The sequence below is a fragment of the Jiella sonneratiae genome (assembly GCF_017353515.1).
GTDB classification, from domain to species: domain Bacteria; phylum Pseudomonadota; class Alphaproteobacteria; order Rhizobiales; family Rhizobiaceae; genus Jiella; species Jiella sonneratiae.
Window position 1 is genome coordinate 56,801 of record NZ_JAFMPY010000007.1, and the last position, 55,302, is coordinate 112,102.

General features: G+C 68.3%; 56 protein-coding genes (2 of these 56 only partly in view). 25 read left to right on the top strand and 31 right to left on the bottom strand.

Annotation, left to right across the window (positions count from 1 at the left end; all coding sequences use genetic code 11):
• The 14 genes from lnt to trpS form a co-directional block, all read right to left on the bottom strand.
• On the bottom strand, positions 1–1,432 hold the 5' portion of the coding sequence (lnt, locus tag J1C47_RS08535) for an apolipoprotein N-acyltransferase (protein WP_245396447.1). It extends 257 nt beyond the left edge of the window; only the first 1,432 of its 1,689 coding nucleotides appear in the window; the start codon lies at positions 1,430–1,432; its stop codon lies off the left edge, out of view.
• Positions 1,433–1,650: 218 nt separating this feature from the next.
• A complete protein-coding gene (locus J1C47_RS08540; RefSeq protein ID WP_207350332.1) occupies positions 1,651–2,718 on the bottom strand; it encodes a hemolysin family protein in 1,068 nt (355 codons plus the stop codon).
• Between the two features lie 76 nt (positions 2,719–2,794).
• Positions 2,795–3,367, bottom strand: coding sequence for an rRNA maturation RNase YbeY (gene ybeY / locus J1C47_RS08545; RefSeq protein ID WP_425354551.1), 573 nt, complete (start codon positions 3,365–3,367; stop codon positions 2,795–2,797).
• A 118-nt stretch (positions 3,368–3,485) separates the two neighbouring features.
• Positions 3,486–4,535: a PhoH family protein gene (locus J1C47_RS08550; protein WP_245396448.1), complete on the bottom strand. Its 1,050-nt coding sequence runs from the start codon at positions 4,533–4,535 to the stop codon at positions 3,486–3,488.
• Positions 4,532–5,962 (bottom strand): tRNA (N6-isopentenyl adenosine(37)-C2)-methylthiotransferase MiaB, encoded by a 1,431-nt coding sequence (miaB, locus tag J1C47_RS08555; protein WP_207350334.1) that lies wholly within the window; start codon positions 5,960–5,962, stop codon positions 4,532–4,534. The genes J1C47_RS08550 and miaB overlap by 4 nt, the downstream gene beginning before the upstream one ends.
• Positions 5,963–6,118: 156 nt before the next feature.
• Entirely contained in the window at positions 6,119–6,910 is a 792-nt protein-coding gene (gene olsA, locus J1C47_RS08560) for a lyso-ornithine lipid O-acyltransferase (RefSeq protein WP_207350335.1), read from the bottom strand.
• A 165-nt stretch (positions 6,911–7,075) separates the two neighbouring features.
• Positions 7,076–7,609 carry a GNAT family N-acetyltransferase gene (locus J1C47_RS08565; protein WP_207350336.1) on the bottom strand — a complete coding sequence of 178 codons (534 nt, stop codon included), beginning with the start codon at positions 7,607–7,609 and terminating at the stop codon, positions 7,076–7,078.
• A 127-nt stretch (positions 7,610–7,736) separates the two neighbouring features.
• On the bottom strand, positions 7,737–8,492 hold the full coding sequence (gene tsaB / locus J1C47_RS08570) for a tRNA (adenosine(37)-N6)-threonylcarbamoyltransferase complex dimerization subunit type 1 TsaB (protein ID WP_207350337.1): 756 nt from the start codon (positions 8,490–8,492) through the stop codon (positions 7,737–7,739).
• A 267-nt stretch (positions 8,493–8,759) separates the two neighbouring features.
• The gene (locus J1C47_RS08575; RefSeq protein ID WP_207350338.1) at positions 8,760–9,020 is read right to left on the bottom strand and encodes a type II toxin-antitoxin system Phd/YefM family antitoxin; all 261 of its coding nucleotides are present in this window, start codon (positions 9,018–9,020) and stop codon (positions 8,760–8,762) included.
• A gap of 91 nt (positions 9,021–9,111) precedes the next feature.
• Entirely contained in the window at positions 9,112–9,684 is a 573-nt protein-coding gene (locus J1C47_RS08580) for a NifU family protein (protein ID WP_207350339.1), read from the bottom strand.
• Positions 9,685–9,909: 225 nt separating this feature from the next.
• A complete protein-coding gene (locus J1C47_RS08585) occupies positions 9,910–10,401 on the bottom strand; it encodes a universal stress protein (RefSeq protein ID WP_207350340.1) in 492 nt (163 codons plus the stop codon).
• 52 nt (positions 10,402–10,453) lie between these two features.
• Positions 10,454–10,750: a type II toxin-antitoxin system RelE/ParE family toxin gene (locus J1C47_RS08590; RefSeq protein ID WP_207350341.1), complete on the bottom strand. Its 297-nt coding sequence runs from the start codon at positions 10,748–10,750 to the stop codon at positions 10,454–10,456.
• Positions 10,747–11,007 (bottom strand): hypothetical protein, encoded by a 261-nt coding sequence (locus J1C47_RS08595; protein WP_207350342.1) that lies wholly within the window; start codon positions 11,005–11,007, stop codon positions 10,747–10,749. Before J1C47_RS08595 ends, J1C47_RS08590 begins: the two co-directional genes overlap by 4 nt.
• A 78-nt stretch (positions 11,008–11,085) precedes the next feature.
• Positions 11,086–12,150, bottom strand: a complete 1,065-nt coding sequence (gene trpS, locus J1C47_RS08600; protein ID WP_207350343.1) for a tryptophan--tRNA ligase — start codon at positions 12,148–12,150, stop codon at positions 11,086–11,088.
• Between the two features lie 302 nt (positions 12,151–12,452).
• Between trpS and rpmI the strand changes: the two genes are divergently transcribed.
• The 7 genes from rpmI (at position 12,453) to pheT (ending at position 18,227) form a co-directional block, all read left to right on the top strand.
• Positions 12,453–12,653 carry a 50S ribosomal protein L35 gene (rpmI, locus tag J1C47_RS08605; protein WP_134761604.1) on the top strand — a complete coding sequence of 67 codons (201 nt, stop codon included), beginning with the start codon at positions 12,453–12,455 and terminating at the stop codon, positions 12,651–12,653.
• 38 nt (positions 12,654–12,691) lie between these two features.
• Entirely contained in the window at positions 12,692–13,111 is a 420-nt protein-coding gene (rplT, locus tag J1C47_RS08610) for a 50S ribosomal protein L20 (RefSeq protein WP_207350344.1), read from the top strand.
• Between the two features lie 188 nt (positions 13,112–13,299).
• A complete protein-coding gene (gene pheS / locus J1C47_RS08615; protein ID WP_207350345.1) occupies positions 13,300–14,388 on the top strand; it encodes a phenylalanine--tRNA ligase subunit alpha in 1,089 nt (362 codons plus the stop codon).
• A gap of 58 nt (positions 14,389–14,446) precedes the next feature.
• Positions 14,447–14,755, top strand: coding sequence for a hypothetical protein (locus tag J1C47_RS08620; protein WP_207350346.1), 309 nt, complete (start codon positions 14,447–14,449; stop codon positions 14,753–14,755).
• A 27-nt stretch (positions 14,756–14,782) separates the two neighbouring features.
• Entirely contained in the window at positions 14,783–15,235 is a 453-nt protein-coding gene (locus J1C47_RS08625; RefSeq protein ID WP_207350347.1) for a hypothetical protein, read from the top strand.
• A 46-nt stretch (positions 15,236–15,281) separates the two neighbouring features.
• Positions 15,282–15,710, top strand: a complete 429-nt coding sequence (locus J1C47_RS08630) for a GFA family protein (protein WP_207350348.1) — start codon at positions 15,282–15,284, stop codon at positions 15,708–15,710.
• 102 nt (positions 15,711–15,812) lie between these two features.
• Entirely contained in the window at positions 15,813–18,227 is a 2,415-nt protein-coding gene (gene pheT / locus J1C47_RS08635) for a phenylalanine--tRNA ligase subunit beta (protein WP_207350349.1), read from the top strand.
• Between the two features lie 97 nt (positions 18,228–18,324).
• Here pheT and J1C47_RS08640 read toward each other — a convergent pair whose 3' ends face one another.
• Complete coding sequence (locus tag J1C47_RS08640) at positions 18,325–18,810, bottom strand: MmcB family DNA repair protein (RefSeq protein WP_207350350.1); 486 nt, start codon at positions 18,808–18,810, stop codon at positions 18,325–18,327.
• Between the two features lie 193 nt (positions 18,811–19,003).
• The gene (locus J1C47_RS08645) at positions 19,004–19,420 is read right to left on the bottom strand and encodes a MerR family transcriptional regulator (RefSeq protein ID WP_207350351.1); all 417 of its coding nucleotides are present in this window, start codon (positions 19,418–19,420) and stop codon (positions 19,004–19,006) included.
• Between the two features lie 229 nt (positions 19,421–19,649).
• Between J1C47_RS08645 and J1C47_RS08650 the strand changes: the two genes are divergently transcribed.
• Entirely contained in the window at positions 19,650–20,384 is a 735-nt protein-coding gene (locus J1C47_RS08650) for a L,D-transpeptidase (RefSeq protein WP_245396449.1), read from the top strand.
• A gap of 298 nt (positions 20,385–20,682) precedes the next feature.
• Here J1C47_RS08650 and J1C47_RS08655 read toward each other — a convergent pair whose 3' ends face one another.
• Positions 20,683–21,549 (bottom strand): quinoprotein dehydrogenase-associated SoxYZ-like carrier, encoded by an 867-nt coding sequence (locus tag J1C47_RS08655; protein ID WP_207350352.1) that lies wholly within the window; start codon positions 21,547–21,549, stop codon positions 20,683–20,685.
• A 200-nt stretch (positions 21,550–21,749) separates the two neighbouring features.
• Positions 21,750–22,685, bottom strand: coding sequence for a quinoprotein relay system zinc metallohydrolase 2 (locus J1C47_RS08660; RefSeq protein WP_207350353.1), 936 nt, complete (start codon positions 22,683–22,685; stop codon positions 21,750–21,752).
• A 736-nt stretch (positions 22,686–23,421) separates the two neighbouring features.
• Between J1C47_RS08660 and J1C47_RS08665 the strand changes: the two genes are divergently transcribed.
• The 6 genes from J1C47_RS08665 (at position 23,422) to J1C47_RS08690 (ending at position 29,256) form a co-directional block, all read left to right on the top strand.
• Positions 23,422–25,263 carry a methanol/ethanol family PQQ-dependent dehydrogenase gene (locus J1C47_RS08665; protein ID WP_245396450.1) on the top strand — a complete coding sequence of 614 codons (1,842 nt, stop codon included), beginning with the start codon at positions 23,422–23,424 and terminating at the stop codon, positions 25,261–25,263.
• 421 nt (positions 25,264–25,684) lie between these two features.
• Positions 25,685–26,464 (top strand): c-type cytochrome, encoded by a 780-nt coding sequence (locus tag J1C47_RS23695; protein WP_245396451.1) that lies wholly within the window; start codon positions 25,685–25,687, stop codon positions 26,462–26,464.
• A 16-nt stretch (positions 26,465–26,480) separates the two neighbouring features.
• The gene (locus J1C47_RS08675) at positions 26,481–27,413 is read left to right on the top strand and encodes a substrate-binding domain-containing protein (protein ID WP_207350354.1); all 933 of its coding nucleotides are present in this window, start codon (positions 26,481–26,483) and stop codon (positions 27,411–27,413) included.
• A gap of 133 nt (positions 27,414–27,546) precedes the next feature.
• The gene (locus J1C47_RS08680) at positions 27,547–28,077 is read left to right on the top strand and encodes a PQQ-dependent catabolism-associated CXXCW motif protein (protein WP_207350494.1); all 531 of its coding nucleotides are present in this window, start codon (positions 27,547–27,549) and stop codon (positions 28,075–28,077) included.
• A 204-nt stretch (positions 28,078–28,281) separates the two neighbouring features.
• Positions 28,282–28,791, top strand: coding sequence for a cupredoxin domain-containing protein (locus tag J1C47_RS08685; protein WP_207350355.1), 510 nt, complete (start codon positions 28,282–28,284; stop codon positions 28,789–28,791).
• A gap of 3 nt (positions 28,792–28,794) precedes the next feature.
• Positions 28,795–29,256, top strand: coding sequence for a DUF411 domain-containing protein (locus tag J1C47_RS08690; protein WP_207350356.1), 462 nt, complete (start codon positions 28,795–28,797; stop codon positions 29,254–29,256).
• 109 nt (positions 29,257–29,365) lie between these two features.
• Here the strand turns inward: J1C47_RS08690 and J1C47_RS08695 are convergent, their stop codons facing one another.
• The 7 genes from J1C47_RS08695 to J1C47_RS08725 all read right to left on the bottom strand — a co-directional run bounded on the left by J1C47_RS08695 (position 29,366) and on the right by J1C47_RS08725 (position 36,339).
• Positions 29,366–30,145: a glutaredoxin gene (locus J1C47_RS08695; protein WP_245396453.1), complete on the bottom strand. Its 780-nt coding sequence runs from the start codon at positions 30,143–30,145 to the stop codon at positions 29,366–29,368.
• A gap of 197 nt (positions 30,146–30,342) precedes the next feature.
• On the bottom strand, positions 30,343–31,080 hold the full coding sequence (locus J1C47_RS08700) for a FadR/GntR family transcriptional regulator (protein ID WP_207350357.1): 738 nt from the start codon (positions 31,078–31,080) through the stop codon (positions 30,343–30,345).
• Between the two features lie 327 nt (positions 31,081–31,407).
• A complete protein-coding gene (locus J1C47_RS08705) occupies positions 31,408–32,697 on the bottom strand; it encodes a TRAP transporter large permease subunit (RefSeq protein WP_207350358.1) in 1,290 nt (429 codons plus the stop codon).
• A gap of 27 nt (positions 32,698–32,724) precedes the next feature.
• Positions 32,725–33,219: a TRAP transporter small permease gene (locus tag J1C47_RS08710; RefSeq protein WP_207350359.1), complete on the bottom strand. Its 495-nt coding sequence runs from the start codon at positions 33,217–33,219 to the stop codon at positions 32,725–32,727.
• A gap of 109 nt (positions 33,220–33,328) precedes the next feature.
• Positions 33,329–34,342 carry a TRAP transporter substrate-binding protein gene (locus J1C47_RS08715; RefSeq protein WP_207350360.1) on the bottom strand — a complete coding sequence of 338 codons (1,014 nt, stop codon included), beginning with the start codon at positions 34,340–34,342 and terminating at the stop codon, positions 33,329–33,331.
• Between the two features lie 220 nt (positions 34,343–34,562).
• Positions 34,563–35,345, bottom strand: coding sequence for a transporter substrate-binding domain-containing protein (locus J1C47_RS08720; protein WP_207350361.1), 783 nt, complete (start codon positions 35,343–35,345; stop codon positions 34,563–34,565).
• A 58-nt stretch (positions 35,346–35,403) separates the two neighbouring features.
• Entirely contained in the window at positions 35,404–36,339 is a 936-nt protein-coding gene (locus J1C47_RS08725; protein ID WP_207350362.1) for an SMP-30/gluconolactonase/LRE family protein, read from the bottom strand.
• Positions 36,340–36,645: 306 nt separating this feature from the next.
• Between J1C47_RS08725 and J1C47_RS08730 the strand changes: the two genes are divergently transcribed.
• From J1C47_RS08730 to J1C47_RS08740, 3 genes are read left to right on the top strand one after another with little or no spacing between them, the layout of a single operon-like run.
• Positions 36,646–37,329, top strand: coding sequence for an ABC transporter permease subunit (locus J1C47_RS08730; protein WP_207350363.1), 684 nt, complete (start codon positions 36,646–36,648; stop codon positions 37,327–37,329).
• Between the two features lie 10 nt (positions 37,330–37,339).
• Positions 37,340–37,987 carry an amino acid ABC transporter permease gene (locus J1C47_RS08735; protein WP_207350364.1) on the top strand — a complete coding sequence of 216 codons (648 nt, stop codon included), beginning with the start codon at positions 37,340–37,342 and terminating at the stop codon, positions 37,985–37,987.
• The gene (locus tag J1C47_RS08740; protein ID WP_207350365.1) at positions 37,971–38,696 is read left to right on the top strand and encodes an amino acid ABC transporter ATP-binding protein; all 726 of its coding nucleotides are present in this window, start codon (positions 37,971–37,973) and stop codon (positions 38,694–38,696) included. Before J1C47_RS08735 ends, J1C47_RS08740 begins: the two co-directional genes overlap by 17 nt.
• Before the next feature lie 18 nt (positions 38,697–38,714).
• On the opposite strand, the gene J1C47_RS08745 is transcribed toward J1C47_RS08740, so the two are convergent.
• From J1C47_RS08745 to J1C47_RS08765, 5 genes are all read right to left on the bottom strand, one after another.
• Positions 38,715–39,473: an iron ABC transporter ATP-binding protein gene (locus J1C47_RS08745; protein ID WP_207350366.1), complete on the bottom strand. Its 759-nt coding sequence runs from the start codon at positions 39,471–39,473 to the stop codon at positions 38,715–38,717.
• Positions 39,470–40,483, bottom strand: a complete 1,014-nt coding sequence (locus J1C47_RS08750; RefSeq protein WP_425354549.1) for an iron chelate uptake ABC transporter family permease subunit — start codon at positions 40,481–40,483, stop codon at positions 39,470–39,472. The genes J1C47_RS08745 and J1C47_RS08750 overlap by 4 nt, the downstream gene beginning before the upstream one ends.
• The gene (locus J1C47_RS08755) at positions 40,476–41,447 is read right to left on the bottom strand and encodes an ABC transporter permease (RefSeq protein ID WP_207350367.1); all 972 of its coding nucleotides are present in this window, start codon (positions 41,445–41,447) and stop codon (positions 40,476–40,478) included. The genes J1C47_RS08750 and J1C47_RS08755 overlap by 8 nt, the downstream gene beginning before the upstream one ends.
• A 67-nt stretch (positions 41,448–41,514) precedes the next feature.
• Positions 41,515–42,492, bottom strand: a complete 978-nt coding sequence (locus tag J1C47_RS08760; protein WP_207350368.1) for a siderophore ABC transporter substrate-binding protein — start codon at positions 42,490–42,492, stop codon at positions 41,515–41,517.
• 140 nt (positions 42,493–42,632) lie between these two features.
• A complete protein-coding gene (locus J1C47_RS08765) occupies positions 42,633–43,451 on the bottom strand; it encodes an alpha/beta hydrolase (protein ID WP_207350369.1) in 819 nt (272 codons plus the stop codon).
• A gap of 103 nt (positions 43,452–43,554) precedes the next feature.
• Between J1C47_RS08765 and J1C47_RS08770 the strand changes: the two genes are divergently transcribed.
• Together J1C47_RS08770 and J1C47_RS08775 are read left to right on the top strand one after the other, a co-directional pair.
• Positions 43,555–44,199, top strand: coding sequence for a PadR family transcriptional regulator (locus tag J1C47_RS08770; RefSeq protein WP_207350370.1), 645 nt, complete (start codon positions 43,555–43,557; stop codon positions 44,197–44,199).
• Positions 44,200–44,243: 44 nt separating this feature from the next.
• Positions 44,244–45,032 carry a siderophore-interacting protein gene (locus J1C47_RS08775; protein WP_207350371.1) on the top strand — a complete coding sequence of 263 codons (789 nt, stop codon included), beginning with the start codon at positions 44,244–44,246 and terminating at the stop codon, positions 45,030–45,032.
• Positions 45,033–45,191: 159 nt separating this feature from the next.
• Here the strand turns inward: J1C47_RS08775 and J1C47_RS24115 are convergent, their stop codons facing one another.
• Complete coding sequence (locus J1C47_RS24115; RefSeq protein WP_207350372.1) at positions 45,192–46,184, bottom strand: helix-turn-helix domain-containing protein; 993 nt, start codon at positions 46,182–46,184, stop codon at positions 45,192–45,194.
• Positions 46,185–46,465: 281 nt separating this feature from the next.
• On the opposite strand from J1C47_RS24115, the gene J1C47_RS08785 reads away from it, so the two are divergent.
• From J1C47_RS08785 to J1C47_RS08810, 6 genes are all read left to right on the top strand, one after another.
• Positions 46,466–48,613 (top strand): TonB-dependent siderophore receptor, encoded by a 2,148-nt coding sequence (locus J1C47_RS08785; protein ID WP_207350373.1) that lies wholly within the window; start codon positions 46,466–46,468, stop codon positions 48,611–48,613.
• 166 nt (positions 48,614–48,779) lie between these two features.
• Positions 48,780–49,643, top strand: coding sequence for an AraC family transcriptional regulator (locus J1C47_RS08790; protein WP_207350374.1), 864 nt, complete (start codon positions 48,780–48,782; stop codon positions 49,641–49,643).
• A gap of 87 nt (positions 49,644–49,730) precedes the next feature.
• Entirely contained in the window at positions 49,731–52,715 is a 2,985-nt protein-coding gene (locus J1C47_RS08795) for a xanthine dehydrogenase family protein molybdopterin-binding subunit (RefSeq protein ID WP_207350375.1), read from the top strand.
• Positions 52,712–53,542, top strand: coding sequence for an FAD binding domain-containing protein (locus J1C47_RS08800; protein WP_207350376.1), 831 nt, complete (start codon positions 52,712–52,714; stop codon positions 53,540–53,542). The genes J1C47_RS08795 and J1C47_RS08800 overlap by 4 nt, the downstream gene beginning before the upstream one ends.
• Complete coding sequence (locus J1C47_RS08805; RefSeq protein ID WP_207350377.1) at positions 53,530–54,039, top strand: (2Fe-2S)-binding protein; 510 nt, start codon at positions 53,530–53,532, stop codon at positions 54,037–54,039. The genes J1C47_RS08800 and J1C47_RS08805 overlap by 13 nt, the downstream gene beginning before the upstream one ends.
• A protein-coding gene (locus J1C47_RS08810) for an AMP-binding protein (protein WP_207350378.1) crosses the window boundary here: on the top strand, positions 54,032–55,302 show its 5' portion. 265 nt of this gene lie beyond the right edge of the window; only the first 1,271 of its 1,536 coding nucleotides appear in the window; the start codon lies at positions 54,032–54,034; its stop codon lies off the right edge, out of view. Before J1C47_RS08805 ends, J1C47_RS08810 begins: the two co-directional genes overlap by 8 nt.

The window sequence follows — 55,302 nt, forward strand, 5'->3', positions numbered from 1 at the left end:
CCGCCAGCCTCAGATGCTGATAGGGGCCGGGCGTTTCGCCGAACCAGCCGTCATTGGTGTCGTTGACGATGAAGCCCGGGCGGGCGCCGCCGAGGCTCGCGGCGATGTCGGCCGGAAAGATCGCCTCGTAGCAGATCAGCGGCAGGAAGGCCGGCGCGCCGGCGAGTTCGACGGCGCTGCGCTCGGTCCCCGCCGAAAAGCCGCCCGGCATCTCGGAAAGGTTCATGATGCCGAGGCGCGACAGATAGCGCTCGAGGGGCAGGAATTCGCCGAAGGGCACGAGATGCACCTTGTCGCGCGCGTCGACGATCTCGCCGTTGTCGTCGACGACGAGCACGGAATTGTAGAGGCGCTCGCCGCCCGATGCCGTCGGCTCGACGCGCGGCGCACCGGCGATCAGCGTCTCGCCCGGCTGGATCATGTCGGCGAGACGGGCCACCGCCTCGGGGCGTTCGGTGAGGACGAAGGGAAGCGAGGATTCCGGCCAGACGATCAGGGTGCGGCCCTGCGGCTCGACCGCGACGACCTTGGCGGAGGCGGGGCTTTCGGAGGCCGCCGGCTTCGCCCGCGCCTCGCGGCCCTTTTCGGTCACCGCGATTTGCCGCGAAAAGATCCTCTGGGCGGCTTCCTCGTCGAACTTGTCGGACTGGGCGATGTTCGCCTGGACGACGCTGAGTTCGACGCCGTCGACGAAGGTGGTCGGATGCGTCGCGAGGCGATGATAGCCGTAGCCGAGATCGGCCGCGACGAGGAGGCCGGCGATCGCGAGCACCGGCATCCGCCCGTGCCGGTCGCCGATGACCGCCGGCGCCGCGAAGACGATCACCGCGGCGAGCGTCAGGCCGTGGACGCCGATGAGGCTGACCACCTGCATCAACAGCGGCGTCGGCGCCGCGAGGACGCCGATCTCGTTCCACGGAAAGCCGGTGAGCACGAAGGAACGCAGCCACTCCATCAAGGCGAAGGCGGCGGCGAGGACGAGGATGCGGAAGGCGCTGTCCGGCCAGAACCGCCGCGCCAGCATCGTCGCCAGCCCGTAATAGACCGCGAGAATGGCGGGAAGGCCGAGGACGGCGAAGGGGATGAACACCGCGAAGGCCGCGGCGTTGACCAGCATGGCGCTGCCGAGCCACCACAGCCCGGCGACGAAATAGCCGAAGCCGAACAGCCAGCCGACGAGAAAGTCCGCAAGCAGCGTGGCGGCGAGGCTGCGCCGGGCGCCGACCCCGTCGAGCAGCCAGACGAGAACGGGAAAGGCGATGAAGGCGGCGGCGGGGAAGTCGAGCGGCGGCAGGGCGAGAGCCGCGACGGCGCCTGCGAGGATCGCGGCGAGGATCCGCGGCAGGCCTTCGAGCAGCATGACGCGCCCGGCGAGGCGGTCGACGAACCACCCGGCGGCCGTTCTCTCGTTGTGGCCGATCGCTGCGCCCAACCGCCCCCGCTCCAGACTCCGAAGCATTCGATCCCCCTGGAGCCGGACTTAGCCCAGAACCCGATTGGAAGCCATAACGCTTTCCTCAAGCTGGTTCGGGCTGCCTCGGCGCGAGGCGGCCAGGGGGCGGAGCCGAGCCTGTGGATCGGGGCCGGGGCAGAGGAAGGCCGGCGTGGGGCCGCGAGGCGATGCCCCCCGGCCGAGCGGAATAAGGCGGCTCAGGCCTGGTCGGCGAGGCCCTCGACGATGCGACGACGCTTCTCGCCCTGGCGAAAGCGCACGATCCGCACCCGCCGGACGCGGCGCGGGTCCGCCTCCAGCACCTGGAACTCGAAGCCCGGAACGGCCTGGATCACCTCGCCGCGGGCCGGCACCCGGCCGAGTTCGGAGAACAGCAGCCCGCCGATCGTGTCCGCCTCCTCCTCGTATTCGGAGATGTCGAAGTCCTCGCCGATGAGCCGCTTGACGTCCTCGAGGTCGGCCCGCGCGTCGGCGTAGAAGATGCCGTCGCCGCGCTCGGTGATCATCGCCGCCTCGTCGTCGTGCTCGTCCTCGATGTTGCCGACGACCATCTCGATGACGTCTTCCAGCGAGACGAGGCCGTCGGTGCCGCCATATTCGTCGATGACGAGGGCCATCTGGGTGCGGGAGGCCTGCATCTTCGCCATCAGGTCGGTGGCGAGCATCGAGGGCGGAACGAACAGGACGGTGCGGATGATTCCCAGATCCTCGACCTTGCGGGCGAGGTTGATCTGGCGGAGGTCGAGACCGGCCCGCGGCTTGCGCTGGCCGGAGCCGTTGCCGTTCTGGGATTTCGCCGGCCGCGCGACGCGGGTGATGTGCCCGACGACGTCGCGGATGTGGATCATGCCGCGCGGATCGTCGAGGCTCTCCCCATAGACCGGCATGCGGGAATGGCCGCTCGCCTCGAACTGCTTCATCAGTTCGCCGAGCGTCGTCGAGATCTCCACCGCCCGGATGTCGGCCCGCGGCACCATGATGTCCTCGACCCGGACCTCGCGCAGCCTCAGGATGTTGTTGAGCATCGCCCGTTCGGCCGGCGAAAAGCTGTCGGCCTCCGGGTCGTCGGTCAGGAGCGCCTTGGTCAGGTCCTCCCGGACGAGCCGGGGCATGCGCGGTCGCAGCCGCTCGAACAGGCCGTCGAAGAAGCCGCGCCCCGCATTCTGCTGCTGCGCGGGGGGCTGGCGACTTCGATCGTCGCCGCTGCTGTCGCCGCTCGCCGAATCCGGTTCCGGACGCTCCGCGGCGTTCTCCTCAGGTGACATCGTCTCACTCAAAGCTTGGTTTCGCCTGAAAATAGTCGATCGCCCGCAAGGTTGCGAGGCCGTCGTCGCATGGCACTCATGAATCCGCGCGTCCCGCCGCGCTCCGGTCCGGCGGCTCGCCATAGGGGTCGGCGATGCCGAGACTTCCGAGAATCGCGATCTCTGCCGCCTCCATCTCTGCCGCCTCGCCGTCATCGAGATGATCGTAGCCGAGAAGGTGCAGGAAGCCGTGCACGATGAGATGCGACAGATGGTCGGCGAACGGCTTTTCCTCGCTCGCGGCCTCGCGCGCCACCGTCTCGAAGGCGAGGACGAGGTCGCCGGCGAGCGGGCCGGGCAATTTTCCCGGCCGAAGCTGGACCAGCGGGAAGGACAGGATGTTGGTCGGCTTGTCCTTGCCGCGCCAGGCGTGGTTCGCCTCCCGCACCGTCGCGTCGTCGGCGTAGGTGACGGAAATTTCGGTCGCAAGTGCCGCGGGCAGGCCGAGATGCCGGGCAGCGGCCGCGAGGGCCCGTCCCGTCAAGAATACGAGCCGGTCACGGCCGAGGCTCGAGATCCAGCCGCCGGCGTCGACGGCGACGACGATGCTCGAAGCGGCAAATCCGGGGAGGGGAAGCGTCGTGACGGTCTCCGCCCCAGCCTCCGGCACCTCCTCGTCGCAGTCCGTCCGGTCGGTCGCGGCCTCGCTCGTCGCTGCGGCCTTCGTCTGATGCCGGGGGTCTTGGGGCTCGTTCATCGGTCCGTGGCCGTCAAGGCGGGTCGAAGGCTCAGCGGTCCAGCGGCAGGCCGTTCGCGGCGCCGCGCTGTTCGGTCGCGTCGCGCTCATAGGCCTCGACGATCGCCTGGACCAGCGGATGACGCACGACGTCCTGTGCCGCAAACCGCACCGTGACGACGTTCGAAACGCCGTCGAGAACGCGCAGGGCCTCGACGAGACCCGACTTCTGGCCGGGCGGCAGGTCGATCTGCGACGGATCGCCCGTCACCGCCATGCGGGCGTTTTCGCCGAGACGGGTGAGGAACATCTTCATCTGCATCGAGGTGGTGTTCTGGGCCTCGTCGAGGATCACCGCGGCGTTGGCGAGCGTGCGCCCGCGCATGAAGGCGAGGGGCGCGATCTCGATGGCGCCGGCGGTCAGCGCCCTCTCGACCTTCTCCGCCGGGATCATGTCGTAGAGCGCGTCGTAGAGCGGCCTCAGATAGGGATCGACCTTTTCCTTCATGTCGCCGGGCAGGAAGCCGAGCCGCTCTCCCGCCTCGACGGCCGGGCGGGTCAGGACGATGCGGTCGACCTGGCCGCGCTCCAGGAGCTGGGCGGCATGGGCGACGGCGAGATAGGTCTTGCCGGTGCCGGCCGGGCCGACGCCGAACACCAGTTCGGCGCGGTCGAGCGCGCGCATGTAGGCGTCCTGCGTCGGGGTGCGCGCATGGATCGTCTTCTTGCGGGTCGAGATCTGGGCGAGCGCCATCCGCCCCTTCTGCTCGAGTGTCGGCAGGTCGAGCTGGTCGTCCCTGGCGATCGCCATCCGCACCGCCCCGTCGACGTCCTTGGGGCCGATGTCACTGCCGCCGGCGAGACGGTCGTAGAGATGGTCGAGCGCCCGACGCGCCTGTTCGACCGAGGACGGCTCGCCGCGGATCTCGACCTTGTTGCCGCGGGCCCGGCAGTCGACGCCGAGCTTCTGCTCGAGAAGCGCGAGATGCTCGTCGAACTGGCCGAAGAGCGCGCTGGCGAGGCGGTTGTCCTCGAAGGAAAGGACGATGTGCGCCATGTCGGAGGCACCCGAGCCGTGGGGAGCGCCGCGAACGGCCTTCATGCGACCAGCCCGGCGGGCTGGAAGGCGGGGGACGCGGCGGGCATCGCGCCCTCCGCGATCAGCGAATTGGCGAGGGATGCGGCGATCGCCACCGACACGACGTCGCCGACGCTTCCGGCGCTCTGCGGCATCACCACCGGCTGCAGATAGGGCGAGCGACCGACGACCTGGCCGGCGTGACGGCCCGGCTTCTCGACGAGGACGTCGAGTCTCCTGCCGACGAGGCTCTCGGAAAAGCCCTGCTGCTGGCGGCGCAGCAGGTCCTGCAGCCGGGCGAGCCGTTCGCCCTTGACCGCTTCCCCGACATGGCCGGTCATGTCCGCGCCCGGCGTGCCGGGGCGGGGCGAATATTTGAACGAGAAGGCCGAGGCGTAGCCGACCGCCTCGACGAGCTGCATCGTCGCTTCGAAATCGGCGTCGTCCTCGCCGGGAAAGCCGACGATGAAGTCGCCCGACAGGGCGATGTCGGGCCGCGCCGCACGGATCCTTTCGACCAGCCGCAGATAGTCCGCCGCCGTATGCCGGCGGTTCATCGCCTTCAGGATCCGGTCGGACCCCGCCTGAACCGGCAGGTGCAGATAGGGCATCAGGGCGTCGAGGTCGCGATGGGCGGCGATCAGGGCGTCGTCCATGTCGCGGGGATGCGAGGTGGTGTAGCGCAGCCGGTCGAGGCCGGGGATTTCGGCGAGCGCAAAGAGCAGCGCCCCGAGACCGATCGGCCGCCCGGCCGCATCCTCGCCGTGCCAGGCATTGACGTTCTGGCCGAGCAGCGTCACCTCGCGCACCCCGGCATCGGCGAGCTGTTTCGCCTCGTCGACGATCCGGGCGAGCGGCCGCGAGGCCTCGGCACCGCGGGTGTAGGGTACGACGCAGAAGGTGCAGAACTTGTCGCAGCCTTCCTGGACGGTGAGAAACGCCGTGACGCCGCGCGCGCGGATTTCCCTGCGGCTGGCTTCCGGCAGATGCGCGAACTTGTCCTCGACGGCATGGTCGGTCTCGACCACGCGTTCGCCCCTGTCGACCCGCGACAGCGCCTGCGGCAGCCGGTGATAGGTCTGCGGCCCGATGACGAGGTCGACGACCGGCGCCCGGGCGATGATCTCCTCGCCTTCGGCCTGCGCCACGCAGCCCGCGACGGCGACCTGCGTGCCCTTGCCGGCAAGGGCGCGATCGGCCTTGAGGCGGCGGATCCTGCCGAGCTCCGAATAGATCTTCTCGGCCGCCTTCTCGCGGATGTGGCAGGTGTTGAGGAGAACGAGATCCGCCTCCTCCATCGCCTCGGTCGCCACGTATCCGCCCTTCGCCAGCGCATCGCCCATGCGCTGGGAATCGTAGACGTTCATCTGGCAGCCATAGGTCTTGATGAACACCTTGCGCGAACCGGCCTGTCGCGTCGGCGGGACTGTCGCTTGCCTCGTATCGCTCATGCGCCCTTCAGTTCAGGCTCCGGTTCGTTCGGGTCGGGTTCGTCGAGGAGGCTCGGGACACGCGACCCTCGGAAAGGATCTAGCGCCATATATCGACGGCATCGTGGCGTTGCGCAAGCGGCGGCGGCCGCTTTTCGCCGTCGCGGCGCGGGATCGTCAGTCGCGGGCGCGCAGCGCAACGGCGAGAAGGCGCCTGACGCTCGCCTCGCTCTGCCGGGCCACGGCCTTTCGATCCGAGGTTTCGGTGAAGAGGATCGGCTCGCCGAAGGCGACGGTGGCGTCGATCGCGCCCTCTCTCAGGAAGTCGAGCAGGTGCGGAGAAAGCTCGACGTTTCCCGGCCATGCGGCGAGGGGGCGATGATAGCGGCCGAGCGGCAGGCCGTTGGCGCGCGTATAGGCGACGGCCACCGGCTGGACGAGGACGGATTTCGAGGCCGAATCGCGCAGCGCCATCTGGGCGGCGCCGAACAGCGCGGTGCGGAACGGCAGGACCTCGTTGCCGTCGGAGGTCGTGCCTTCGGCGAACAGCACCATCGCGTCGCCTTCCGACAGGCGCGTCGCCACCTCGGAGGCATGGCGGCCGGTGCGCCCGCGCGCCTCGCGTTCGACGAAGACGGTGCGCTGCAGCCGCGCGAGGAGGCCGAAGGCCGGCCAGGTCTCGACCTCGGCCTTGGCGATGAAGCAGAGCGGCATCACCTTGCCGAGCACCATGATGTCGGACCAGGACTGGTGGTTCGAGACGATGAGCAGCGGCCGCCCGGCCGCCGGCTCCCCCGAGACCGTCACCTTCACCCCGGCGACGAAGCAGGCGACGACGTGCCAGAGATGCGGAAGCCGCTTGCGCAACGGCCAGCCCCGTCGCATCGCGACGGCCTGAAGCGGCCAGAGGGTCAGCGTCATGGCGACGAGCACGAAGGCCACGAAGCCGACGCGAAGCCGGGCGATCATGACGGCTCGTTCTCGGCGCGGCGTTTCAGGGGCACGGGTCTCTTCGTCGTGGTCGGTCCCGTCGACCCGGAGCGCCGTCCCGGCAGGGACCGCGCGGGGGCGGCGTGAAGCTTTCGTCTGCGCCGTCGTCCGGCGGGCGGGGAGCCTCGGGCCCTGCCGATGCTCTCAGCCCTCGCGCGACAGGCTGCGCTTCAGGGTCAGGGCGCTGGTCCGCCTGCCGTCCGGATGCTGGTAGTAGGCGGGGCGCCGTCCCACTTCCTCGAAACGCAGTCGCTTGTAAAGCCTCAGGGCCGGCTCGTTCTCCTCGTCCACCTCGAGAAACAGCGAATGCGCCCGGTCGGCGTGGAGCTTCTGCAACACGTTGTCCATCAGCAGCCGGCCGATGCCGGCGCGGCGGTTGCGGCGCGCGACGGTGATGGTCAGGATCTCGGCTTCGCCGCCGACGTTGCGGGCGAGCACGAAGCCGAGCGGCGGGCCGTTCACCAGCGCCGGCTGGCGCACGACGTAGCCGAAGCTGCCGCGCTGGGCGAGCAGCGTGCCAAGCTCGTCTCCGGACCATGACTGGTCGAAGGCCTCGCTGTGCAGCTCCGCGGCTGCATCGAGATGTTCGTCGGTGAGTTCGGCGACGACAGGCTCACCCTGCCCGAGGAAGCTCTCGAGCCAGTTCGTCGTCCAGACCCAGGGCAGGAACCAGTACATGACGCAAAGCCTCCCCATGCCGGCCCCGAAAATCTCCGGGACTGCGGTCGATCGATAAGTCCCGGCCCGCCGATCGGCTTCGGCGGGCGGGCGCTGTCACTGAAAACACTATGATATCCGCGATCGATTAGGGAAAGCTTTCCGTCGCGTCCCGGCGCAACGAGGGGAGTGAGGAGGGCTTGGCGTCGGCCGAGCGCAGATAGACAGGCCGCGGCGGCGTTTCCGCGGCACCGGCCGCGCCGAGACGGGCGAGCGCTTCCGGATCGATCCTGTCGCGATCGTCGAGGAGGATCGCCTGCCCGCCGGCGAGATGGCTTGCCGCGATCGGCGCCCCGGATCCGACGAGCCGGAGCGGACCCGGCCATGCGCCGGCATCGGCGAGGAATGCTTGCAGGGCCGCCGGGGCGAGCGCGGCGGGAGAGGCGAGCGGGCCTCCGTCGGCCGCAAAGAGGCCGGCATAGACTTCGCCGCGGCGGGCATCGAGAACCGCGAGGATCGGGCTCGCCGTGGCGCCTTCCTCCTCGCCCTCGTCTGCCGCACGGGATTCGTTGCGGAAAACTGCGCCATGGGCGAGGGCGGCCAGCGTCGAGACGCCCACCGCCGGAACGTCGAGGGCGAGCGCCAGGCCGCGGGCCGCCGCGACCCCGACGCGGATGCCGGTGAAGGAGCCGGGGCCGGTGGCGACGACGATGCGCGTCAGATCCCCGTAGCGGGCCCCGGCCGCATCGAGTACCTCCGCGATGACGCCGGTCAGCCGCTCGGCATGACCCTTGCCGATCTCGGGTTCGGCCGCGGCGAGGAGACGCCCTGCGCCGGCCGGGTCGAAGATCGCGGCGGTGCAGCGCGTGAAGGCGGTATCGATGGCGAGAATCAGGGGCGGCATGGGCTCGCGGATGACTGCTGGCAAGATCGGTGCGTCGGACGAGCCAGGCGCGGGCGGGTCATGTCGACGAACCGATGCTTCGATGCGGCCGCCGGTGAAACAAAGTGCCATCTCGGCCGCCTCGCACGTGATCCACGCAGATTGCAACAGGGCAAAGAGAGGCTGCAGAGATCGATATCCAATCGGCGAGAGCGATGGCTTCGATGCAAACCTTCGCCGAGTCCTCTTCCAGCAGGATTGCCATCAAAGCAGACGTATCGACGACGATCACCCTGGCAGGCCGTCTTCGTCGTAGAGGAAATCCTGGCTGCGCGCCGCAGAGGGACCGGGGGTGGCGTTGAGGCGCGCAGACCGCTGAATTTCTTCCAGCAAGGCACGCCGCGAGACCGCCTTCGATGCCGCCTTATCGACCGGCTCGAGCCGAATGCGGGGCTTTCCATGATGGGTCAGAATGACCTCTTCGCCTGCCTCGGCCCGGCGCACGAGTTCGTCCAGTCGGCCTTCGGCCTCAGCGATAGACGCTTTCATTTCGCGTCCTTTCCACACCTCGGGAAAACTCAGCCTGAACGAAAACATGATCGCCGCGACACGATCGATTTTTGTGTGCCTTAACCCCGAATTAAGCCGCCTCGACGGCTTCCACGGCCTCGACCTCCGGCAGGAAGTGGCGCAGCAGATTCTGGATGCCGTGCTTCAGCGTCGCGGTCGAGGAGGGGCAGCCCGAGCAGGCGCCGCGCATGTTGAGATAGACGGTGCCGTCCTTGAAGCCGCGGAAGGTGATGTCGCCGCCATCCTGCGCGACGGCCGGCCTGACGCGGGTCTCCAGCAGTTCCTTGATCGTCGCGACGGTCTTCTCGTCGGCGGAATCGAAGAACTCCTCGCCGCCCGTGGCGGCCGGCGCGCCGCTCGGCGCCATGACCGGCTCGCCGGCCATGAAATGCTCCATCAGCGCCGCGAGGACCGCCGGCTTCAGATGCTGCCACTCTGCCGCCTTCTTCGTCACGGTGACGAAATCGTAGCCGAAGAAGACGCCCGAAACGTCGGGAATCGCCATCAGCCGGGCGGCGAGCGGCGAGCGCATCTCGGCGTCTTCGAGCGAGGCGAATTCCTCGGTGCCGCGCTCGACGACCACCCGGCCGGGCAGGAACTTCAGGGTCGCGGGATTGGGGGTGACTTCGGTCTGGATGAACATCGTCTCGGCCTTTCGCCAGCTCTCGTCGCGTCGGGGCGGTCCCGGAGGGCGTTTCTGGAATCCTTCGGCTTTCTACCGGCTCGCCGCTTCTGCCGCAACAAATGGGGACGGCGGGGCCGGATGTCAGCGGCATGCGGGGGGCGGCTGACGGCTCCGGGCATCTTCAGGCGGCTTCGACCGGCCCGATACCGCCCGGCCGTTGGCGACGGATCCGGCACGGCCGCATCAGCAGAGGCTGATGATCTCGTCGTCGGTGAGCGAGGCCGGCACGATCGTCACCGGGATCGGGAAGGCCGCCCCCTTGCCGGCGACCGCCGACACCAGCGGTCCGGGCCCTTCGCCGGCTTCGCCCGCGGCGAGGACGAGAATCGCGATCTCGCGGTCGGCCTCGATCTGGCCGTGGATCTCCTCGATGATCTTGCCCTCGCGGATCACCGTCTCCGGCTCGATGCCGACGACCTCGCGCAGGTCCTCCGCGACCTTGGCGAGGCTGTTTTCGGCCTCTTCCTGCGCCTCGGCCCGCATCAGCTTCTCGACGCCGAGCCAGTGCTGGAAGTCGCCGGGCTCGATGACGTAGAGGAGAACCGCCCCGCCGCCCGACGCCTTGGCGCGATAGGCGGCGTAGGAGGCCGCCCGGGTGCATTCGGGCGTGCCGTCGATGATCGCCAGGAACTTGCGCTTGCCGCCGGCTTCGCGGCCCAGTCGTTTTGAAACCATGGCGCTAAGATGGCGGGGAGAAGGGACGGAGGCAAGGTGGGGCGGTCCTGGCTTACGAGTCCCCGTCTCCGCTCGGCGCGGTCTTCTGCTTCTGATGGATCAGGCGGAGGATTTCGAGCCTGTCCGAAGTCGCGCGGTATGTGACGAGATAGGACGTGCGCAAAATCAGCTTGACGGAAACGCCCGTCATCTTCGTCGGACGGCCGATCGGTCGGTTCGCGAGGGCCACGACACCAGCCGCGATCCGATCCGAGACGAGTTGGGCGGCATGCGGGTCACGATCGCGGAGATATCGCATGGCATTGCGGAACTCGGTGCGCGCCCGCGGGGCCCAGACGATCGTCCTCAAGCGGTTCGGCGTTTGTCGGCCGAGTCGAGCATTGCGCGTATCTCCGCCACGACATCCTCGTGAGCGAGGCCGCCATTCTCTTCGACGTCGGCAATCCGCCGCTTCAGCTCCGCGATCTCGGCCATGTCGGCCTCGAAATATTCGTCGAGCATGACGCCGAGATAGCTGGCGGGGTCGTGGCCGGAGGCTTCGGACAGCCGGCGGAGCTTGTCGGCCGCGTCGCCCGAAAGCGTCACCGTCATGGCTTCGCCGCCCATTCCGGCCTCCTTCGTTGCCTGTCGATCCGCAGAAGATAGCGAAAGATCATCCAGGTTGCGAGGCTCGGCCGCGTCCGCCTACTGCAGAAACCCGACGATCTCCTTGACGTCGCGCATCGTCCTTTCGGCGATCGCGCCGGCCCGCTCGCCGCCGTCCTTCAGCACGGCGTCGATATGGCCGGGATCGTCGGTCAGCCGGCGCATCTCGCCGTTGATCGGGGCGAGCTTCTCGACCGCGAGCTCGGCGAGCACCGGCTTGAACTCGGAAAACTGCCGGCCGCCGAAGTCCGTCAGAACCGCCGCCTTGCTCGTCTCGGCGAGCGCCGCGAAGATGCCGACGAGATTGTCCGCCTCGGCCCGGCCCTCCAGCCCCTTGACCTCGGAGGGGAGGGCGTCGGGGTCGGTCTTCGCCTTCCTGATCTTGCGGGCGATCTGCTCGGCGTCGTCGGTCAGGTTGATGCGCGACAGGTCCGACGGGTCGGATTTCGACATCTTCTTCGAGCCGTCCTTGAGGCTCATGACCCGCGTCGCCTCGCCCTCGATCAGCGGCTCGGTGATCGGGAAATAGCCGTTCACCGTCTCCTCCCCCATGGCGATCTCGGTGCCGAGGCCGGCGGCGGCGATCTTCTGCGAAAAGTCGTTGTTGAACTTGATGGCGATGTCGCGGGTGAGTTCCAGATGCTGCTTCTGGTCGTCGCCGACCGGAACGTGGGTGGCGCGATAGAGCAGGATGTCGGCAGCCATCAGGCTGGGATAGGCGAGAAGCCCGAGCGAGGCGTTCTCGCGGTCCTTGCCGGCCTTCTCCTTGAACTGCGTCATCCGGTTCATCCAGCCGATGCGGGCGACGCAGTTGAAGATCCAGGCGAGTTCGGCATGGCCGGAGACGCGGCTCTGGTTGAAGACGATGTGGCGCTTGGGGTCGATGCCGGCGGCAAGGAAGGCGGCGGTGATCGAGCGGATCTGGCCCTTCAGGTCGTCATGCACGAGCTGCGCGGTGATCGAATGCAGGTCGACGACGCAATAGATGCAGTCCTGGCTTTCCTGCAGCGCGACGAACTTCTTGATCGCGCCGAGATAGTTGCCGAGATGCAGGTTGCCAGTCGGCTGCACGCCGGAAAAGACGCGCGGGGCGAAATCGCTCATGGGGGCGGCTCCGAAGAAGGAAACTCGGATTTTGCCGGGCCTTATGGCGGAGGCGGGTCCGGCGATCAAGCGTCGGCGGCTCGCGCCCGGGGAGCGGGCCCGCATGCGGCGCGATCCCGGACGATCCCTTGCATAAGATCACGCCCTCGCGTATGAGAGCCACCGTTCAGAGGTGAGCCGGCCGGCAGGGCATGCCGTGGCGGTTCCAGATGCTGTTCGCGACCTTCCCTTCTAAGAAGGACTGTCCGGGGCTGCCGCAAGACGGCCCGGTCCGGCGTCGCGATCCCTTGAAGGAGAGCAAAATGCCCAAGATGAAGACCAAGTCGAGCGCCAAGAAGCGCTTCAGGATGACGGCCAACGGCCACGTCAAGGCGGGAGCCGCAGGCAAGCGCCACGGCATGATCAAACGCTCCAACGACTTCATCCGCGACGCGCGCGGCACGATGATCCTGTCGAAGCCCGACGAGCGGATCGTCAAGACCTATATGCCGTACGACCGCTGAGCGGCGCCGCGGGCAGAAAGATTTCAGGAGTTTAGATCATGGCACGCGTCAAGAGGGGCGTTACCGCCCACGCCAAGCACAAGAAGGTTCTCAAGCAGGCCAAGGGTTTCTACGGCCGCCGCAAGAACACCATCCGCACCGCCAAGGCCGCCGTCGACCGCTCGAAGCAGTATGCGACGCGCGATCGCAAGGTCCGCAAGCGCAACTTCCGCGCCTTGTGGATCCAGCGCATCAACGCCGCCGTCCGCGAGCACGGCCTCACCTACGGCCGCTTCATCGACGGCCTGAACAAGGCCGGCATCGAGGTGGACCGCAAGGTGCTGTCGGACATCGCGATCCACGAGCCGGAGGCCTTCGCCGCCCTCTGCGAATCCGCCAAGACCGCGCTCGCCTATCTCAAGGACGGCGAGTTTCCGGGCGCCTACGAGCGGGCGGTCGGAGAAAAGCGCGCGGCCTGACGCACGATCTGGGACTTCGGACGGCTTTCGTCCGGCGTCGATCGTGCGGCAAACGACAGGCCCCGTCTGACATTCGAGGAAAGGCCCGCGCGGGAAATGCCGCAGCGGGCCTTTTTCGCGTCGTCGAGATGCGATCCCCAGATGCGAAAGAGCGCCCGCCATGCGGGGGCAGACCGAAGAGGTGACAGGTGAACGACACCGAGGCGCTGGAAGGCGAGCTTCTCGCCGCGATCGACGCGGCAGGCAACGAGGCCGCGCTGGAGGCGATCCGCATTGCCGAACTCGGCAAGAAGGGCCGGATCTCCGAGATGATGAAGGGGCTCGGCAAGATGAGCCCCGAAGAGCGCAAGGAAGCCGGCCCGCGGCTGAACGGCCTGCGCGACCGGGTGCAGGAAGCGATCGCGGCAAAACGCGATGTCCTGGCCGAGGCGGCGATCGCCGCACGGCTTCGGGCCGAGCGGCTCGACGTGACGCTGCCGGTCCGTCAGGGCGCGGCCGCGCGCGGGCGCATCCATCCGATCTCCCAGGTGATCGACGAGATCACCGCGATCTTCGCCGACATGGGGTTTTCGATCGCCGAAGGGCCGGACATCGAGACCGACTATTACAATTTCACGGCGCTGAATTTTCCCGAAGGCCACCCGGCCCGCGAGATGCACGACACCTTCTTCTTTGCCCCGGACGCCGCGGGCGAACGCAAGGTGCTGCGCACCCACACCTCGCCGGTCCAGATCCGCACCATGGAGGCTCAGGAGCCGCCGATCCGCATCGTCATTCCCGGCAAGACCTACCGCCAGGATTCCGACGCCACCCACACGCCGATGTTCCATCAGGTCGAAGGCCTGGTCGTCGACAAGACCTCGACCATCGCCAACATGAAGTGGGTGCTGGAGGAGTTCTGCAAGGCGTTCTTCGAGGTGCCGCAGGTGAAGATGCGCTTTCGTCCGTCCTTCTTTCCCTTCACCGAACCCTCGCTCGAGGTCGACATCCAGTGCGACCGGTCGAAGCCGGGAGAGGTCCGTTTCGGCGAAGGGTCGGACTGGATGGAGATCCTCGGCTGCGGCATGGTGCATCCGAACGTGCTGCGCGCCGGCGGCCTCGATCCCGACGTCTATCAGGGCTTTGCCTGGGGCATGGGCATCGATCGCATCGCCATGCTGAAATACGGCATGGCGGACCTCAGAGCCTTCTTCGACGCCGACATCCGCTGGCTCGAACATTACGGCTTCCGCCCGCTCGACATGCCGACGTTGTTCGGGGGGCTGAGCCAGGGGTGAGGCGGCCGGAAGAGGGATGTGCTACCCTCGACGAGCCCGCTATCGAAGGAAGCCTGTCATGGCATCGCTCAAATACGCCGTCTTGGCGGACGAGGAAGTCAAGGCGTTGCTGACGTCGGCGCTTGCCGATGTCCTCGGCGAATTCGGCTTCAAGGGCGCGACGTTCGACGAAGAGATCGATTTCGACGGCGAGCCGATCTTCCGTGTCGTGGCGACGGTCGAGCGGCGCGTTCCCGCAGCGAGTTTGATGGACGCGATCGCGGCGACCAACCGAGCGCTTCGACGCAGAGGCGACGACCGTTTCGTCATCTTGTCGACCGACTGGCTCGGTGCACCCGAGGAGCCGCTGGTGGAGGAATCCGAGTAGGTGCCCAGTCGGACGATTGCCGGGCAGATGATCGAGGTTGCCGATCTGCTGACGGAGAGCGCGACCCGCAACGATGCCGTGCGGCGGCGTGCGATCAGCACCGCATACTACGCAGTCTTCCATGCGCTGGCGAGGCTTTGCGCGGACTACATCACCCGTTCCGCGTCCCGATCTTCGCAGGAGTACCGACGCGTCTACCGTGCGCTCGAACATGGACCTTTGAAGACCGTCTTCAGTCGCGCTCCGCTCAAGGATCGAGACAGGTTGGCGCGCATCGGGGAAACTCTCGTGATCCTTCAGACAGAGCGACATCGGGCCGACTACATGCCTGCTGCCAGAGAGCTGTTCTCTCTCGCCAAGACCAGGGAACTCGTCGATCTCGCTCGCCAAGCCGTCCATGAGATCGAAATGATCGAGTCCGGTCACGATGACCGGCGCACTCTTGCGGTCTGCCTTCTCTTCAAAGAGCGATCGCAGTGACCGCCCCCGAAACAACGATCAGGCAATGCAAGGTGAGCCGCTTCCCATGACCACCTCCGCCGCTTCCCTCCACACCGGCGGCTGCCGCTGCGGGGCGCTCCGATTCGGCTGCGGTGCCGAACCGCATTTTGCCGCCATCTGCCATTGCGGGGACTGCCGGAAGGCCTCCGGCGCGCCGTTTCTCGCCTTCGTCGGCTTTCACCGCAGCGCGGTGACGTTCGAGGGCGGCGAAGGCATGCGCTATGGCGAGGCGCCGGTCGCGCGGTCCTTCTGTCCGACCTGCGGCGCGCCGATCGCCTATTTCGACGAGCGGCTGCCGGACAGCATCTATTTCGTCATCGGCGCCATGGACACGCCGCAACGCTTCGAGCCGACGATCCAGGCCTTCGCCGGGAAGGCGCTGCCCTTCGCCTGCGTGTCGGTCGATCTGCCGGCGCGTGCCGGCGGCGCCGTGCCGCGGCCCGAACACCCATGAAGCCCGCTTCGCTTCCGGCCCGCCCGGCCGCAAACCGATAGCCCGAACGCCACCCCTTTGGCGGCCGCGCCGGCCGCCGCCACCAAGACGACGCAGGACACGATGAAGTTCACACTCTCCTGGCTGAAAGACCACCTCGACACCGAGGCGAGCCTCGGCGAAATCTGCGAAAAGCTGACGATGATCGGCCTCGAGGTCGAATCCGTCGACGACCGGGCGGTGTTCGAGCCGTTCCGCATCGCCCGGGTGCTATCGGCGGCTCAGCATCCGGATGCCGACCGGCTGAAACTCCTCTCCGTCGATGCCGGGCCCGAGGTGAACGGCGGCAAGCCGCTGCAGATCGTCTGCGGCGCGCCGAACGCCCGGGAAGGCCTCGTCGGCGTCCTCGCCCTTCCGGGCACCTATGTGCCGGGCATCGACACGACCCTGGCGGTCGGCAAGATCCGCGGCGTCGAATCCTTCGGGATGATGTGTTCGGAGCGCGAGCTCGAGCTCTCGGACGAGCACAACGGCATCATCGACCTGCCGGCCGACGCACCGGTGGGCAAGCGCTTTGCCGACTATGCCGGGCTGATCGATCCGGTGATCGAGATCAACCTGACGCCGAACCACCCCGATGCGACGGGCGTTTCCGGCGTCGCGCGGGATCTCGCGGCCGCGGGCCTCGGAGCGCTGAAGACCCCGGCGGTGCCGCGCATCGAAGGCGAGGGCGACGTCGGCGTCGCGCTGGAAGTGACCAGCGCCACCTGCCTCGGCTTCGCGCTTCGCCGCGTCTCCGGCGTCAAGAACGGCCCATCGCCCGAATGGCTGCAGAAGCGGCTGAAGGCGATCGGCCTTCGCCCGATCAACGCCCTCGTCGACGTCACCAACTACATCACCTTCGATCGCGGCCGGCCGCTGCACGTCTTCGACGCCGGAAAGGTGGCGGGCGGGCTGCGGGTGCGCGACGCTGCCGAAGGCGAGACGATCCTCGCGCTCGACCAGCGGGAATACGCGCTTCCCGCCGGGGCCTGCGTCATCGCCGACGACGAGGGCGTCGAATCGATCGCCGGCATCATGGGCGGCGAGCATTCCGGCTGCGACGAGACGACGACCGAGGTGCTGGTCGAATCGGCACTGTGGGAACCCCTCGACATCGCCCGCACCGGCCGGACCCTCGGCATCGTCACCGATGCGCGCTACCGCTTCGAGCGCGGCGTCGACCCTGCCTTCATGGAGCCCGGCCTCGATCTGGCGACCCGGATGATCCTCGATCTCTGCGGAGGTACCGCCTCGAAACGCGTCGTCGAGGGCGTCGCGGCGGTCCCGCCGAAGGAGATCCGCCTGCCGCTCGCCGAGTTCGAGCGCCTCACCGGGCTTTCGATCGATCCCGCCGAACAGGAGCGCATCCTCGGCGTTCTCGGCTTCGCGCCGCGCTGGGAAGGCGATGCCCTTCATTGCACCGTGCCGAGCTGGCGGCCGGACGTCGACGGCAAGGCCGACCTCGTCGAAGAGGTGATGCGGCTTCACGGGGTGGACGAGATCCGCCCGGTGCCGCTTCCTGCCCACTCTTCGGTCAACGGCCGCATCCTGACGACGCCGCAGATCCGCGACCGCGCCGCGCGCCGGGCGCTGGCCGCCCGCGGCATGGTCGAGTGCGTGTCCTACAGCTTCGTCTCGCAGATCGAGGCGCAGACCTTCGGCGGCGGCGATCCGGCGCTGAAGCTCGCCAATCCGATCTCGGCGGATCTCTCCGACATGCGGCCCTCGCTGCTGCCGGGGCTGATCGCCGCCGCGCGGCGCAACGCCGCCCGCGGCTACGGCGACACGGCGCTGTTCGAGGTGGCGGGGATCTATCAGTCCGACATGCCGGAGGGCCAGAGGCGCGTTGCCGGCGGCATCCGCCGGGGTACGGCGGGTGAGGCCGGGCCGGGCCGCTTCTGGTCGGGCAACGCCGCCGCCGTCTCGCTCTACGATGCCAAGGCCGACGCCTTCGCCGTCCTTGAGGCGGTCGGCTTTCCGGCCGACAGGCTGACGATCGAGGCGCCGGCGAGCGACTGGTACCATCCGGGCCGCTCCGGCCGCGTCAAGCTCGGACCGAAGGTGGTGATCGCCGAATTCGGCGAGTTCCATCCGAAAGTCCTGAAGACGCTGGACGTCGCCGGCCCGCTCTGCGGCTTCGAGGTGTTTCTCGACCGCGTGCCCGAACCGAAGAAGAAGCCGACCCGCACGAAACCGGTGCTGGCGCTCTCGCCCTTCCAGCCGGTGCGGCGCGACTTCGCCTTCCTCGTCGACGCCTCGGTCGAGGCCGGCCGCATCCTCAGGGCGGCGGAGGGCGCCGACAAGGCGCTGGTCAGGGAGGTGCGGGTGTTCGACGTCTTCTCGGGAGAAGCGCTCGGCGGCGACAAGAAGTCGGTCGCCATCGAGGTGACGCTCGCACCGGGCGAGCGCACGCTCACCGAGGAAGAGCTCGAGGCCGTCTCGGCGAAGATCGTCGCCGGCGTCGGCAAGGCCACCGGCGCGACGCTGCGCGGCTGACGCGGTTCAACTCCCGATCAGGGCACGGCCGGCCTCGCTGCGGGCCGCCGGCCCGGCCCTTCCGGCCGCGGTCGCCGACGACCGGCGCAGGAGCCGGTCAGTCGGCCGGCGCGGGGTTGGCCGCCCATTCGGCCTGCAAGAGGCGGTTGGCCGACAGCCGTGCGAAGCGCAGCGTCATCGCCTTGCGCGTCGCCGGGGCGAGGCGCTCGAGCGGCGCCTCGCGCAGGATCTCCGCTTCGTAGCCGTCGGAAAGGATCAGCCCGTAGTCCTCGGGAAAGATCTCCGTCGGAACGCCCGGATGGGTGGCGAAATAGAGCCGGTCGCAGTGCAGCCGGTAGATCGGCCATTTCTGGTCGACCCGGAAGTCCTGGATGGAGGTCTTGATCTCGACGATGGCGATCTCGCCCTTGTCCGACAGGCAGACGAGATCGGCGCGGCGGCCGGAATCGAGCGGCATCTCCGGCAGCAGCGCGACCTGGCGCGCCTGCATCAGCCGCTGAACGCCGCGGCGGACCATCATGGCGCGCTCCGACTGGCGGCCGTCGATGAGGGGTTCCGGGGCGAAGGGCGAGACGAGCGGCATGCGGGGAGGGTTAACCGCCTGTGAAACAAAACGCAAACGAATCGCGATAGTTCGCCAGCCTGACGAAGAACGGCCGTCGCGTGAAGGCCGGCCTCACACGGTCCGGCAGATCACGTCGTGATTCCGGAAACAACGACGCTCATTCGCCGCGCGGGCTTGATGCGAGCCCCGCTCCGATCGAGCGGATCTCGTATCAGTCGTGCTGCCGGCGGTCGCAGATGCGCTGCTCTCCGGCGATTTCGTCGAGGATCGGGCAGTCGGGGCTGGCGCCGCCCTCGCACTGGTCCGTCAGGGCGGCGAGGGCGCGTTTCAGGGAATTGAGTTCGAGGATCTTGCGGTCGATCTCGACGATCCGCCGGCTGACCAGCCGGCGCACGTCCTCGCGGTGGCGGTTCTCGTCGCCGTAGAGGGCCAGCAGCTTGCGCGCCTCGGCGATCGAGAAACCGAGCGATCGCGATCGTTGCAGGAAGCGCAGCACATGGACGTCGCGCTCGCGATAGTCGCGATAGCCGTTGTCGGCCCGCATGGGCTTGATCAGACCGACTTCCTCATAGTAGCGGATCGTCTTCGCGGGCAGACCTGACTGCCGCGAAGCCTCGCCGATATTCATGGTCTGACCCTTTCGGGTTCGCTGCGAAGACGACCAGCGACATGTCGCGGCGCCGCCACAGGTCAACTGTGACGGCACTGCAACAAACTCTTTCTTAACCACGATAGGCTGCAATGAGGCCGTTGCCCGGCTGCCTGGCGAGGCCTATCGGAGAGGAGGGTCCGATGTGCTTTCGCCGAAGGTCCAGCCGGACAGACATCCCGACACTTCAACCGCAACGGCACCCGTCATGACGATCAAGACAAGTTTCGCCGTCGGCTCCGCGACCCTGTCGCTGATGCTGGCCGGCTGTGCGGACAACCCGCACCGTGCGAGCCTGCATCCGGCCGCCGACGCCCAGGTCGCCGCCTATGCGGGGCCGGACGATCTGGCGACTGCCGGCGGCCTCGCCGCGACGGGAGAGATCGGCTACGGCGCGGTGACCGACGACGGTTTCGCGCTTCCGGCCATCCCGACCGCCAAGGTCGATCCGCAGTTCCTGCGCCAGGAGGTCTCCTATCCCGACGGTGCGCAGTACGAGCCCGGCACGGTCGTGGTCGACACCGCCAACCGCTTCCTCTACGTCGTCGAGGCGAACGGCATGGCCATGCGCTACGGCATCGGCGTCGGCCGGCAGGGCTTCTCCTGGGCCGGCGATGCCGAGGTCCACGACAAGCAGCACTGGCCGAAGTGGTTCCCGCCCGCCGAGATGATCGACCGCAAGCCGGAGCTCGAGCCGTATCGCGAAGGCATGCAGCCGGGCCTGACCAATCCGCTCGGCGCCCGCGCCCTCTATCTCTGGCAGAACGGCAAGGACACGCTGTTCCGCCTGCACGGCACGCCGGAATGGTGGACGATCGGCACCGCGGCCTCCTCGGGCTGCATCCGTCTGATGAACCAGGACATCGTCGACCTCTACAACCGCGTGCCGCTCGGCGCGAAGGTGGTCGTCAAGCAGGGCAACGAGCGCCTCGCCAAGCGCTGACCCGAAGCGGCGGAGGGCGAGGGCCGGCCATCGGCCTTCCCGGCCGCATTCCAGGTGGCCTTCCCCGGCGGCCTGTCCGGGCCGGGGCCGCCGGCCGGACGCTGCCGCCTTCCAAGAAATCGACGCGACATGATCGGACCGGCGCAGGCGAAAGCCAGCGCCGGTCGTTGCTTTTTGGGGCCTTGTCGGGGTTCGTCGGGACGGCACCGCGCAGCCGCGCGCCTTCAGAGCCGCGCGCCTTCAGAGCCGGGCGGCGGCGAAGCAGCCGATTCCCGTGTCGGCCGGCGGCGCCGTCCCGTCAGGACTGCTCGCCCGCGAAGTTCTTTTCGAAGACCTTGCCCTCGGTGTCGCTCGCCTTGGCATGGAACGGACCCGCGGCGTCGGAGCCGTAGGTGAAGCGGAAGCTCGGATCCTCCGAGATCGAGATCCCGCCCGTCATGGTGAAGAGCGGCTGCTCGCCCTTTCCGACCTCAAGGTCGGTGATGAAATGGGCGGGGATATAGAGAAGCGTCACCTGGTCCTTCTGCAGGCCGGAATTGTTGGGATGGCGGATCATCAGCTGCGCCTCGTTCAACGCCGCATCGCCGGTCTGAAACTCGCGAAGCTTCATCTTGCCCATCTCGCGGGCGGCGACTTCCGGATCCTTCGCCGCGGGAGCGGCGCAGCCGCCGGCTGCCTTGACGAAGGTCTTGGTCACGAACAGGCGGCCGTCGGCGGTCTCGGCGACGGCGTGGATGTCCGTATAGGCATTGACCCGCACCCGGGTCGACAGCGTCCTGATGTCGGCGCCGTCGGCGAATTCGAAAGTCGCGGCGACGGGCGAGGGGTTCTCGTCGATGACGAGCGTGACCTTGCGCACGTCCATCGTCGGATCGAAGCTGAGCTTCACCGGCACGACGGCGGGATCGGTGGCGCGCTTCGGCGCCTCGATCGCGACGGTGTCGGTGCCCTCGATCAGCTTCCTGTCGCCGAAGAGGTCGGGCTTGAGGTTCGGCCAGGCGGATTCGGCCTCGGCCGCCCGCTGCTCCGGCGAGATCTCGGCCGCGGCATCGGCGCCCGCCGCCACCGCCTGCCCGGCGACGCCGAGGACGAATGCAATGGAAGAAGCTGCGAGGAGTGCCTTGGTCCGGCTCCGGCCGGCCTCCCGGCGACGGCGTGCGATCATCGGTTTCCTCCCTGAGGTTCGGCCGGTGTTGCGAAGTCTTCCGCTTGGGATTCGCCCCGGCCGCGTGCCCTGCGGGACATCTTGACCCGATTTACCGCCCCGGCAAGGTCTTGCGCCTTCACGGAGGCGGCACCGCGCGGCTTCGTCGCGGCACCGGCGGCCGTTTTCAGGTCGAAGTCGGGGTAGGCACTGCCGCAACCCTATTCCCATTCGAGCTCGGCATAGGCCGCGGTGGCGTTGCGCGGATTGTAATCGTCGAAGAGCTGCCACGCGCCGCGCTCGCCGGCGGCGATCGTCGGGACGGCGTCGGCGAGCGGCACGCCGTCGGCGATCGCCTTGCGGGTGTCGGCGGCGAGCGTTTCGAGATAGCGGGCCTCGGCGTCGATCGCCTCGGGCCATGGCGCGCTGACCGGCCCGTGGCCCGGCACCACGCGTTCGGCGGGGATCGCCTTCAGCGCCGGAATCTGCGCCAGCCAGCCCTTCAGGCTGCCGTCGAGAACCGGACAATGCTGCATGAAGACGAGGTCCCCGGCAAACAGCGTCTTCGTGCGCTCGTCATAGACAGTCAGGTCGTTGTCTGTATGGGCAGTCCCCCAGGCGCGCAGAACGATCGTCCGGCCGCCGAGATCGATCCGGCGCTCTTCTGCGACGGTCTCGTCCGGCGGGGTGATCGCCACGGCGCCGGCGAGCGCCGGGCCGATCTGCGCCGACATCGACTGCTTGTAGAAGTCCGCCCGCGCTGCGAGGGCCGCCGGCAGCCTGCGATGGCCGACGACATGGGCGCCGGCCGCCGCGAAGACCTGATTTCCGAAGACGTGGTCGGGATGCATGTGGGTGTCGATCAGATAGGCGACCGGCTTGTCGGTGATCCGCCTGATCGCCGCGAGCGTCGCCTCGCCGTCCGCGACGCTGCCGCCCGAATCGACGACGGCGACGGCGTCGTCGCCGACGATGAAGCCGATATTGGCGATGGCACCGGCATTTTCCGGCGTCTCTTCGGCGATCGCGCCGTGGCGGACGTAGACGCCCGGCGCGATCTCCTCGAAGGCCGGGAACGAGCCGGCCGCGGCGGGCGCCTGCCAGAACGTGGCGAAAAGCGCGACGAGGGCGGCTGCGCGCAGGAGCGGGCTGATCATGACGATGCTACCTTTCTGGCGCCGGATGCGGCACCCGGCCGCCGCGCCGAAAATGCCGGCTGGGCCGGCGGCCATGGGGATTCGCCATGGCGCCCCGCCAGAATGGACCGCGATCCCGCCTCCTGGGAAGGCAGAAACCCCCTGCGGCATGTTGACCGGAGGAGATTTGCTGCATCGCAATATCGGCGTCCCGCGAGGAAGAACGGCGCGAACCGCAAAGATGAATCGCCCCGGCCGCCCCACTGCGCGTCCACTCGTGGTGTTTCCCGCTGCTTTGTCGGATTGGGATGGGGTTGGACGTGCGACCGATGTTCTGCAGCAATCGGACCGAGAATTGCAGTCGTTCCGCAATAAAGCATCAGATATGACGCGCGGACACGTGGATAGTTCACGACAAACCGGAAGAAGAACTTTCGGCACCCGCCGCTCCGGGAGGGATGATCGATCGGGGTGTCGGTGCTTTTGTGCAGTGCACATAGAAAACCTCGATATCTCTGCTTGCGCAGGAAAAATTCCCGCACTAGGGTGTGCCCCATGGTTTCCGGCTTCAAGATCGGTGGTGTTGGGAGCGCCCCGAATCTCGAAGGCCACTGGTAGGGTAATGTTCAACGGTGCCCACCAAGACCCCTATTGGAGGTCGTGACACGCTGCCGGAAGCCTTCCCCATTCATCGCTGGAATCGTGTCGGCCCGCTGTGCGTGCCTGCGCGTGCATCAGTCCCATGGGAGGAGACTTCATGCTGAAATCAATCACCACGGCCGCGCTGGCTTCGAGCCTCTTGATCGCACTTGGCAGTGCCGCTTCGGCCGCCAGCCTGCAGGACATGACCAAGAATTCGTCCGACTGGGTCATGCCCACGGGCAACTATGCCAACTGGCGTTACTCCGAACTCGACAAGATCAACAAGGACAACGTCTCCAAGATGGTCCCGGCCTGGTCGTTCTCGACCGGCGTGCTGCGCGGCCACGAAGGCAATCCCCTGGTGATCGGCGACACGATGTACGTGCACACGCCGTTCCCGAACCTCGTCTATGCCCTCGACCTGAAGAACGACGCCACGATCAAGTGGAAGTACGAGCCGAAGCAGGATCCGAACGTCATCCCGGTGATGTGCTGCGACACGGTCAACCGCGGCGTCGCCTATGCGCCGGCCGACGGTGACCGTCCGGCCCTGGTGATCCTCGACCAGGCCGACACGACCCTCGTCGCGCTCAACGCCGATACCGGCGAAGTCGTCTGGTCGGTCAAGAACGGCGATCCGTCCAAGGGTGAGACCGGCACTGCCGCACCGCAGGTCGTCAAGGACAAGGTCCTCGTCGGCATCTCCGGTGGCGAATTCGGCGTGCGCGGCCGCATGACCGCCTACAGCCTCGCCGACGGCAAGGAAGTCTGGAAGGCCTACTCGACCGGTCCGGACAAGGAAATGCTGATCGATCCGGAGAAGACCACCGAACTCGGCAAGCCGGTCGGCAAGGACTCCTCGGTGAAGACCTGGGAAGGCGATCAGTGGCAGATCGGCGGCGGCGCCACCTGGGGCTGGACGGCCTACGACCCGGACCTGAACCTCGTCTATTACGGCACCGGCAACCCCTCGACCTGGAACCCGGCGCAGCGCCCGGGCGACAACAAGTGGTCGATGACCATCAATGCTCGCGACGCCGACACCGGCGAGGCGAAGTGGGTCTACCAGATGACCCCGCACGACGAGTGGGACTATGACGGCGTCAACGAGATGCTGCTTGCCGACGTCTCCGTCGACGGCAAGGACCACAAGGCCCTCGTCCACTTCGACCGCAACGGCTTCGCCTACACCCTCGATCGCGAGAGCGGCGAGCTGCTGGTGGCCGAGAAGTACGACCCGGCGGTGAACTGGGCCACCAAGGTCGACATGGACAAGAGCTCCAAGACCTACGGCCGCCCGCTCGTCGTCGACCAGTACTCGACCGAGCACAACGGCGAAGACGTGAACACGACCGGCGTCTGCCCGGCCGCGCTCGGTACCAAGGACCAGCAGCCTTCGGCCTATTCGCCGGACACCAAGCTGTTCTACGTGCCGACCAACCACGTCTGCATGGACTACGAGCCGTTCCGCGTCGCCTACACTGCGGGCCAGCCTTATGTCGGCGCGACGCTGTCGATGTATCCGGCCCCGAACAGCCATGGCGGCATGGGCAACTTCATCGCCTGGGACGCCGGCAAGGGTAAGATCGTCTGGTCGCTGCCCGAGCAGTTCTCGGTGTGGTCCGGCGCTCTCGCCACCAAGGGCGGCATCGTCTTCTACGGCACCCTCGAGGGCTATCTGAAGGCGGTCGACGCCAAGACCGGCGACGAGCTGTTCAAGTACAAGACCCCGTCCGGCATCATCGGCAACGTGATGACCTACGAGCAGGGCGGCAAGCAGATGGTCGGCATCCTGTCGGGCATCGGCGGCTGGGCCGGCATCGGCCTCGCAGCGGGCCTCACCGATCCGAATGCCGGTCTCGGCGCGGTCGGCGGCTATGCGGCGCTGTCGAAGTACACCGCCCTCGGCGGTCAGCTGACGGTCTTCACGGTCCCCGACCAGACCGCTTCGAAGTAAGCCGGAAACGGGCATGAACCGGACGGGCCTCGCGACACGCTCGCGGGGCCCGTTCCTTGAAGGGTTCCGGCTCCTGGGACTTCTTCCTGAATCGGGGCGTGCCGGCGAAACGCCGCCGGTATCCGGGGCACGGCACGATCCGAAACGAAATTCTGGCAGGGCGGCCGCGACGGAAGGCTCGTCGCATCCCGCGCCAGTCGTGCCGTCCGCGCTTCATCGACGCGGCGGCCCGCCGGAGAAAATGGGTCTGCAACGGGTTCCGACATCGCCGCCGGAGCGCCGCCCGGGACGGAGCAGCGGCTGCCCCGTTCCGCCGTCGGGCGGGGAACAGCATGTCACCGGCACGGCCTCGCCCAGATCGGGAGCGGCCAACCGAACCGCCAAGGCGACCACGATGTCGCGCCAAGAGTTGAGGGTTTGCATGACGACGAAATTGATCGCGCTGGCCGGGATGCTGGTCCTTTCGGTGTCCGGTCTGGCGCTCGCCGAGACCGCCGGGACGACCATCGTGCCGCAGGGGCAGTCTGCCGGCGAGGGCGCTGCGGCATCGGGCGGTGACGCGGCGGCAAAGCCCGAAGCGGCCAAGCCCGAGGCGGCGGCGGCCGAAAGCAAGCCGGCAGCGGAAGGCGCGGCTGCGACGGGTGCCGCGGCCGAAGGCGGCGCGGCCGCCGATGCCGGCGGCGAAGGCGGCAAGGCCGCCGACGGCGCCGACATGGCGAAGATGAAGCCCGACGCCCATCCGTCCAAGGACACGGAGACCGAGGGCAATACCCCGCAGCTCTCAGATCTCGGCGAATACAAGGATCCGGCCGGCAATCCCACCTATCTCATCGACTCCGCAGGCAAGGTCGATTGGTACACCTGGCGCGGCTACAAGAAATACATGGCCAACTGCATGCAGTGCCACGGACCGGACGGTCTCGGCTCGTCCTTCGCGCCGAACCTCACGGACCAGCTGACCGCGCTGTCCTATTACGACTTCGCCGGCATCGTCGTCAGCGGCCAGCAGAACAAGTGGAATCCGAGCGGCAATTCGGTGATGCCGGCCTGGGGCGACGATCCGAACGTCATGTGCTCGATGGACGCGATCTACACCTATCTGCGCGCCCGGGCCGACGGCGTCGTCGGCCGCGGCGAGCCGAAGCGGATCGCCAACAACAAGGAGGCCCAGGATGCGGAGTACAAGTGTCTCGGGTTCTGAGCCGATGAGGGCTTGCATGAAATCCGGCGCGCGCGGCCTCGGCCGCGTCGCCGCGGCCATCGCCGGCCTGCTGCTCGTTTCGAGCGGCGCGCTGGCGCAGGCCGACCGGGAGTTCGGTAGCGAGATCGAACTGGTCGATCCCGACGTCCTCCGGGTCTGTGCCGATCCGAACAACATGCCCTTCTCGAACCAGAAGGGCGAGGGTTTCGAGCAGGCCGTCGCGAACTTCCTGGCGCAGAAGCTCGGCCGCAAGGACGTCACCTACACCTATTTCCCGCAGGCGACCGGCTTCGTGCGGATGACGCTCGGCTCCAATCTCTGCGACATCATCATGAGCTATCCGCAGGGTGACGAGCTCGTCCAGAACACCAACGCCTACTATCGGACGGCCTACGCGCTGGTCTATCCGAAGGGCGGCGACCTCGAGGGCGTCACCAGGATCGAGGATCCGAAGCTGAAGGGCAAGCGCATCGGCATCGTCGCCGGCACGCCGCCCGCCACCTATCTCGCGAGGGCCGGGCTGATGGCCAAGGCCAAGCCCTATCCGCTGGTGATCGACACGCGCATCGACAATTCCGCCAAGGCGATGATGACCGACCTGGAAAAGGGCGACATCGATGCCGCGGTGCTGTGGGGGCCGATGGCCGGCTACTACGCCAAGGGCGCTTCGGAGCCGCTGTCGGTCGTGCCGCTCACCCACGAGGGCAAGGGGCCGGCGATGGCCTTCCGGATCACCATGGGCGTGCGTCCTTCCGACCAGGAGTGGAAGCGCACGCTGAACCGGACGATCGCCGCCAACCAGGCCGCGATCAACGACATCCTGCTGTCCTACGGCGTGCCGCTGCTCGACGAACAGGACCATCCGATCGAGCCATCGGCGAAGAAGGCCGACGACGCGGCCGGAGCCGAAAAACCCGGTGCCGGCGAGACGGCCGGCCCGAAGGGCTGACATGCGGGGCGGAGCGACGCCCGGCGGGTTCCTGCGACGGGAAACGCCGCATCCGGCCCGCCGCGAAGGGCGCGGCCAGGGCCTCCGGGCTCTCGCCCTCGCCCTCGGCCTCACCGCCGCGGCGGTCGGCCTCATGCCGGCCTTCACCTTTGCGGCTGCCGCCGCCGACGACGCGGCGCCGGTCGCCGAGCCGCACGGCTACCGGATGGACGACTACCGTGCTGCCGTACCGGCGACGCTCGCCGGCGGGACGGTGGCCGATACGGCGGCCGCGGTTCGTCTGCACGGGGAAGGCGTTCCTTTCGTCGACGTCCTGCCGCGCGTCCCGCGGCCGAAGAACCTGCCGAAGGACACGATCTGGCGGCCCGAGCCCAGGAAGGACATTCCGGGCTCGATCTGGCTGGTGGACACCGGCTATGGCGAGCTCGCGCCGGTGATGCAGCGCTACTTCTTCGACGGTCTCGCGCGGGTCACCCGAGGCGACAAGGCGGCACCGATCCTCTTCTACTGCAAGCGCGACTGCTGGATGAGCTACAATGCCGCCAAGCGCGCCGTCGCCGCAGGCTATTCGTCGGTCTACTGGTATCCCGACGGCACGGAGGGCTGGGTGGAGTCGGGCCGCGCGCTCGAAAAGCGCGAGCCGGAGCCGCGCCCCGACGAGTGACGCCGGAGGGCGGCGATATGGCGCGCCGGCCTCGCCCGAAATTTGGCACTGATTTCCGGCAGACTCGGTTCGTCAGATCGAAACGGCCGGAACAACGTGGGTGAGAGCCGCCTTCCGGCGTCCTGCGGGACGCGTGGCGCTCTCTCTCCGTCGGGCGCGGAGCCCGCAGCATCGCGGGGCGCGGGAAAAGCGGAAGGGCGTGACATGAGGCAACGTCTGGCAATTTCGTTGGCGACGCTGCTTGCCGGCGCGGCATGCGCCGTCGCTTCGAACGGCGCGGCCATGGCGGCGGCTGGCCATCACGGTGCGCACGATGCGGCGGAAATTTCGCCGGCCGCCCGCCAGCCCGACAGGACGATCGCCCTCGCCATGGTCGAGAAGGACGACGGCTCGATGGGCTTCGAGCCCTCGACGGTGACGGTGCGGGCGGGGGAGGCGGTTCGCTTCGAGATCCGCAACGATGGCCGCACCGATCACGAATTCGTCCCCGGCGACCATGCGGCACTGATGGCCCACAAGGCGGAGATGGAGGCGATGCCGGACATGGCACATGGCGCCGAGGGCGCGTTGCGGCTGGCGCCCGGGGCTTCGGGCTCGCTCGACCTCGCCTTCGAGGCGGCGGGGACCTTCGAGTTCGCCTGCCTCATTCCCGGCCACTACGAGGCGGGAATGCACGGCGTCCTGACGGTGACGGGCAAGACGAAGGGAAACTGAAGAATGGCCGGACTGACACGCAGGCGTGCGATCGGCCTTGGCCTCGTCGGGAGCGCCCTCTTCGGGCTGACGATCTCCGGCCGGGCGGCCGAGGCGATGACGGTCTACGCATCCCCGTCCTGCGGCTGCTGCCACGGGTGGGTCGAGCACATGCGCGCAGCGGGCTTTGCCGTCGTCGTCGAGGACCGCTCGTCCGACGAACTCGCGCGGATCAAGCGCGCCGCCGGGCTCCCGCCCGCCCTGTCGTCCTGCCACACGGCCCGCATCGGCGGCTATGTCGTCGAGGGCCACGTCCCGGCCGCCGAGGTTGCGCGTCTCCTGAAGGAGCGTCCGGAGGCCATCGGCCTGACGGTGCCCGGCATGCCGGCCGATGCGCCCGGCATGGGCCACGGCGACACGCCGTTCGCGGTCCTTCTGGTGAGACCGGACGGCGAGGCGGAGCGGTTCGCCGCCTATCCGCGCTGAGCGGTGACCGGTCGCAACTGTTCGTCGCGGCCGGAAAGCCCGCGCCGCGCGGCGCGTGAGCGCCCCGCAACGTCGGACGGACAGGGGGCGGGAGGCGCTGCTGCCGCCCTCAGCCCCAGATCATCATCCGCAGCGGCATCCACAGTCCCATGCCGATCATGACGAGGTTCTCGGTCAGCGAGACGAAGCCGAGCGGCACCTTGGAGGCGCCGCCGACGCAGGCGCATTTGAGTTCGCGCTTCTGGACATAGACGGCGTAATAGACCGAGACCGCGCCGATCGTGCCGATGACGAGGGCGATAGGGGCGGACAGCCAGGTGAGCGCACCGGCGATCATCAAAAGCCCCGCCAGCGTTTCGCCATAGGGATAGATCTTGCCGTAGCGCACCCAGCGCCGCGCCAGAAGGTCGTAGTTCAGGAACATCGTCGAGAAGCTCTCGACGTCCTGCAGCTTCTGGATGCCGAGCAGCGTCATGGCGATGGCGAAGAACCACTCGACCGCCCGGACGGTGAGGACGGTGCCTTCCGCCGCATAGGACACGGCGAGCGCCATCAGGAGGGCCACCGAGAAGATCGCGACGACCGGACGGTAGGTCGTCTCGTCGGCGGAGGCGACGGATTTGCCGAAATGTTCGCGAAGCTCGCTGTAGCCGCCGACCCGTTCGCCGCCGAGGAAGGTCTGCGGCGTCGTCTCGACGTGGTGCTCCGCCTTGAAGGCGTCGGTCTCCTCGCGCGTCGTGAGCCAGCGGTCGTCGACGTCGAACCCCTGGCGTTCGAGAAGATCCTTCGACTTCAGCCCGTAGGGGCAGACGTGCTTTTCCATGACCATCCGGTAGAGGACGGCCCGCTTGCTGCCGTTGCCGGCGGAGCCGGACTCGATCGTCTGCATGGTCACTCCTTTCGGGGCGCCGGTCTGCGCCTTTTTTCTCGGCGCCTGTCTGCGCCTTGCGGTTCCGTTCGTTGCGGAACCCATCCGAAAGGGAAATGGTTCTTCCAGTGACTGGAAGGTCAAGGCCGGGTTCGGGTGCCGCGCTCGGCAGTCGTAGCCACCGGCCGCCGAGACCCGCCCTCGAAGGGCCCGCCGGTTCAGAGCGAAAGATCGATCAGCTGGCCGCCGAACAGCCTGTCGCGGGAGTTGATGATGTGCTGGCGCATCGCCTCGCGGGCGTCGCGGGCGCGACGTTCCCTGATCGCGGCGAAGATCGCATTGTGCTCCGCCAGAACCTCGCGCAGCCCCTTCGGCGCGTCGCTCATCAGCGACTGCCCGTGCATCTTCATGCCCACATGGATGTGTTCGCGCAGCGCCCGCATCGAGGCTTCGTAATACTGGTTGTTGGCGGCGCGCGTCACCGCCAGGTGAAAGGCGAAGTCGGCGTCCTCGCGGTGGGTCAAAGAGCCGGTGGCGACGTCGAGAAGGTCGAGCGCCTCCTGGATCTCGCCCATGACAGCCTCGTTGCGCCGCTCGGCCGCCATGAAGGCCGCCTCGGTCTCGATCGTCAGGCGGAATTCGTAGCAGCGCTGGATGTCGGCGATCGTCTCCACCTTGGCGAAGCCGAGCGACTTCGACCGGGGCGAGCGCACGTAGCTGCCGGCCCCCTGGCGCGAATAGACCAGCCCGTCGGCACGCAGGCGCTCCAGCGCCGCGCGCAAGACCGGCCGCGACACGTCGAATTCCAGGGCGAGCTTGGCCTCGGTCGGCAATTTGCCGTTGGCGGCGTAATCGCCGTTGCTGATCCGGCTGTAGAGCAGATGATAGACGCGGTCGGCCAGCGACGTCCGCGGTTTGCCCCGATACGGCTTCGCATCGCTCGCCTCAGATGACATCGATCGAATTCTCCTTCCGCCGATTCCGGTTTGTCATCTTGTCTGCCCGCAGGCAACAGGCTGCACCACGGTTCGCACCGGTGTCTCGGACGCGCCAGACCCCATCGACGTCGTTTCTGCCGCCTGCCGGGCGCCGATCCACCCGTCCATGTCGAAGCGATGTCGCGGGCCGGCCGGCTCGCCCTCCGGCCCTTGCCCGCCGGCCCTCGTCTCGGGCAGCGCTGCGGGACCGCCGCTCGGCCCAACAGTTGACAAATGCCCGCCGCGACCGGCGCTGCGCCACCCGGGGGCGGCCCGGCGAGCCCGCGTCGAGCGTCGTCGACGCGCCTATCCGAGCCCGAACAGGCGCGGCAGGATCAGCACCGTCCAGGGCACGTAGGTGATGATGAAGAGGACGATCACCGCCGACAGGAAGAACGGCCACATGCGGCGGATGATCTGTTCCAGCGGCACGCTTGTGACGATCGCCCCGGTGAACAGCGCGGTCCCGTAGGGCGGGGTGATCAGCCCGATCACCAGGTTGAAGGTGACCACCACGCCGAAATGCACCGGATCGATGCCGATTTCCTTCGCCAGGGGAAACAGGATGGGAACGACGATGAAGATTGCCGGCAGCATGTCCATGAACATGCCCCAGACGAGCAGCCCGAGATTGACCAGCAGCAGGATGACATAGGGGTTCCTGCTGATGTCGAAGAGCGCCGCGGCGAGGTGCTGCGGCACCTGCTCGGTCGCGAGGATCCAGGACAGGATGTTCGAGGCTCCCGAGAGCATCAGGACGGCGGCGGCGAGCGTGCCGCTGCGCATCAGGATCCGCCCGCATCTGCGCCAGTCGAGACGTCCCCCATCGCGCCACAGCATCAGGACAAAGCCGTAGCCGGCGGCGGCGGCCGAAGCCTCCGTCGGCGTGAAGATGCCGCTTAGGATACCGCCGAGGATGATCACGGGCATCACCAGGAAGGGCAGCGCCTCGATCGTGATGGTGAAGACCGCGGCGCGGCCGAGCGCCTTGCGGGACTCGGCTGGGGTGTCGCGTGCCTGCAGGAAGACGACCACGGCCATCGCGCCGGCGACGAGAAGGCCGGGGATCGCTCCGCCGATGAGCATGGCGCCGATCGACGTGCCGGTGACGGCGCCGACCAGCACCATCGGGATCGAGGGCGGGATGATCGCGCCCTTGATGGAGGCGGATATCGCCAGCGCTGCCGCGAAGGGCTTCGGATAGCCGCCCCGCGCCATCATCTCCACCTGCATCTTGCCGAGCCCGGCCACTTCCGAGATCGCCGAGCCCGAACACCCGCCGAAGAGCATCGAGGAGACGATCGTCACATAGCCGAGGCCGCCGCGGAACCGCCCGACGAGCGCATCGGCGAAACGCAGCATCTTCTCTGCCGTGCCGGAGGCGACCATCAGATCGCCGGCCAGGGTGAAGAAGGGGATCGCCATCAGCGTGAAGGTGTCGATCCCGGTGAAGAACTGCTGGACGATCAGGTACATCGGCTGGTCGGCCTGGACCATGTAGACGATGCAGCACAAAACCATCGAGAACGACAAAGGCATGCCGACCGTGACCAGGATCACGAAGGCCACGAGCATGACGACGAAAGGATCGAACACGGGACTGGGAAGCCTTTTTCGGGGAGATCAGAATGCCGACTCGTCCGGCGCGTCCTCAAGCAGCAAGGGCCGCGGGAAAAACCAGCCGCAGACGATCTGTAGGGCCGCCGCCGCCGCCCCGAGTGGCACGGCGAGGTAGACCCAGAAGAAGGACCACCGCAGCGCGGGCGTGGTGAACATCCCCTCCTCCTCGGCCATTTCCAGGCCCTGGTAGAAGAGGATGCAGAGCGTCGCCAACAACAGAGCGTCCACCACGAAGGGCAGCCGCCGCCGAATGGCTTCGGGCAGAAGATCCGTGAGGATGGTGATGCGGGGGTGCTGCTGATGGCGAAGCGCCAGCGCGCTGCCTAACATGACCATGTGGAACATGAGATAGCGGGCGAGTTCCTCGCCCCAGAAGACCGACGGCCAACCGAACAGGCGGCACGCCACGAGATAAAGGATGATGGCGAGCATCACCGCGAGGCAAAGTCCGACCAGGAGGGCGTTCATGAGATAGACGAGGTGCAGGACTTTGCTCATGCTCGCATGGCTCCCTTCACGGCGTGCCGATGTCGGCCCTTGTTCACCCGTTGATGCGGGGGCCGGCAAACCCGGTCGGCCCCGGCCCGCCCGCATCTTCGTTTTTTCTCTATTTCTCGCTCAGCGAGCCGTAGAAGCGATCCACGAGATCGGCGCCGTACTCTTCGGACGCCCAATCCTTGATCGGGCCGACGGTCGCGTCCCTGAAGGCCGCGATCTCCTCGGGGGTCGGGGCATAGACCTCCATCCCGGACTCCTTGAGTTCCTGGATTGCCCGCGCGTCCTGCACGGCGCCGATGCCGGCATAGGCGAGCCGGGCTTCCTTCTCGGCTTCGGTGAAGGCGGCGCGCTCTTCGTCGGACAGGCCCTGATACCATTTCTCGCTGACGATCATCGCAACGACGGTCATCAGATGGTTGGTCAGGGTCATGTGATCCTGCACCTGGCTGTATTTCTGCTGCAGGATGTTGATCGGGGTGTTCTCCTCGCCGTCGACGACGCCGGTCTGCAGGCTCGTATAGAGCTCGAGGAAGGGGATCGGCACCGGGTTGGCGCCGAGCGCCCGCATCATCTCCTGATGCGGAACGATCTCCATCGTCCGCATCTTCAGCCCGGCCATGTCCTCGGGCGTCTTCACCGGCGTCTTCGCCGTCGTCATTTCGCGAAAGCCGTAAGGATCGAAGCTGACGATCCTGATGCCGGTCGAGCGCGCGACGTCCTCGACGAGTTCCTTCACCACCGGGCGGTCCAGGTCGAGGGCGTCCATCATCTGGGCCCGCGAGGTGTAGAGGAACGGCAGGTCGACGACGCCGAGCTTCGGGTCGGCGAGCGAGGCGAGGACGCCGACGGGGACCGCCGCCATGCCGATCGTGCCGCGGCGCACCTGCTGGATCGAGGAGCGGTTGTCGCCGAGCTGGCCGTTGGGATAGCTCTCGACCTTCATCTCGCCGCCGGTCAGCCGCTCCAGCGTGTCCTTGAGGACGAAGGCGTAGGCGGCCGTCGGGTTCTCCGCCGGCGTATCGGGGTCGACATAGCTGTATTTGATCACCTGCGGTTCGGCGACGGCCGGTCCGGATACCAGTCCGGATGCGACCAGACCGGCGAGGGCCCATGTCACTTTCATTGCATTCTCCTCCACTGTGGCCGGCCGCGGGACGAGCCGATCCGCGGGGCCGCCTCGCGTGCGGCCGGGAACCGGGTCCGGCGGTCTGGTGATGGGCGTGATTGCCGGGCGTAACCTCCGCCCCGGCGGGTCGTCGGGGACGATGGCCGGTCGCGGCCGGCCACCGGCTTGCTTCGTCGCCGCGTCGACCCCCGTCGGGGCTATCGCGCGGTCCGACGCCTCAGCGCATGGTCTCGGGCAGATCGGTGCCGTGATATTTCTTGTAGATCTCGTTGAGCTTGCCGTTCTTCAGGTTCTTCGCGACCCAGTCGTCGAGCCAGGCCTTGAGCTCCGGCTCGTTCTGGCGAAGGCCGACCGCATAGGGGAACGTCTTCATCACGAACTTGACCTTCAGCGGATCGTCGGGACGCTTCTCGTTCGCCTGCTTGATGACCGAGGGCGTGTTGGCGGCGATGTCGGCCTGGCCGCTGGTCACGGCGGTCACCAGCGTCGCGTCGTCGTCGAAGCGGACGATCTCGGCATCGGGGGCGCCTGCCGTGAGGGCGGTGTCGGCCGTGGTGCCGCGGGTCACGACGACGCGCTTGCCGGCGAGATCCTCGAAGCCGGAGATGTCCTGGCCGGCCGGGGCGACGACGACGATCTGGATCTCGCCATAGGGCTTGGAGAAGTCGATGACCTTCTTGCGTTCGTCGCTGACCGAGAAGGACGAGATGACGACGTCCGCCTTGCCCGTCAGCAGGAACGGGATGCGGTTCGGGCCGGTCACCGGCACGAGCTCGAGCTTGACGCCGAGATCGTCGGCGAGGAGTTGCGCCGTCTCGACGTCCGAGCCGGTCGGCTGCAGCTTGTCGTCCATCATGCCGTAGGGCGGCAGGCCGAGATCCGTCGCCACCCGGATGGTTCCGGCCTCACGGATGTCGTCGAGGCTCGAGGCGGCGGCGGGCCCCGCCAGGCCCAGCGCCGCCGCGGCGGCCAGCATCAAGGCTTTCGTCCCAGTCTTCATCGGTTGTCTCCCTGTTTGTAGGATTGTTGGCGATCGTCGCGCGCCCGCCCGCCGCCGCTCAGCCGAGCTGGCAGCCTTCGGCATTGACGTGCAGCGCGTAGAGGGACTGGCTGGCGGCCATGAACAGGCGGGTGCGCCGGCGGCCGCCGAAGCAGAGGTTGGCGCATCGCTCGGGCAGGGCGATCTGGCCGATCAGGTCGCCGTCCGGCGCGAAGATCCGCACCCCGTCGAGACCCTCCCCGGTGCCCCAGCCTGCCCAGAGGTTTCCCTCGCGGTCGCAGCGAAAGCCGTCCGGCGCGCCGTCGGGGCCGGCATCGACGAAAAGCCGCGCTTCGCCGAGGCGCCTGCCGTCGGGAGCAACGTCGAAGACGTGGATGCGCTTGGTCGCGGCGCCGGATTCGACCAGATAGAGCCGGCTCTCGTCGGGTGAAAAGCAGAGCCCGTTCGGCTGGCGGATGCCTTCGGCGACGACGCTCAGCGCGCCGGTCGCGACATCCAGGCGGTAGACGTTGGTGGGAAGCTCCGCCGCGGCGCGGCCGCCCTCGTAGTGGGAAACGATGCCGAAGGTCGGATCGCTGAACCAGATGCTGTCGTCGCTCTTGACCACGACGTCGTTGGGGGAATTCAGGGGCCGGCCGTCGAAACGGTCGGCGAGCACGGTGATGCTGCCGTCATATTCGGTGCGCGTGACGCAGCGCCCGCCGTGGGAACAGGAGACGAGACGTCCCTGCCGGTCGCGTGTATGGCCGTTCTCGAAGCCGCCGCGGCGAAACACCGACACCTGCCCGCTTTCCTCGTCCCAGCGCAGCACCCGGTCGTTGGGAATGTCGCTCCACAGGAGGTAGCGCCCGTCGCCGAACCACACCGGGCCCTCCGCCCAGCGCAGCCCCGTGGCCAGCCGCTCGATCGCCGCATGCCGCACCACGCAGGGCGCGAAGCGGTCGTCGAGGACGCGGATCGCGGGATCCGGATAACGAGAACTCGGTTGCCACATCCGCTCGCGACCTCCCTCCGCATGATGGTGGTGACTTGACCTGTCAATTTGTTACGTCATAAACCCGGCGCAGATCAAGCCCCGGACGGCGAAGATCGCTTCGATGCCCCGAGAAGCCCGGTTTCTCGCCGCGTCTTCTATGCGAGATGGGCGGCAAATGCACGAAACCACGCGCTGAAATGATTTTACAAGTAGCTGGAAAAGGTCCATGACGATCGGTGCGGCGCAGCGGCCGGAAGCGGCCGGGGCAACGGCTCCGGCGATCCGTGGGGCGGCGCCGATCGTCGCGTCGGGAAGGGGAGACTCGTGACCTACACGTTCGATTTCTGGCCGGTCCTCGAGCGCTGGCCGCTGCTCCTCAAGGGAACGCTCGTCACCCTCGAACTGACGCTGATCACCACCGCGCTCGGCATCCTGCTCGGCTCGGTCGGCGCGGTGCTGCGGACCGGCGGGCCGCGCCCCGTGCGCGCCTTCGTCGCGGTCTATGTCGAGGTGATCCGCAACACGCCGCTGCTGATCCAGGCCTATTTCCTGATCTTCGGCCTCGCCTCGGCGGGCCTTCGCCTGCCGATCCTCTTCGGGGCCGCACTGGCCCTGACGATCAACGTCGCGGCCTATACGACGGAGATCGTCCGGGCGGGCATCGAGTCGATCCACCGCGGCCAGACCGAGGCTGCCGAATGCCTCGGGCTCTCGCGGCTGCAGGTCTATCTCCACGTGATCATCCGGCCGGCGCTCGAAAGGGTCTACCCCTCGCTCGCCAGCCAGTACGTGCTTCTGATGCTGTTCTCCTCGATCGTCTCGGCGGTCGGCGTCGACGAACTCTTCGGCATGGCCAACCGCATCCAGTCCGACACCTTCCGCAACTTCGAGGTCTTCGTGGTGGTGGGGGCGATCTATCTCGTCCTGTCGGTCGTCGTGCGCTTCGGCTTCTGGCTCGTCGGGCAGGCTCTCTTTCCCCGCCGGCGCAAGCTCGGCACGGCGCTGTGAGGAGCGGGCGATGAATCCGGTCTTCGTTCTTTCCCTGTTCGACGGGCTTTTGAACACGGTGATCCTCAGCCTCCTGACCTATCTGTTCGGCGGTCTGGTCGGCCTCGCCGTCGCGCTCGGCCGGATCTCGCCGTCGAAGCCCGTGCGCCTCGTCGCCTCGACCTACATCCAGATCATCCAGGGAATTCCGCTCCTCGTCCTGATGGGGTTCGGCTTCTTCGGGCCGAGCATTCTCGGCTTCGGCAACGTCTCGGCGCTCGCCGCCGCGACGATCGCCATGTCGATCTATTCGAGCGCCTATCTCGGCGAGATCTGGCGCGGCTGCCTGCAGGCGGTGGCCAAGCCGCAGTGGGAGGCCGCCGAATGCCTCGGCCTCAGCCGCGTCCAGCGCATGACCCGGATCATCATTCCGCAGGCCGTGCGCATCGCCATACCGCCGACGGTCGGCTTCATGGTCCAGATCATCAAGAACACCTCGGTCGCGTCGCTGGTCGTCGGCTACGGCGAGCTCACCTACAACGCCAAGATCATCAACAACGCGACGTTCCAGCCTTTTGTCTATTTCGGCCTGGCGGGCATTCTGTACTTCCTGGTCTGCTATCCGCTGTCCGAGCTCAGCCGCATGATGGAAAGAAGACTCAATGTCGCCAGTCGTTGAACTTGAAGACGTCCGCAAGAGCTTCGGATCGCTCGAGGTGCTCAAGGGCGTGAGCTTTTCGGTCGAGCGCGGCCAGGTCGCGGCGCTGATCGGCCAGTCGGGATCGGGAAAGTCGACCGCGCTGCGCTGCATGGACCGGCTGGAGACCATCCAGGGCGGCAGGTTGACCGTCTGCGGCCACGCCCTCCACGAGCCGGGCGTCAAGCTGTCGGACCTTCGCCGGGACGTCGGCATCGTCTTTCAGGGCTACAACCTGTTTCCCCATCTGACGGTCGCCCAGAACGTCATGCTCGCGCCGCGGCTGGTGCGCAAGATGTCGAAGGCGCAGGCGAAGGACCGCGCCGAACAGGTGCTGGCGCGGGTGGGGCTGGCGGAAAAGCTCGGCGCCTATCCCGAACAGCTTTCGGGCGGCCAGCAGCAGCGGGTGGCGATCGCCCGCGGGCTGGCGATGGAGCCGAAGCTGATGCTCTTCGACGAGGTGACCTCGGCGCTCGATCCGCAGCTGACCGGCGAGGTGCTGCGGGTCATCGAGCAGCTTGCCTCGGAAGGCATGACGATGGTGCTGGTGACCCACGAGATGGAATTCGCCCGCCGCGTCGCCGACCGCATCGTCTACATGCATCTCGGCAAGGTCCACGAGAGCGGCGGACCGGAAATCCTGACCCGCCCCGCAACACCGGAACTCGCCCGCTTCCTCGAGGCGGCCTGATCGCCGGCCGGCGGCAGGCTACCGCCGGAACAGGCAGCTGCGCTGGCCTTCGATCTCGCGCACCATCACCGGCAGCCCGAACACCGCCTCGATCACCGCCTCGGTGACGACGGCCTCGACCGGGCCGTCGGCGACGATCCGGCCGTCGCGCATCGCGACGACGCGGTCGGCGAAGGCGCTGGCGAAGTTGATGTCGTGCAGGACGACGACGACGACCTTGCCGAGTTCGTCGGCGGCCCTGCGGACCAGCCGCATCATCGAGACGGCGTGGCGGATGTCGAGATTGTTGAGCGGCTCGTCGAGGAGGATCGCCCGCGTGTCCTGGGCGAGCACCATGGCGACGAAGGCGCGCTGGCGCTGGCCGCCGGAAAGCTCGTCGAGGTAGCGCCCGGCGAGCGGCCCGAGTTCGAGGAAGGCGAGCGCCTCGTCGATCTTGGCGTGGTCGGCGGCGGTGAGCCGGCCCCTCGAATGGGGAAACCTGCCGAAGCCGATGAGGTCGCGGACGGTGAGGCGGGCGAGGAGGCCGTTCTCCTGCCGCAGCACCGAGATCCGCCGGGCGAGGTCCGCGCCCTTCGTCCGCGTCACGTCGAGCCCGTCGACGAAGGCCCTGCCTTCGTCGATCGGAAGCAGCCGCGCGATCATCGACAAAAGCGTCGACTTTCCCGCCCCGTTCGGCCCGATGATCGCGGTAACGCCGGGCGTCGTCAGTGTGAGCGAAGCGCGGTCGACGACCCGTGTCTCACCGTAGAATTTGGTCAGCGCGGCGGCTTCGATCATGTCAGGCCCCGCCTCATGACGATGGCGAGGAAGACGACCCCGCCAAAGAATTCGATGACGATGCCGAGCGCGGTGTCGAAGCCGAGGACCCGCTCGAGGATCGTCTGCCCCCCGACGAGGCAGATGACGGCGATCAGCGAGGCGGCGGCGAGCGTTTCGGCGTGGCGGCGCGAGCCGACCAGCGCGACGGCGAGGCTCGCGACAAGAAGCCCGAAGAAGGTCACCGGCCCGACCAGCGCGGTCGAGACCGAGACGAGGACGGCGACGAGCCCGAGGCTCACCCGCGTCAGCCGGTCGGGATCGACGCCGAGGGAGGTGGCGATGTCGCGGCCGAGGGCGAGCACGTCGAGCAGCGGCAGAAGCCGCCAGAAGATCAGCGTGACGATGCCGATCGCCACGAAGGCGATGGCGAGGAGCTCGGTGTCGATGCTGTTGAAGCTCGCATAGAGCCGGTCCTGCAGGACGACGAAGGCGTTCGGATCGATCAGCCGCTGCAGGAACCCCGCGAGCGACCGGAAGAGCACGCCGAGGATCACCCCGACGAGGAGCAGCCGGAAGAGGTCGCGCGCGCCGCCCTTCAGCAGGCTGCCGTAGAGGCCGAGGGCGAAGAGGATCATCACCACAGTCTCGGCGGCGAAGATCAGCCTCGGATCGCTCACCGCGAGGAAGGTGGTTCCGGCGAGGAACACGATCAGCGTCTGGATCAGCGCGTAGAGCGTGTCGAATCCCATGATCGAGGGGGTGAGGATGCGATTGCCGGAGAGCGTCTGGAAGACCACCGTCGACAGGGCGATGGCATGGCCGACGACGATCATCGCGGCGAGCTTCGGCGCCCGGAACGGCAGGACGAAGGACCAGTTGCCGTGGGCGCCGAGCGTCATGAAGAGGGCGGAGCAGAAGAGTGCGAGGAGGGCGAGCAGCGCCAGCGTCCGCCGGGGGCTCCGCGCCGGGCGTCGCATTTCGTTCCGGCTCGCGGCGGCCGGCAGGCGGTCTCCGGCGATCTCAGCCATGGGCCGGCCTGCCCCGCGCGATAAGCGCCAGGAAGATCGCCGCGCCAGCGACGCCCATGATGACCCCGACCGGGATCTCGTAGGGCGAGCGCAGGCTGCGGCCGAGAAGGTCGCAGCCGAGCACCAGACCGGCGCCCGCGATTGCGACGAAGGGGATGACGCGCCGGCCGTTGTCGCCCATCGCCGTCGTCACGAGATTGGGGACGACGAGGCCGACGAAGGGGATGGTGCCGATGGTGGCGACGGTGACGGCGGCGATCAGCGAGACGATGACGAGCCCGAGCGCCACCACCTTCTCGTAGGCGAGGCCGAGATTGACGCTGACGTCGCGGCCGAGGCCGGCGAGGGTGAAGCGGTCGGCCGCAAGGAGCGCCAGCGCGCAGAGGACGAGGCCGATCCACAGAAGCTCGTAGCGTCCCCTGAGAACCATCGAGAAGTCGCCGCTGCTCCAGGCGCCGAGCGACTGCAGCAGGTCGGCGCGATAGGCGAGGAAATGCGCCATGGCCTGGATGATGCCGGCGAGGATCAGCCCGACCAGCGGCACCAGCAGGCCGCTCTTTAGCCGCAGCCGGCGGATCAGCGCGACGAAGACGCAGGTGCCGGCGAGCGCGAAACCGGATGCGACGAGCATCTTGGCGAAGACCGGGGCGCCGGGAAAGAGCATCGTGACGACCACCATGCCGAGCCCGGCAGCCTCGCTCGTCCCGACCGTCGAGGGTTCGACGAAGCGGTTGGAGGAGAGCATCTGCATCAACAGGCCGGCGACGGCGAGGCTGGCGCCCGCAAGCAGCGCCGCCGCCGTGCGCGGGATGCGGCTGACGAAGAGGAGGCGGAGCGTCTCGGCGTCGATCCCGCCGCCCGCCACCTGGGCGAGGGAGAGCTTGCCGGCTCCGACGAACAGGCCGGCGACGAAGAGCACGGCAAGACCGAGGAGGCCGAGGCTGAGGAGCCGGCGATCGGACATGGTCGAAGGCGCTTCTCTTATCAGCGCGGCCGCGCCGGCCCGCTTCGGGCCAAGGCGCAGTCCGCCATCACTCGGCCTTGGCGAAAGCCTCGAGCAGCTGGTCGACGTTGCGCTGCAGGGCGGTCAGGCCGGCGCTCGACAGATACCAGGTCGCCGGGTCGAGATAGACGACCTGGCCGCGCTTCCAGGCATTGGTGTTCTCGACGAGTTCGTTCTTCAGCATGGAGGCGGCGGCGCCCCGGCCGATCGCCGCGTCGCGGTCGACGACGAAGAGCCAGTCGGGATTCGTCCGGGCGATGTATTCGAACGAAATCGCCTCGCCGTGGTTGGAGACGTCGAGATCGTCGTCGGCCGGCGCCACGCCGAAGGCGCCGTGGATGATGCCGAAGCGCGAGCCGGGGCCGAAGGCGCTCATCCGGTTGCCGGTGGTCAGCACGATCAGCCCCTTGCCCTTGCCGGCGGTGTGGCTCTTCAGCTCGGCGATCGAGCTGCGCAGCGCGGCGATGCGCGCCTCGACCTCGGCCTTCTTGTCGAAGATCGCGCCGAGCGCCCTTGCCCGGGCCAGCGCGGAATCGAGGAAGTCGCTCTGGTCGACCGACATGTCGATGGTCGGCGCGACCTTGGACAGCGCCTTGGTCTGGCTGGCCGACCGCCCGCCGGTGACCACCAGATCCGGCTGCAGCGCCGCGACGGCCTCGAGATCGGCCTCGAACAGCGAGCCGACCTTCTTGACGTCGTCGCCGGCATATTTCGCCATGTAATCCGGATAGGGCGCAGCCGGCGCCGCCGCGACGTCGACGCCGAGGGCATCGAGCGTGTCGAGGCTGGCGAGGTCGTAGACGACGACCGTCTTCGGATCGTGCGGGACAGTCTCTTGTCCGGCCGCCGTCTCGACGGTGACCGTATCGCCCGACGCCTGCGCGCTGGCGGCCCCGGCGGCAAGCGGCGCCGCGGCGAAGGCGAAGGCCAAGAGCAGAGACAGCAACGGCTTCGGCCGGGCAGCGGCCGCGCCGAGGGCGCAAAGCGGGCGGTGGGTGGAGAACATCGGCGGTCCTTTCTGCCGGAAGCCCGCCGATCGGGTCGGACGAAGCGGTCTCGGCTGCCGCGGCCGACATCGCAAAACTGGACTGTCATTGTCAATATTTGGAGCGGCGGGCCCGAAGGCCGGCCGGCGGCCCGTCGGCGCTACAGGCCCGGGGAGCCGGCGGCGGTGCGGTCCTCGCCGGCAATCGACAGGAAGCGTTCCAGCGCCGGGCCGACGATCGAGCCGTGGGTCTCCTCCGGCATCGGGACGATGGTGACGTGCCGGTGGCCGGCGTCGGCGAGGCGGGCACCGAAGGCGAGGCCGTTCGGGCCGCCGCGCACGGCGCCGACGGCGGCGCGCTCGGCCCTGGAGAGCGACGGCCGGTCGGCCTTGCGGCCGGCGGCGAGGATCGTCAGTCGCCGCTGGTCATGCGCCACGTGATCGGGCCGGCCGGCGACGAAGGCGTCGAGCTCCGCCATCACGCGGTGCCGGTTCCACCAGACGGAGGGATCGGCGGCGAGGAAATCGGCGATCGGCAGCTCGCGGCGCAGAAAGGCCCGCAGAACGAACAGCCCCGCCAGCGAGTGGCCGAACACTGCCATGCGCCCGGCGGCAAGCGGGTACAGCTCTTCCAGCCAAGGCAGGAGACGCCACCGCAGCATCCCGGCGAAAAGCCGTTCGCCGCCGGTCTCGGGGGTGTCCTGGCCGGGCCTCGTCGGAATGGCGCCGGCCGCCGCACGATCGGTCAATTCGAAATAGCGCCTGGCGATCCGCGCCGCGGCGTCTTCCTCCGGCAGGCCCACACCGACGAGGAGACAGGGCGCGGCCCGCGCCCCGGCCATTTCGGCCGCGCGCTCGAAGAACTGGTCGGCATCGAGGATCAGCGCCACCGGCCAGCCCGCCTCGGGCGGCTCCCCGACGGTCTCCGTAAAGACGCGATAGGCCCGTCCGGCAAAGCTCAGCTCGTGTCGTTCGTGCATGTCGACGCCCTTTGGAACGGGCGCAGCCATAATTCAATCCTTGCGCCGGGACTATATCGAGATATATCGAGATATATCGGAATTCGACGACCCGGAGGTGGAGATGCGGCGAAACCCGTTCGACCGGCGCGAAGGCGCCGGAATTTCCAAGCGCGCATGGTGGTCCCGCCGCCGGCCCGCGGAAAGTCACGATGCCGGCGACGGATCGTCGGCGGAGCGGCAGGGCAAGGGGCGAAGGCACGGCCATGACGGGCGGCACGGCATCGGCGGCCGCGGCGGGCGGGGGCGCAGCGGCGGCCCGTTCGACTACGGCGACCTGCGGCTTCTGATGCTCGCCATGCTCTCCGAGAAGCCGAGCCACGGCTATGAGCTGATGAAGACGATCGAGGAGCGTTTCGAGGGCCGCTACGCGCCGAGCCCGGGACTGATCTATCCGACGCTCGCCTGGCTCGAGGACGGCGGGCTGATCCTGCTGTCGCCCGAGGCCGCGGGGCGCAAGTCCTACGAGATATCCGAGGCCGGCCTGAAGTTCCTCGCCGAGCACCGGGAGCGCGTGGACGCCGTTCTCAGGCGGGTCGCCCGCGGCGAGATCGGCCGCGGCGACGTGCCCGAACCGATCCTCGCCGCGATGGGCGAATTGAAGCGGGCGCTGCGCTCCCGGCTCTCCGGCGCGTCCGCCACCCCAGAGGCCGTCGCCAGGATCGCCGCCGAGATCCGCAAGGCCGCCGCGGCGGTCGACGAGGCCTGAATGAATCCGGCGCGGCCGACGCCCGCCGTATGGAGTAAACCACAATGAACATCCATGAACCCAGCGGCGCGCCCGCCGCGACGCCCACATCGGCGCCCGCGCCGACCCGCCGCGTCCGGCACGAGACGAAGCGCCGGCTGCTGACGGTCTCCGCCATCCAGAGGCTCAGCCCGGCGATGCTGCGCATCGTGTTTGCGGGAGACGATCTAGACGGCTTCACCAGCCTCGGCGCCGACGACCATGTGAAGATCTTCCTGCCGGGAGAGGGAGAGGCGGAGCGCCGGGACTACACGCCGCGCCGCTACGACCCGCGGCGGCGGGAACTGACCATCGACTTCGCCGTCCACGACGCGGGCCCGGCGACCGCCTGGGCGCTCGCCGCGAGGGTGGGCGACGAACTCGTCATCGGCGGCCCGCGCGGCTCCCTGGTCGTCGGCGAGGCGGTGAAGCGCTTCCTCCTGATCGGCGACGAGACCGCCCTGCCGGCGATCGGCCGCCGCATCGAGGAGGCCGCGGCGGGCGCTGCGATCACCAGCCTCGTCGCGGTTCCCGCCGCCGCCGACGAGCAGACCTTCGAGACCCTCGCGGCGCTCGATACGCGCTGGGTGCATCGTCCGCTCGAGCGCGCCGACGATCCCGCCGCGCTGCTTGGCGCGCTGCAGGACGTGACGATCGGGCCGGACTGCTTCGTCTGGATCGCCGCCGAGGCCTCCGTCGTCAGGGCGCTGCGGCAGGTGGTGCTCGAGGAGCGCGGCCACCCCAAGGGCTGGTTCAAGGCCGCCGGCTACTGGGTCCGCGGCAAGGCGGACACGACGGAAAAGTTCGACGACTGACGGTGCCGGCGGCCGGGCGGAAGCCGTCCGCGCCCGGCCGCCATGCCCGAAAATGCCCGGCATCCCGGAGCATGATCCGAAAAGCGGGAACCTGATTTCGGATCATGCGGAAACGGGAAGATGGAGCGGGAGGATGCGCGACGCTCATGTCATCCCGCCCTAACGCACGCTGCCGGGCGAGATGCCGAAATGCCGCTTGAAGGCGGTCGAGAAGTTCGAGGCGCTGCGATAGCCGGCGAGGTGTGCGGCCTCCGCGACGCTGAGGCCTTCCTGCTCGATGGCCCGGCGGGCGCGGTTGAGGTTGCGGCGCCGGACATAGTCGAAGGCGCTCATGCCGTGCACGCTGTGGAACAGCCGCTGCAGCGTGCTGACGCTGGCGCCGGTCGCGGCGGCGATCTCGTCGAGGCTGGGAGCCGGATTGGCGAGCTCGCGCAGGAAATCCTCGATGCGGCGCATCCGGTGGAGGTCGCGCAGGCCGACATGGCCGGTTGCCCAGCAGGCGCGTCGCATGTCGAGCTGGCCGAGGCCCTCGGCGATGAGTTCGAGGGCGCGGCTTTCCAGATAGAGCTTCTGCAGGGCCGGCTCGTAGGAGGGCGGCCTGAGGATCTGCTCGCCGATCGCGATCATGCTGGCGCCCGGCCGCCAGCCGTGGCGGGCGAGATGGGTGCGGCAGAACTCGGCGATGACCGGCGCGCGCTTCGGATCGGCGAGACCGCAGTCGGCGAGCCACTGGTGGGACGCCGTGACGTTGACCTTGCGCAGGTGCTCGCCGCGCCGCGAGCGGCGGGAGAACACCGTCGGGCGGGTGCGGACCATCACCGCGGCGCGCACGCTCGCGCCGTCGCCCTCGCTCGCCGGCATGATCGGCCGTCCGTCGATGGTCGCGTCGACCGCCCCCTTCAGGAACAGGTAGAAGGTGACGCCCGAGCGCTGCTCGATCCGCGTGTCGAGATCCGCCAGCTCGGTGGTGTCGGAGGCGTGGAGGACGAGGCCGGGCCGCAGTTCGGTCAGCCGGTACTGCCCCTTCAGCGCCGCGCCGTCCTCCACGGCGCCGCCGCGCAGCCAGACGAATTTGCGGCCGACGATCGCCGAGGCGTCGGCGATCCGGCTGGCGGCGATGGTCTCCTCGGCAAGATCGTCTGCGGCGTTCACGCCAGTCCTTTCACGATGCGGGGTCCGGGGCGGCCGGCCGCGCCTCTGCAAGACGGCAGGCGTCTCCCGCCGCATGCGTGGCCGACGCGCAACACAATCCTGCCATGATTGCCGCGGCCGCGCCCGGTGCACCCATCGCAAACGTCTTTGACAGGCCCGCAAAAGCGGCACGCTGGCCCTCGTCCCGGCCCCTCCGTAAAACTTGACCCGAAATGACAGGTTTATACGCGTCGGCGCAAGTCCTTCGTCGGGGGCGCCGGCCGGAGTTCGAGGAGTTGGTGATGAGCTTCAATCCCCCGCTGCGGACGATCCGCGCCAGGCTGTTCCGCACGTTCGCGGCGACGAGCGCGCTGACCGCGCTTTCCGCCGGGCATGCCTTCGCCCAGACCGCCGGTTCGACCATCGCGCTCGACACGGTCGTCGTCGACGGGTCGAGCTACGAGACGGAAGGCACCGACAGCTACACCACCGACCTGATCAGCGTCGGAGAAAAGGAGGCGCGGCCGCCGCGCGAGATCCCGCAGTCGACCACGGTCGTCACGCGCGAGCGTATCGAGGACGGCGGCTACACCTCGCTGGACACGGCGCTGCGCGAGACGCCGGGCATCGTCGTCCTCAACAACGACAACGGCCGCTCCAGCATCTTCTCCCGCGGCTTCGAATTCGACTCGCTGTATTTCGACGGCCTGCCGGCGCCGCTCTCCAGCGTCTACGGCACCCAGCCGGACCTCGCGATCGTCGACCACATCGAGATCCTCCGGGGGCCGTCGGGCCTGTTCGGCGGCACGGGCGAGCCGGCCGGCGCCATCAACATGGCGCTGAAGAAGGCGCCGGACGCCTGGCACGGCTATCTGGAAGGCCAGTACGGATCCTGGGACACCGGGCGGGGCGAACTCGACGTCGGCGGGCCGCTGAACGAGGCCGGCACCATCCGCGGCCGCATCGTCGGCGCCTATCAGGACGGCGACAACATGGTCGACGTCGTCGACAACAAGTCCGGCGTCGCCTACGGCACCGTCTCGGTCGACTTGACCGACCAGACCACGGCGACCTTCATCCTCAGCCATCTCGAACGCGACATCACGCCGTTCAACGGCCTGCCGACCTATGCCGACGGCTCGCTGATCGACCTCGACCGCTCGACCTATACCGGCGCCGACTGGAACCGCTTCGACAACGACGTCAACGACTATATCGCCGAGGTCGAGCACAAGTTCGACGACGGCGGCCACGCCCGCGTGGCGCTGCGCTATTCCGACCGCGACGCCGATTTCCTCTACGGCTGGGCGGGAAGCGCCGCCGACCAGGACGGCAACGTCAACGGCATCCGCTGGCTCGCGAGGGACTTCGACGAGAAGTCGCTGGCGCTGGACGCCTTCGTCTCCAAGCCCTTCACGCTGTTCGGCCAGGAGCACAACGTGCTTCTCGGCGCCGACTACCGCCGGATCGACACGACGCTGCTCTCGGCCTCCGGCCTGATCGCCGGTACCCACAACCTCTACGACTGGGATGCCTCGTCGATCCCCGAGCCGACCGTCAACTACACCGCCCAGACCGACAGCGAGCAGCATCAGACCGGCATCTACGGGCAGCTGCGCATCAAGCCGATCGACCGCGTCACGCTGATCGGCGGCGGGCGCGTCAGCTGGTACGATTCCTCGACCGAGAACCTTCTGACCGGCGCCACCCAGGACGAGATCGAGATCGAGGGCCACTTCACGCCCTATGTCGGGGCGGTGGTCGATCTGACCGACCAGATCTCGGCCTATGCCAGCTACACCGAGACCTTCCAGCCGCAGACCTATTGCGACGTCAACGGCGACCTGCTCGATCCGCGTCAGGGCGATCAGATCGAGGCCGGCTTCAAGGGCGAATTCTACGGCGGGGCGCTGAACGGCACGGTCGCCTATTTCCAGCTGCACGACAAGAACCGGGCGGAGCAGGACACCAGCGGCAACTACGTCGCCCTCGGCGAGGTCGAGGCGCGGGGCGTCGAGCTGGAGATCGCCGGCGAACTGCTTCCCGACTGGCAGGTCCAGGCCGGCTACACCTACACCGAGACGGAATATGTCGAAGGCAGCAGCGCCGGCTCGGTCTTCAGCCCCTATACACCCGAGCATCAGCTGCAGCTGTGGACCGACTACACCTTCCATTCGGCCGATGCCTGGTGGGACGGCCTGTCGATCGGCGGCGGGGTCAAGGTCTACAGCGACTTCTCGGCGGTGAGCGGCTCGACCACCATCGAGGCGCCGGGCTACGAGGTGGTCGACCTGCAACTCGGCTACGAGTTCAACGAGAACCTCTCGGCCAAGCTCAGGATCAACAACCTCTTCGACGAGAAGTACTATGCCCGGGTCGGCTCGACCTCGGTGTTCAACTTCTACGGCGAGGAGCGCAACGCGATGCTGACCCTCAAGGCGAAGTTCTGAGGAAGCGCGACGGGGGCCTCGAGACACGAAGCCCCCGTGCCGCGCGGTTTCCGGTGCCCGCCCGCCGGTCGCCGGCGTTGCCGAGATGGGGCGGCGCCGAGGCTTGCGCCCCGAGCCGCAGGCGGTGCGCCGTGCCTCGGGGACAGGCATGTGTTATCAAAGCGGAATGTCGAATGCGCTCAGACTTGCGAAAGGGACCTTCGGCCGTGTCGCTCTCCTCGACATGGACCGTCCGCTGGTGCGGCACGCCCATCCGCATTGCCACGTTCTCCTGAAGGTCGAGGGGGCGGACGCGCAGTTTTCGGTCGGCCGGCGCATGGTGCCGCTCACCGACGAGAGCGCCGTCCTGATCAATGCATGGGAGCCGCACGCCTACGCCCATTTCGACGGGCAGCCGGCGACGATCATCCTCGCCCTCTACATCGAGCCCGACTGGCTCGGCGCATTTCGCCCGAACTGGAAGGCAAGCGGCGCGCCTGACTTCTTTACCGAAGCGGTCGGCGCGACGACGCCGGCGATCCGCCGCCTGACCCGGAGCCTCGCCGAGGCGATGGTGCACGATCCGGGCGACGCGCCCCGTCACGAGCGGCTCCTCGCCGAGCTGATGATCGCCGTCGTCGAACGCTTCACCGACTGGCGCGGCACGCCGTATTCGCTTCGCCTCGCGGCCGCCTCCTTCGTCGATCACCGGGTGCGCAAGGCGGCACGGATGATCGAGGCCGATCCCTGCCGCGTCGGCGACATGAACCGGCTGGCCGGCGACGTCGGCCTCTCGCGGGCGCATTTCTTCCGGCTCTTCGAAGCCTCGCTGAAGGTGAGCCCGCGGGTCTATCTCAACGTCGTGCGGATGGAACGCGCGGTCCAGGCGGTGGCGGAAGGAACGGCTTCCTTCGCCGCCGTCTCCGAGAGCCTCGGCTTTTCCGCGCCGGCGCATTTCTCGCGTTTCTTCCACGATCATGCCGGATCCTCGCCGACCGCCTTCCGCCACGTCTCGGCGCTGCGCGGCGGCGATTATGAGACTCTTCGGTAAGCGCTGCGACGTCTCGGGATCGCGGGCGCCGACCCGCGGGCCGTAACCTCCCCTCAACGGCGTCCGCTCGGGCGTCAGGGAGGTTCAATGACGATCAATCCGTCCGCCGGTCGCTGGACCGGCCGATCGGTTCCGCGCGTCGAGGATGCGGCGCTCCTTTCGGGGCGCGCGCGGTTCGTTGACGACCTGCCGACGGCGGCCGGGACACTTTACGCGGCGATCGTCCGCTCGCCGCACGGCCATGCCGACATCCGCTCGATCGACGTCGCGGACGCCATGAAGAGCGCGGGTGTCGCGGCGGTCGTCACCGGCGACGACATCAGGCGCCTCACCCGCTCGATGACCGTCGGCGTCAAGGCCGATGTCGAATGCTGGCCGATCGCCACCGACCGCGTGCGCTATGTCGGCGAGCCGGTGGCGGTCGTCGTCGCCGCCGACCGCTATCTCGCCGAGGATGCGGCGGAGAAGGTCGCCGTCGACTATGCGGTTCTTCCGGCGGTCGTGGAGCCGGTCGCGGCGCTGTCCGGCGACGCGCCGGTTCTGCATCCCTCGCTCGGCGGCAACCTGATCAACGAGCGGCGCTTTTCCTACGGCGACCCGGACGGGGCCTTCGCCTCCGCGGCGCACCGGATCGGCATCGACGTCACCTATCCGCGCAATTCCTGCACGCCGATCGAGACCTACGGCGTCGTCGCGAGCTACGATCCCGGCGAGGACGCCTACGACATCCTCGCCAATTTCCAGGGCCCGTTCTCGATCCACGCCGTCGTCGCCCGCGCCCTGAATGTGCCCGGCAACCGGATGCGGCTGAGGACGCCGCCGTCCTCCGGCGGCAGCTACGGCATCAAGCAGGGCGTCTTTCCCTACATGATCCTGATGGGCGTCGCCGCGCGCATCGCCGGACGGCCGGTCAAATGGATCGAGGACCGGCTGGAGCATCTCGCCGCCTCGGTCTCGGCGACCAACCGGGTGACGCGGCTGGAGGCCGCCGTCGAGCCGGACGGGCGGATCACCGCGCTTTCGTGGGATCAGATCGAGGATTGCGGGGCGCATCTGCGCGCGCCCGAGCCGGCGACGCTCTACCGCATGCACGGCAACATGACCGGCGCCTATGCGATCGACAATCTTGCGATCCGCAACCGCGTGGTCCTGACCAACAAGACGCCGACGGGTCTCAATCGCGGCTTCGGCGGGCCGCAGATCTACTTTCCCCTCGAACGGCTGATGCAGCGGATCGCGAGGGAACTCGGACTCGATCCGCTGGCCGTCATCCGACGCAATCTCGTCCCCGCCGGCAGCTTTCCCTACCGCACGGCGAGCGGGGCGCTGCTCGATTCCGGCGACTATCAGGCGGCGCTCGATCGCGCCGTCGAGGAGGGCGGTCTCGACGAACTCACGCGCCGCCGCGACGAAGCGCGGGCCGAAGGCCGGCTCTACGGCATCGGGCTCGCCGCCGTGGTCGAGCCGAGCGTTTCCAACATGGGCTACATCACCACCGTCCTGACGCCCGGCCAGCGCGCAAACGCCGGACCGAAGAACGGCGCCCAGGCGACGGCGACGATCGCCATCGATCCGCTCGGGGCGGTCTCCGTGAAGGTCGCCTCGGTGCCGCAGGGCCAGGGCCATCGCACGGTGCTCTCGCAGGTCGTCGCCGACGGCCTCGGACTCGATCCGGCGGCGATCGCAGTGGTGGCCGACGTCGATACGGGGCGGGACGCCTGGTCGATCGCATCGGGCAACTATTCCAGCCGCTTCGCGCCGGCCGTCGCCGGAGCCGCGAAGCTCGCCGCCGACCGGTTGCGGGCAAAGCTCGCCGAGGTCGCGGCCGGGCAGTTGAACGTTGCGGCGGCCGACGTCGATTTTTCCGGCGGCCGGGCTCTTTCGCGGTCCAATCCCGACAACTCGGTCTCCTTCGCCCGCGTCGCCGCGGCGGCGCACTGGGCGCCAGGCACGCTGCCGGGATCGGTCGACCAGACCATACGGGAGACGGTGTTCTGGACGCCGGAACAGCTCGATGCGCCGAACGCCGAGGACGAGGTGAACTCCTCCCTCTGTCACGGCTTCATCTTCGACTTCTGCGGCGTCGAGATCGACCGGCGGACGGGCGAGGTCCGGATCGACCGCTACGTGACCATGCACGACTGCGGGACGATCCTGCATCCGGCGATGGTCGACGGCCAGGTGCGCGGCGGATTCGCCCAGGCGCTCGGCGCCGCGCTCCTCGAGGAGTTCGCCTATGGCGCGGACGGGAGCTTCCGGTCGGGTACGCTCGCCGACTATCTGATTCCGACGGTGATGGAGGTGCCGGACCCGGTCATCCTGCATTACGAGAGCCCGTCGCCCTTCACGCCGCTCGGCGCCAAGGGGGTGGGCGAGGGCAACTGCATGTCGACGCCGGCCTGCATCGCCAATGCGGTCGCCGACGCGATCGGCGCCGACGACCTCGTGCTGCCCCTCTCGCCGAGCCGCATCGCCGGTCTTCTCGCGGGCGAGGAGCCGCAGCCGAAGGTGACGCCGAAGCCGGCCGAAAAAGCCGCGCCCGGCGGCGGGCGCAAGCTGACCGGCGAGGGCTCGGCCGACGTCGCGGCCTCGCGCGAAGACGTCTGGCGCATGCTCCTCGATCCCGCGACGCTTTCGGCGATCATCCCCGGCTCCCATGGCGTCGAGAAGGTCTCCGACACCCGTTTCACCGCCGACGTGACGCTGGGCGTCGGCCCGGTGAAAGGCCGATACAAGGCCGACATCGAACTGTCCGATCTCGACGAGCCGAACGGCGTGACGCTGACCGGCAGGACCGTCGGCGCCCTCGGTTCGGGCGAAGGATCCGGGCGCGTCACGCTCGAAGATCTCGGCGGCGGGCGCACCCGCATCGCCTATTCCTACGAGGCGGCGATCGGCGGCAAGGTCGCCTCGGTCGGCGGCCGGCTCCTGGACGGGGCGGCGCGGGTCGTCATCGGCCAGTTCTTCAAGGCGCTCGCCACCCATGCCGGCGGTGGCCGCGCCGGCGCCGGAAACATGCCGGGCGCCGGCCTTTTCGCCCGCCTCAGGGCCCTGATCGGAGGTGGCCGATGAAGCCGGCCCCCTTCGATTTCGTCAGGGCCGACAGTCTCGGCGAAGCGCTGGAGGCGCTCCACGAGGCGGGGGACGAGGCGCGGGTGATCGCCGGCGGCCAGTCGCTGGTGCCGATGCTCAACATGCGGCTCGCGCGGCCCTCGGTTCTGGTCGACGTCATGCGGATCCGGGAGCTTTGCCGGATCGAGGAGCGCAAGGGGCAGATCGTCGTCGGCGCCGCGGTGAAGCAGGTCGAGCTGGAGCGCTGGTCGCCGCTCGCCGCGCTGCTTCCTCTGGTCGCTTCGGCACTGCCCTGGGTCGGTCATGCCCAGACGCGATCGCGCGGCACGGTCTGCGGCTCGCTCGCCCATGCCGATCCGAGCGCCGAGCTGCCGCTCGCCCTTCTGGCGCTCGGCGGCGAGGTGCATCTGCGCAATCGCCGCAAGAAACGTGTCCTGCCGGCCTCCGCCTTCTTCATGGGCATGATGGCGACCGCCGTCGAACCCGGCGAGATGATCGAGGCGGTCGCCTTTCCGAGCCATCCGATGGGAACCGGAACCGCTTTCAACGAGGTCGCGCGTCGGCACGGCGACTTCGCCATCGTCGCCTGCGCGGCGATCGCACGGGCGGACGGCACGAACCGCCTCGCCGTCGGCGGCGTTGCCGATACGCCGCAGGCGATCGAGCTGCCGGACCCGGCCGACGACGGCTTCGAGGACGCTCTCAACGAATTCGCCTGGAGCCTCGGCGCCCGCGACGACCTGCATGCCAGCGCCCGCTACCGCCGCGATCTCGTCCGCTCGCTCGGGCGCCAAACCGTCGAGGAGGCCATCGCATGGCGAAGCTGAGCCGCGAGGCAAGCCACGAGGTCCGCTTTCGCCTCAACGGGCGAAACGTCACGGCGCAGGCTCCGGCGCGCATGCTGCTGACCGACCTTCTGCGCCACGTCCTGGGCGAGACCGGCACGCATGTCGGCTGCGAGCACGGCGTCTGTGGCGCCTGCACGGTGCAGCTCGACGGCGAACCGGTGCGTGCCTGCCTGATGCTCGCGGCACAGGCCGAAGGCGCCGACATCCGCACCGTCGAGGGGCTGGAGCTTGCGCCGGGCGCGCTCTCGCCGCTCCAGGCCGCGTTCCGCGAGCATTTCGCGCTGCAATGCGGCTTCTGCACCGCCGGCATCCTGATGAGCCTCGACGCGCTGCTTGAGCGCGCGCCTGATGCCTCCGAGGAGACCATCCGGGAGCATCTGTCCGGGCACCTTTGCCGATGCACCGGCTACACGCCGATCGTGAAGGCGGCGCTCGCCGCGCAGGCGCAATTGAAGGAGGAGGCCGCGAATGCTTGACCTTGGAACCAGCCTGATCGCCAGCGTCGAACGCGATCCGACCGCGCTCGCGATCTCCGACGGCGACCTCGACCTGACCTATGGCGAATGGTTCGCGAAGATCTCGGCCCTGGTGGACGGCCTCGGCACGATGGGCCTGAAGCCCGGCGACCACGTCCTGACCGTCATGCAGAACCGCTGGGAGAACGCCTCGCTGCACTGGGCCTGCCAGCTGGCGGGCCTGATCGTCACGCCGATCAACTGGCGTGCCAAGCCCGACGAGGTCGACTACGCCCTGGAGGACAGCGAAGCGAGAGCGGTCTTCTATCAGGACGTCTCCGCCGAGGCCGTCTCCACGTCCGGAAAGGCTCAGAACCTGCCACGAGTGATGGCGGGCAAGGCCGAGGGCGGCGCGGACTCGCTCTCTGACATGCTGTCGGGCAGCGCAGCGGACGCTTCTCCGAGGGCATCGGCCGAGGACTGGTCGCTGATGCTCTACACCTCGGGCACGACCTCGCGTCCGAAGGGCGTGCCGCGTCGGCACCGCGCCGAGCGCGCGGCGGCTCTCGCCCATGTGGCGCAGAACCTCTACCGCCACGGCGAGCGGACCCTCGGCGTCATGCCGCTCTACCACACCATGGGGGTGCGGTCGCTGCTCGCCTCCTCGCTGATCGGCGGCGCCTTCGTCTGCCTGCGGCGCTTCGACGTCGCGGGAGCGCTCGAGACGATCGAGGCGAAGAAGGTCACCAACCTCTATCTCGTGCCGACGCTCTATCACGACATCATCCATCACCAGGCGTTCACCAGGCAGAAGGTCGCCTCGGTCACCAAGCTCGGCTTCGCCGGCGCCTCGATGACCGACGGGCTGATGAAGAAGCTGAATGCTGCCTTCGAGCCGGAGCTCTTCGTCAATCACTACGGATCTTCCGAGGTCTATACCTGCACGATCGACCAGAACGCGCCGCTGAAGCCGGGCTCGGCAGGCCGATCCGGCCTCAACCAGCTGATCCGCGTGGTGCCGCTCGGCGCCAATGACGCCGAGACACGGGCCAAGCCCGGCGAGGAGGGCGAGATCGTCGCGCTGCTCAAGGGCGACGAGGCCTTCGAGGGCTACTGGAAGCGTCCCGAGGCGACGGCGAAGGCGCTGCGGGGCGGCTGGTACTTCACCGGCGACACCGGCTATTTCGACGAGGATGGCGACCTCTTCGTCACCGGTCGCGCCGACGACATGATCATCACCGGCGGCGAGAACGTCTCGCCCGTGGAGGTCGAGAGCTGCCTGTC

Bases quoted from the DNA above. Each gene is read 5' to 3' on its own strand.
- olsA (WP_207350335.1), bottom strand. From the start codon at position 6,910: ATGATCGCCCGGCTTCGCGTCGGCTTCGTGGCCTTCGTGCTCGTCGCC.
- J1C47_RS08715 (WP_207350360.1), bottom strand. From the start codon at position 34,342: ATGAAAGTGACATGGGCCCTCGCCGGTCTGGTCGCATCCGGACTGGTA.
- J1C47_RS08765 (WP_207350369.1), bottom strand. From the start codon at position 43,451: ATGCACGAACGACACGAGCTGAGCTTTGCCGGACGGGCCTATCGCGTC.
- rplT (WP_207350344.1), top strand. From the start codon at position 12,692: ATGGCACGCGTCAAGAGGGGCGTTACCGCCCACGCCAAGCACAAGAAG.
- J1C47_RS08805 (WP_207350377.1), top strand. From the start codon at position 53,530: ATGGCGAAGCTGAGCCGCGAGGCAAGCCACGAGGTCCGCTTTCGCCTC.
- J1C47_RS08675 (WP_207350354.1), top strand. From the start codon at position 26,481: ATGAAATCCGGCGCGCGCGGCCTCGGCCGCGTCGCCGCGGCCATCGCC.
- J1C47_RS08665 (WP_245396450.1), top strand. From the start codon at position 23,422: ATGCTGAAATCAATCACCACGGCCGCGCTGGCTTCGAGCCTCTTGATC.
- J1C47_RS08655 (WP_207350352.1), bottom strand. From the start codon at position 21,549: ATGATCGCACGCCGTCGCCGGGAGGCCGGCCGGAGCCGGACCAAGGCA.
- J1C47_RS08575 (WP_207350338.1), bottom strand. From the start codon at position 9,020: ATGAAAGCGTCTATCGCTGAGGCCGAAGGCCGACTGGACGAACTCGTG.
- J1C47_RS08800 (WP_207350376.1), top strand. From the start codon at position 52,712: ATGAAGCCGGCCCCCTTCGATTTCGTCAGGGCCGACAGTCTCGGCGAA.
- J1C47_RS08650 (WP_245396449.1), top strand. From the start codon at position 19,650: ATGACGATCAAGACAAGTTTCGCCGTCGGCTCCGCGACCCTGTCGCTG.
- J1C47_RS08720 (WP_207350361.1), bottom strand. From the start codon at position 35,345: ATGAAGACTGGGACGAAAGCCTTGATGCTGGCCGCCGCGGCGGCGCTG.
- J1C47_RS08775 (WP_207350371.1), top strand. From the start codon at position 44,244: ATGAACATCCATGAACCCAGCGGCGCGCCCGCCGCGACGCCCACATCG.
- J1C47_RS23695 (WP_245396451.1), top strand. From the start codon at position 25,685: ATGACGACGAAATTGATCGCGCTGGCCGGGATGCTGGTCCTTTCGGTG.
- J1C47_RS08625 (WP_207350347.1), top strand. From the start codon at position 14,783: ATGATCGAGGTTGCCGATCTGCTGACGGAGAGCGCGACCCGCAACGAT.
- J1C47_RS08685 (WP_207350355.1), top strand. From the start codon at position 28,282: ATGAGGCAACGTCTGGCAATTTCGTTGGCGACGCTGCTTGCCGGCGCG.
- J1C47_RS08795 (WP_207350375.1), top strand. From the start codon at position 49,731: ATGACGATCAATCCGTCCGCCGGTCGCTGGACCGGCCGATCGGTTCCG.
- J1C47_RS08690 (WP_207350356.1), top strand. From the start codon at position 28,795: ATGGCCGGACTGACACGCAGGCGTGCGATCGGCCTTGGCCTCGTCGGG.
- J1C47_RS08630 (WP_207350348.1), top strand. From the start codon at position 15,282: ATGACCACCTCCGCCGCTTCCCTCCACACCGGCGGCTGCCGCTGCGGG.
- J1C47_RS08640 (WP_207350350.1), bottom strand. From the start codon at position 18,810: ATGCCGCTCGTCTCGCCCTTCGCCCCGGAACCCCTCATCGACGGCCGC.
- J1C47_RS08755 (WP_207350367.1), bottom strand. From the start codon at position 41,447: ATGTCCGATCGCCGGCTCCTCAGCCTCGGCCTCCTCGGTCTTGCCGTG.
- J1C47_RS08770 (WP_207350370.1), top strand. From the start codon at position 43,555: ATGCGGCGAAACCCGTTCGACCGGCGCGAAGGCGCCGGAATTTCCAAG.
- pheT (WP_207350349.1), top strand. From the start codon at position 15,813: ATGAAGTTCACACTCTCCTGGCTGAAAGACCACCTCGACACCGAGGCG.
- J1C47_RS08710 (WP_207350359.1), bottom strand. From the start codon at position 33,219: ATGAGCAAAGTCCTGCACCTCGTCTATCTCATGAACGCCCTCCTGGTC.
- rpmI (WP_134761604.1), top strand. From the start codon at position 12,453: ATGCCCAAGATGAAGACCAAGTCGAGCGCCAAGAAGCGCTTCAGGATG.
- J1C47_RS08700 (WP_207350357.1), bottom strand. From the start codon at position 31,080: ATGTCATCTGAGGCGAGCGATGCGAAGCCGTATCGGGGCAAACCGCGG.
- J1C47_RS08695 (WP_245396453.1), bottom strand. From the start codon at position 30,145: ATGCAGACGATCGAGTCCGGCTCCGCCGGCAACGGCAGCAAGCGGGCC.
- tsaB (WP_207350337.1), bottom strand. From the start codon at position 8,492: ATGCCGCCCCTGATTCTCGCCATCGATACCGCCTTCACGCGCTGCACC.
- J1C47_RS08645 (WP_207350351.1), bottom strand. From the start codon at position 19,420: ATGAATATCGGCGAGGCTTCGCGGCAGTCAGGTCTGCCCGCGAAGACG.
- J1C47_RS08585 (WP_207350340.1), bottom strand. From the start codon at position 10,401: ATGGTTTCAAAACGACTGGGCCGCGAAGCCGGCGGCAAGCGCAAGTTC.
- J1C47_RS08660 (WP_207350353.1), bottom strand. From the start codon at position 22,685: ATGATCAGCCCGCTCCTGCGCGCAGCCGCCCTCGTCGCGCTTTTCGCC.
- J1C47_RS08740 (WP_207350365.1), top strand. From the start codon at position 37,971: ATGTCGCCAGTCGTTGAACTTGAAGACGTCCGCAAGAGCTTCGGATCG.
- J1C47_RS08750 (WP_425354549.1), bottom strand. From the start codon at position 40,483: ATGGCTGAGATCGCCGGAGACCGCCTGCCGGCCGCCGCGAGCCGGAAC.
- J1C47_RS08745 (WP_207350366.1), bottom strand. From the start codon at position 39,473: ATGATCGAAGCCGCCGCGCTGACCAAATTCTACGGTGAGACACGGGTC.
- J1C47_RS08785 (WP_207350373.1), top strand. From the start codon at position 46,466: ATGAGCTTCAATCCCCCGCTGCGGACGATCCGCGCCAGGCTGTTCCGC.
- J1C47_RS08595 (WP_207350342.1), bottom strand. From the start codon at position 11,007: ATGGGCGGCGAAGCCATGACGGTGACGCTTTCGGGCGACGCGGCCGAC.
- trpS (WP_207350343.1), bottom strand. From the start codon at position 12,150: ATGAGCGATTTCGCCCCGCGCGTCTTTTCCGGCGTGCAGCCGACTGGC.
- J1C47_RS08580 (WP_207350339.1), bottom strand. From the start codon at position 9,684: ATGTTCATCCAGACCGAAGTCACCCCCAATCCCGCGACCCTGAAGTTC.
- J1C47_RS08790 (WP_207350374.1), top strand. From the start codon at position 48,780: ATGTCGAATGCGCTCAGACTTGCGAAAGGGACCTTCGGCCGTGTCGCT.
- J1C47_RS08620 (WP_207350346.1), top strand. From the start codon at position 14,447: ATGGCATCGCTCAAATACGCCGTCTTGGCGGACGAGGAAGTCAAGGCG.
- miaB (WP_207350334.1), bottom strand. From the start codon at position 5,962: ATGAGCGATACGAGGCAAGCGACAGTCCCGCCGACGCGACAGGCCGGT.
- J1C47_RS08760 (WP_207350368.1), bottom strand. From the start codon at position 42,492: ATGTTCTCCACCCACCGCCCGCTTTGCGCCCTCGGCGCGGCCGCTGCC.
- J1C47_RS08735 (WP_207350364.1), top strand. From the start codon at position 37,340: ATGAATCCGGTCTTCGTTCTTTCCCTGTTCGACGGGCTTTTGAACACG.
- J1C47_RS08565 (WP_207350336.1), bottom strand. From the start codon at position 7,609: ATGTACTGGTTCCTGCCCTGGGTCTGGACGACGAACTGGCTCGAGAGC.
- J1C47_RS08725 (WP_207350362.1), bottom strand. From the start codon at position 36,339: ATGTGGCAACCGAGTTCTCGTTATCCGGATCCCGCGATCCGCGTCCTC.
- J1C47_RS08540 (WP_207350332.1), bottom strand. From the start codon at position 2,718: ATGTCACCTGAGGAGAACGCCGCGGAGCGTCCGGAACCGGATTCGGCG.
- J1C47_RS08550 (WP_245396448.1), bottom strand. From the start codon at position 4,535: ATGAAGGCCGTTCGCGGCGCTCCCCACGGCTCGGGTGCCTCCGACATG.
- J1C47_RS08680 (WP_207350494.1), top strand. From the start codon at position 27,547: ATGCCGGCCTTCACCTTTGCGGCTGCCGCCGCCGACGACGCGGCGCCG.